Genomic DNA, 57671 nt, shown 5'->3' with positions numbered 1-57671 from the left:
TGAAATTACATCAGACAGTACGAATTCGGCCGTACCGCCAACATAATAAGATGTTTTTGCATCAAAACTTACCGATGCGTTTCCTGATGATATGGTCATGTTTGGAAAGGCCACCCCGGCTTTCACGCCAAAAATTACAGGTTTGTTTGTTTGAGCTGAAGCTGCAAAGCCTAAACCTGCAACTGTTAATAAAGATAATACTAGTTTTTTCATCTGATTTTGAGAGTTGTTTTTGAAAATTATTTTTTAGTTTCCGTGCTTTCGCCTATACGGCTAAAACAGTACAATAATAAATAAACTAATTTGATAGTTAAAATTATTTTGTAACCGATGAAACCTTAAATAGCTGATAAACAACAAAGCCCCCAATTTCTTGGAGGCTTCTAAATAAATTATGGTTTAATACTATAAACCGAATGCAAAAGCAGCACGTAAGCCAATAAAGCCTGTAGAACCACCATTTCCTGACCAATTTTCGTAACGTAAACCGAAATCTAAACTAGATTTATCGGCAACAGAAAATGATGCGCCTAAAGTTGGTGCAACTGCAAATAAAGTACTACCACCTGTTTCAGTGCTAATTGCCGCACCTAATTCGCCAGCGCCATAAAAGTTACCACCAAAATAGTATTTAGCACCAGCTTTTAACGGGATAACACCATAACTCGTTTTTGCCCCAATAGACTTTAAAAAATCTTTTGCATCTCCTGTAGCCATTAATGATAAATAACCAGCTGAACCAGTTAAATTTAAATCCTTAGCCACTGGATGTTCGTACTGCAATGAACCGCCTACGATTAAGGTATTTGAATTTTTTTCTGTCGGTAAACCAAATTCAGCACCAATGCTTAGTTTTTGAACTGCTCCTTCTGTTTGAGCTGAAGCTGCAAAGCCCAGGCCTGCAACCATTAATAAAGAAAGTAATACTTTTTTCATGTGATTTTTATTTATTGTTCGTTAATTATTTGCATTTATAGACAAGCATGATGCCAAAAACGTTACAAATAAAATAAAAAAGACAAAATACAAATAACAAATAACTGATATACAGACAATTAAACACAAACTGAATTTATTCCAAATAGTTGTAATCGGTGATAAAATGTCTGAATAACTGTATGTTTATCACGAATAATTGAATTAAAAACAATAATTTGTCCTCTTAATTACGAGTTATAATCTAAATATATATGCAAATCTAATTCCAACAAAACCTTTGGTATTGGTCTTATTTAAATCGGACAACTCATTTTTACCCGTCCATGCTTCATATCTGATCCCTAAATCGAGTTTATTTTCGCCAGATAGCTTAAATTGATTCCCTATACCAGGCGACCAAACAAATAAAGTTTTTTGCCCATTATTTAATGGCAATGCCGCCCCTAACTGCCCTTCGGCGTAAAAACTTTCTCCCAGCTGATATTTCAAGCCAGCTTTAGCGGGTATATAGGTTAAATCCTGAACCTTAAAAAGCTGATTTCGCTTACCAAAAAAATTCATAAAACCTCCGTTTAAGGATATGGCAAAATCAGCAGCTATTGGGAAATCAGCTTTTATTGATGCACCTAAACCTATTCCAGATAAATTAACGAAGTTTCCCGATGGCAAACCTATTTCGGCACCAATACCAATATTAGGGGTATTTTGGGCTTTCAATATAACAGGTGTTAAAAATAGAAGAACTATTAAGGCATTTTTTATTTTTTGGCAAAGCATGAATTAAGCAGTAAGTTTTCTAAAAATATCTTCTAATGATTGCTGTTGGTGCATTTTTTTTAGGCCTTCGAGTGAATCTTTCGCTACGATTTTACCTTTGCTAATGATGATGATGTCATCGCAAATGGCTTCAACCTCTTGCATAATGTGGGTAGAGATGACAACCGTTTTAGCAGCACCTAATGTTTTGATCAGCTGCCTAATATCAACCAATTGGTTCGGGTCTAAACCAGAAGTAGGCTCATCTAAAATTAAAACCGCAGGATTATGGATTATCGCCTGAGCCAAACCTACCCTTTGACGGTACCCTTTGGATAACGCACCGATTTTTTTATGTTGCTCTGGTGTTAAGCCTACCATTTTGATGACTTCATCAATCCGTGCAGGTAAATTGGTAAGGTTATACGTTTGACCAACAAAATTTAAAAATTCCTTTACGTACATATCAGCGTAAAGCGGTGTATTTTCAGGCAGGTAACCAATATGCTTTTTAGCTTCAATGGCATCGTAAAGAATGCTTTTACCAGAAATTTCAGCCTCACCTGAGGTAGGCTCTAAATAACCGCTAAGCATACGCATGGTTGTAGATTTACCAGCTCCATTAGGGCCAAGAAAACCCAAAATACGACCTGGCCTGGCTTCAAAGCTAATCGAATCGACCGCCTTTTGCTTATCGTAATGTTTAGAAAGATTTTTAACTGAAATACTCATTTTGTGTTTTTTACCACAGATTTGCACAGACACAGATTTCATAATTGGTTAAACCGATCTGTGTTCACCCTTTCCATCTGTGGTTAATTTATATGCGCTGAACTTAATTTTTTATTATACCTGAACTTATCCAGTTCTTCTGATGCCTGTGGTAAATTATCGCCCGATAAAATATCTGCACCATTGTTAACCAGATGATAATAAACATTTTTTACCGGACTGGCAATGGCGCTTTTATCGATATTCCCCATGGTGCCTAAAATAGTGGTAATGCCTTTGTTGTGCAGGTATTGGTACAATTCTTTATCCGGAGCAGAAACACCAACAAAAGCTACAATACGGTTATAGGGTATGCCCAAGCTATTTAAACGTTTCAATTCTGCTTTCTTTTGAATGGAAGCTGAAATCATGAGTTCGGGTGCCAATTGATGTACCTCCTTGGCCTGATAGGCAGTATAAGTAATGATTATTGAATTACTTTCTACTTTATATTGTCTTACCTTTTCGATCACTTTGGCATAAGAAACACCCTTTTTCAAATCGATGGTTAATAAAACTTTTCCTTTGCTCCAGCTTAATACACTATCCAAAGTCGGGATTTTAAATTTTGTTTCTTTGCCCTCATCGTCTTTAAGATTGAAAGCCTTTAATTCTTCGTAAGTATAATTGCCAATCGGCCCTTTTCCTGTCGACGTACGATCGAGCTGATCATCGTGCATAATCACCATTACCGAATCTTTACTGTAAGCAATGTCGAATTCGATAATTACTGGATTATAGGTAGTCGCATTATCGAAAGTTTCGATACAGTTTTCAGGAAAACCAGGCATTAGACCTCCACGATGGGCACTGACTAATGGAAAACGATTTTCTGGCGACCATTTTAAGAATTGATATAACTCCGTTGGTGTATTAAACTTAATATATTGATGGCTTTTTTCTTCTGGTTTGCATGAGGTAAAAACTGCAACCATAACCAAAAACAGCAAATGATGGAATTTCATGCTTCAAAAGTAAGGTTAATTGGTTAATTGTTGAAATCTGATAATCGCGCTATCATATCAGTTTACCATTCATACTTTCAAATAATTAACCTTTACGCAAAGCCATTTTTGATGGCAAAAACAGCCAATCCAACCCGCGTTTTAAGTTCGAGTTTTTCGCATAACTGATCGCGATAGCTTTCAACAGTACGTGGGCTACAGAACATTTTATCGGCTATTTCCTTATAATTAAGCTCGGTAACGGTGTATTTTAAAAACTCTTTCTCCCGATCTGAAATTTTGATCTCAGCATCTTTGGTTTTATTTAGGCTGGAGAAAATGATTTTTGATGCCCAGTCAGGGTAAAAAAATCCGTTGATATTCAATTTTGTGAGCGCGTTTTCGAGCTCTACCGGATGCGCATTTTTTAACAGATAGCCTTTGGCACCGTTGCTAACCATTTTAATCACACTTTTCTCTTCACCCTGCATACTCAGGGCCATTACTTTTACCTCCGGATGGTGTGCAGTTACCCAGGTTACGGTTTCAAAACCATCCATAATGGGCATACTGATATCTAAAAGTAAAATATCGGGGATTTTATTGCTGTTTTCGAAGTTTTTAATCAGCTCTTTTCCGTTCTCACAAACATACATCACCTCAAATGCTGCAAAATTATCTATAATGCCCTGAAGTGCCTTTGCAATCAGGATATGATCATCAACAATAGCTATAGTTTTTTTCATGCCGGGCCATTTAAAATAATAGTAAGTGTAGTGCCTAAATCGGGTTTGCTTTCTAAATTAAATTGTCCACCGATAATTTCGGCTCTTTTTTTCATGTTTTTTAATCCTATACCATCAGAAGTGACTTTAGTATAATCAAATCCTACTCCATCATCCTGTATTTTTAACGCTAAAAAAACTTCAAGAGAAGAGTTTAACTGGATTTTGATATTGCTGCAATGCGCATGTTTTAAGCTATTTTGAAGAAATTCTTGGGTTATCCTTAATAATACATTCTTTTTTACAAACTCCAGATCTATACTTTCGAAATTGTATTGAAAGGTTACCTTACATTTTTTCAAAGCATTGAGGTTGTTCACTTCTTCCTGTATTAAAGTTACAATTTCATTTTCACTTATATTATCGTTCGTTAAGTTTTTCGACAAACTCCTCAAGTCTTGCAACGATGAATTAATGATCTGATAAATCTGCTCAATTCTTTTACTTGCCTGAGGCACTTTGTTTTCGTGCACCAGTTGCTGGGTATAAAGGCTCACCAATGTTAATTTCTGCCCGATATTATCGTGTAATTCGCGGCCAATCTGCTGCATGGTGGCCTGTTGAATTTCTAACTGGGTAGTTAAAAGTTCCTTCTGGTGTATTTCGTTGGTGATTTTAATTTCATTCAGATATTCCCTTTTCCGTTCTTTATATTTTTTAATATAGACCATAATGGCGACTACAAAGAGCACGAAAAACAGGTTAAAAAGGATGATGGTAATTAAGAGCTCTGTTTTCCCCATATAAATGAAATTGAGAATAATACATACATTACAATCCCTGATATCAGAAAATAATCGAAATAAATATTCCAGATCTGGATATAAGCCCGCAATAACGAATAAAACGTAAGAAAAGGTAATGTACCGATATAGAATAAGGTTACGCCTAAATTAATATAAAACATTCTATTTTCTTGAAAGTTGAGAATGTTGATTGAGTTTACCTGATTATAATATTCTTTGATAACCAAAAACATTAAGAGTAAACATCCAAAAGTATAGCTAAAGGAAAAATATACTTTACTTTCCTTAAAGAATAATCTGCTGAGTATAAATGAAATTATGTACAACAAAGAGAGTATCCAAAATAGTCTTTTATCCTTAAATGATTTTACGGCATAAAGCCAGTAAAAAAAGATAAACTGGAAAGGGATAACGATATAGTTATAATATTTAGTTTTTGAAAAGCTGATATATTCTCCTCCCCATTTCCCAATTACTTCACAGATAAAAATAGTGGTCAGATAATAGATAAAATACCTCCAATGTTGTCCCTTTAACCGTTTAAAGTAGCAAAACGCAATCAATGCAGCCCCTCCTTCAATCCAGAGAAAAATGTCGCTCAGAAATTTCTGGAAGTCGTTCATTTCATTAAGATATTAATAAGTTTCTATTGCTGAATCGGCTGGTGGAATGGTTTGTCCATGGTTTTGAGCCATTACCTCACGCGATTGACTGTCACTACTATCCGAACTCATGGCCATTAAGGTAATGGGTTGCTCTTTTTCTCTTTCTTTTAGCGGGAAAGTAGTACGGTCTAAAGGGTTAAAGTCGTAATCCTGGTAACTTCCATCGCTGCTCTTCTTCTTTAAAGTGGGGATCATAACAAGTGTATGTTTTTGGGCATAATTTTTTCCTATCGATTTCTCCTCCTCAAAACTATTCCATTCGTTGTCTTTTGGATAAGCAGCGTAATAGAAACGGATACCCAATGCACCATCAGCAATGCGCGGGTCTACTTTTTTACTAAAAAATTCGATATCAGCGATGAATTTTTTTAGGGTTTTTAAACCGAAAGAAACAGAATGGGCATCGTTTATTCCCAATAATTTATTAATTGCTGCTAAATGGTTGTTGCGGTAATTATCTACCATTTGTTGGATTATTGCCGGATCCATCGTATTTGGACGTCCGCGCCTTTCATTTGTTTTCATAAGATCGATTAGTTTTAGTAACAGATAACATACTAGTACCCCACATAAAAATACGATAGCATAGCTAGGTAGATGTTGCATTTCCATAATTTTTTGAGTTTTAATTAAAGTTAACTTTTATTCCCAAATGTGATAAAACTTTTATAGATAACAGATGGGGTTTTCCCCATATTTTATTGTTGTTTTTACCGCTTTTTATTTTGTTGCTTTCACCATTGATTTCTAGTGGTTTACCTAAGGTTTTTCTGCGCCAACTGTTTCAATTTTGGATTAGTGTTTAACAACAAAAAACACCAATGGGAATAAGCCGAAAATCCTGAATAGAGTAGGCAAAACTTAAAAAACTTAAACCATGTCAAAAACCTTGAAAAAAGAAGAAAAAGTAGAGTACACAGGAAGATACCTTGTACTATTACCAGAAGGATCCAACACCTCCGATTCTATTAACCAGATCAATTCTATTAGCGGACTGAACCTAAAAAGCTCTTTAGAATTTGAAAACGAGTTTTTCACAGATAAAGACCTCGCTAAAACTGATGGTATCATACTAGACAAGCTGGGAATTGCTATCGTAAACGAAAAACCGAAAATTGAAAATTCAATCAGCAGTTTAGGCGAAAGTGAAATGATTGTAGAAAAGGAAAGAGTAGTTTATGCCATTGGAATGCTGGATGAAAGTACTCAAAATTATGTAGAGGGTTACAGAGATGCGGTAAACCAAATGACCAATGTATTGGTTGGAACCGAAACAGAAGATTACAATTATGAAGAGCAAGAATCGGAAGTAGAATCTGTTGGTGCTACCTGGGGATTAAAAGCAACCAATGTTGTACCAACCAGCTTTTTAAGATACAACCCATACAATGGTGCAGGCATTAAAGTAGCCATATTGGATACAGGATTCGATTTCCATCATCCTGATTTTGCTGGCCGTCCTGTTGTTCATCAAAGTTTTATTAGCGGAGAAAGTACACAGGATGGACATGGCCACGGCACACACTGTACTGGTACCTCCTGTGGTCCTTCTAGTTCGCCATCGGCAACAGAAAGATACGGTATTGCTTATGCCGCCAGTATTTATATCGGAAAAGTTTTAAGCAATGGTGGTTCTGGTGGAGATGGAGGCATTCTTGCCGGCATTAACTGGGCAATTGCCAACCGTTGTGATGTGGTAAGCATGTCGTTAAGGGGCTTTGTAACCGGAGCAGGCTATTCTGCTGTTTTCGAAACCGCTGCTGCCCGCGCTTTAGCCCAAGGCACTTTAATTATTGCTGCTGCAGGAAACGATTCGGCAAGACCAGGCACTGTTAGACAGGTAATGCACCCTGCAAATTGCCCATCGATAATGGCTGTGGGTGCTGTAGATGTAAATATGAACGTAGCCGCTTTTTCTAACGGAGGCCTTTACCCAACTTATGGTGCTGTAGATATTGCTGCTCCAGGCGTTAACGTGTATTCTTCTACAAAACTGCCTACTAAGTATGCGAGCTGGAACGGAACCAGTATGGCTACCCCACATGTTGCAGGTATTGCCGCACTATGGGCACAGGCATCGGGCCTGAGAGGAATTAATTTGTGGAGAAAATTAACCTCAACTGCGAAAACGTTACCTTTACCTGGCAGAGATGTAGGTGCAGGATTGGTACAAGCGCCTACAAAAACAAGATTGATAAAATACCCAATTGATAGATTCCCGATTGATAAATTCCCAATTGATAAATTCCCAATTTTAGTTAATCCGAAATTCCCTATCGATCCAATTGGTCCAATTGAAAAAATTATAAGATGAAAACAAAATGGTTAATATCTGTAAAGGATAACACAATGGATTTAGTAGTTAAAGAACTCAAGGAAATCGGTGTTAACGATATCGAGGCTTTAGATTCAATTGGTGTAATCGTAATTGTTCCGGGCAATCATAAAATTGCAGATATCAAAAAAATTGATGGCGTATTAAGTGTTGAAGAGGAAAGGGACATCAGCATTTAAGCCAACAAAAACCTAATCACCCTCTTAATTTTAAAAATCGGTGTGACATTTAGTTTGCACCGATTTTTTTTTGCACCCTATATCTAAACATTAATAGTTTCACATTTCTAGCCACCTAAACCTGATTAAAGCGAGCACGAGTGTAACGATTAAAGCGGAAAGCAGGAGCTCCGAAACCGACTAGCACGACTATTGCTTTCCTAATTATTTTGAACCATAAAAGAGATTTAAGGGCGTATAAGCTGACAGGTAAAACACCTTTCGTCTGTTTCCGACCACCTAAGACAGCTTATAACACCTAAGTTATGTGCAGAAATTCTAAAATCCGCAGTTCCTTTACCATTGATCAAAAACCTTCAGTCTTATACCTTTAAACCCTCCGCCTTTTTATTATCTTTGCTGCATTATGGCTCAAAAGAATAACGACGAACAATTTAAAAATGTAATATCACACGCTAAAGAATACGGTTTTGTATTCCAGAGCAGCGAAATATATGATGGCTTAAGTTCCGTTTACGATTATGGCCAATTGGGTGCCGAGTTAAAAAACAACATTAAAACCTACTGGTGGAAAGCCATGGTACAAATGCATGAAAACATTGTTGGGATTGATTCTGCAATTTTTATGCACCCTAAGGTTTGGAAAGCCAGCGGACACGTTGATGGTTTTAACGACCCAATGATCGATAACAAGGATTCAAAAAAACGTTACCGAGCCGATCAGTTATTAGAGAATAAAATTGATGAGCTATATTCGGAACTGGCCAATTTCAGTGCAGAAAACAAAGCAAAATTTGAAGAATTTCAACAAGAAATATTGGGTTTAAGTGATGAAGGTCAGGCGAGCTGGGTACCAACGTTTAAAGATGAGGAAACGATTTTAGATCACAGTAAATATCCTTTTGTTGAGGAAGCGAGCTGGAGATTTGTTAAAAAGGGTTTAACGCTTGAAGTAGAAATGAACCTTGCGCTTAAATCTGAAAATTTAGCACAGCTAAAAGATTTAATTGTTGATTACAAAGTAATCTGCCCGATTTCTAAAACTTCTAACTGGACTGATGTGCGCCAGTTTAACCTGATGTTTAGCACACAATTTGGTGCAATGGCTGAAGGAAGCGATGAGGTTTATCTTCGTCCGGAAACAGCACAGGGTATTTTCGTAAACTTTTTAAATGTTCAAAAATCGGGAAGGATGAAAATTCCTTTCGGTATTGCGCAGATTGGTAAGGCTTTCAGAAATGAAGTAATTGCCCGCCAGTTTATTATGCGTATGCGCGAATTTGAGCAAATGGAAATGCAATTTTTTGTTCGCCCGGGTGAAGACAAAAAATGGTTCGAATACTGGAAAGAAGCACGCTTAAAATGGCACAAAGCTTTAGGTACTTCGCCCGAAAAATACCGTTACCATGACCACGTAAAATTAGCACACTATGCCAATGCGGCTACTGATATTGAATTCGAATTCCCATTCGGATTTAAAGAAGTTGAGGGGATCCATAGCCGTACCGATTTCGATTTAACGCAGCACCAGGAGTTTTCTGGCAAGAAAATGCAATATTTCGATAACGATTTAAATGAAGAAGGTAAACCTTATGGCAACTACGTTCCTTATGTTATCGAAACTTCTATCGGTTTAGACCGTATGTTCTTGTTAACCATGATTAATGCTTTTGAAGAGCAGGATTTAAGCACCGATGATAAACAGGATAGCCGTACGTTATTGCGTTTACATCCAGCCTTGGCGCCGTACAAAGTGGCTGTTTTCCCATTAACCAAAAAAGATGGTTTACCTGAAAAGGCCCGTGAGATTATGGATACTTTGAAATTTGATTTTAACTGTATTTATGAAGAGAAAGATGCTATCGGTAAACGTTACCGCCGTCAGGATGCTGTTGGTACACCTTTCTGTATTACGATTGATCACCAGAGTTTAGAAGATAACACCGTTACTATCCGCCACCGCGATAGTATGGCGCAAGAACGTGTAGCCATTGCCGATTTAGGAAACATAATAGGATCAGCAGTGAGTTGGAAAACTTTGTTGGCCTAATTTTAAATCTAACTTAGACACCTGATGGCGTCTAAGCTAGATTTATAATATTTGAGGGTATATCATAAGTTAATTTTCCCTTAATCTGTCACGTTGAGCCTGTCGAAACGCTTTACTACAAATCTAAGTAGGTCCTTCGACGGGCTCAGGATGACAATCCTATATTGGTGATACGCTTTCTTTTTGTGTACTAATAATGAATTTAGCCGAGCATTACCATAAACTTTATGCCGAATCAATCGCAGAGATATCTGCCGGAAATTATGAAACAGATCATTTAATCGATTCGGATACCGATCAGCGTTTTGGAATCACACTGGTAATCAGACCAGATGCTGCAACGAAAGGTAAAATCCAGCAGTTTTTAACTGAAGCAAAAGCAATTGAACCTGATCAATATTATTATCAGAATGCCGACATACACATTACCCTAATGTCTATCATTTCCTGTTATGAGGGCTTCGACTTAAAGCATATTCATGTTGAGGATTACATTCAACTCATCCAACAGGTTTTAGCCAGACATAAGCGTTTCAAGATTCAGTTTAAAGGACTTACGGCATCGGCATCCTGCATTTTAATTCAAGGTTTTTTAACCGATATCTTAAACGAAATCAGAGCTGGCTTTAAAAATTCAGATCTGCAACAGAGTATCGATAAACGTTATGCTATCCAAACTGCCCACGCTACCGTGATCCGTTTCAGATCGGAGTTAATCCATATAAACGCTTTGCTTAGTCTTATCGAAAAATACAGGGACTTTGATTTTGGCGCTTTTGAGGTGAAGCAGGTAGAATTGGTTTATAACGATTGGTACCAGCGGGAAAAATATGTTAAAAAATTGCATCAGTTTTCTTTATCTTAGCATATTAATTAATCCAACAAATTAACGCTCGTGAAATTACCTTTCAAATTATCGCTATTGGCACTAGTATGCCTTTTAATTACGTCATCTTGTAAAAAAGAAATCGATTACCATCAGGAATGGGCTTTATCTACAATGAGCGCAAAAGTTGATGGTGTTTTAGTGCAATGTACACTGGCTACTGCTCAGGTTTATGATGTAGGTGGAGAAATAAGTGTCCAAATCTCGGGTAACAAAGGAATTAATACCGGCTTTAGTTTACTGATCAGCAATTTTAAAGGTGTTGGCACCTATAATTTATCGGATAACAATATGGCGATTTACCTTTTGAGTACATCCGGATTACAAGATGCTTACATAGGCAATACATCAGGAACAATAAAGATAACCAGTTATTTAGCAGACAAATACATTAAGGGTACTTTTGCGTTTAAAGGAGAAAATCAATCTACTTCAACAAGCAAAACCATCAGCGAGGGGCAATTTATGATCAGCCTGGTTCCGGTTAAACTGCCCGAAACCAATAACAGTACTAATAATTTAAGTGCAAAGGTAGATGGCACCACAATTGGTTTTACCGGTGAAGCAATATCAATCAACACTCCAATTATTGGGAATTTACTTACCATTGTAACTATAAATGGTGATAAACGAATGATTCTTTCTGTAATAGATTATAAAGGCGTAGGCACATACGATCTCGTAACCGATGGAGTTGGATCTTACATGAAAGACCAAACACCTACAGGCTCATTTACTGCTACAAGCGGTACATTGGCGATTACAAGCGAAGCTGGTGGTAAATTAAAAGGAACATTTTCATTTAAAGCACCCAATGAAGATACGACTATTAATACATCAGTAACGGTTACAGACGGTACATTTGATCTACCCTTTAGCAAAAAATAAGAATTAACTTTTAAAATATAAAGCCGTTGATCTAAAAATCAGCGGTTTTTGCATTTAATAATCCTTTGGTCACAAATAACTTTCAGATTTCATATTCATTTTTCCGGATATTATATTTGTTTAAACAGCAATCGCTTTGATATGAAAATTCCACAGAAGTTTTTTGCCCGTCAACATGAAATCGCAGCCGATTTTTTGAAAGAGCTGGATAAACATTTAGACGATGTGGTATCGGGCAGGGTAACTGAGATGTTCGAAGTGAGGGATTTTGCCGAGCTTATTCATGTTCACCCCACACACTTAAGCAATACCATTAAATCGGCCACAGGCCACTCCCCCTGTTATTTCTTTGAAGAACGTTTAATGGAAATTTCAAAATCAATGTTACAGAATATAAGTATGCCTATTGCCGAAATTGCAAGAATATTAACCTACGATCCATCTAACTTTACCAAGTTTTTTAAACATTTCTCTGGCCAAACACCAAAACAGTACAGAGAAGCTTATTTCCAGTCTTTGACCGCAAATAAGGAAATTGTCACCATATAAAACTTAAACAGTCACCATTTTTACTTAAGCTGTCACCATTTTTATAGCTGTATTCCATCTAACTTTGTTTAACAAATTAAAAGAAAATGGAAACACAAAATAAAATAGCCCTGGTAACCGGTGGTAGCCGCGGATTAGGGAAAAATGCTGCTTTAAAAATTGCAGCAAAAGGAATTGGCGTAATTGTTACCTACCAATCTAAAAAAGAAGAAGCAGAAGCTACCGTTAACGAAATAAAACAGCTAGGGGTACAGGCCGCCGCGATACAGTTAAATGTAGCCGACACCAAAACTTTCGATGCTTTTTTTGTATCAGTTAAAGCTGTACTGAAATCTGTTTTTAATGCTGAAAAATTTGATTTTCTAATCAATAATGCAGGAATCGGCATTCATGCATCTTTTGCCGAAACTACCGAAGAACAATTTGATACTTTGATAAACATCCACTTTAAAGGAACTTTCTTTTTAACCCAAAAAGCTTTAACATTATTAAATGATGGCAGTGGGATTATTAATCTTTCTACTGGTTTGGCACGTTTTGCTACCCCTGGCTACGCAGCTTATGCATCGATGAAAGGTGCTGTGGAAACCTTAACAAGGTATGAGGCTAAAGAACTAGGTGTAAGAGGAATCAGAGTTAACGTTGTTGCTCCAGGTGCCATTGAAACTGATTTTGGAGGTGGTGTAGTGCGCGATAACGAGCAAATAAATGCAGGAATCGCCTCAAATACTGCCTTAGGCCGCGTAGGTTTGCCAGATGATATTGGTGGAGTGGTGGCCTTTTTATGTACTGAAGATGCGGGATGGATTAATGCGCAGCGAATTGAAGCATCAGGTGGTATGTTTTTGTAGTCTCAGCTTTAAGTTTGTAGCCACAACTTCTGTCTCAACACGAATTGTATCCTAAAGGAGATTTCACATCAGATGATGTCATGTTGAGCTTGTCGAAACACCTTAAAGAGTATTTTAAAAGGTCCTTCGACAAGCTCAGGATGACAAACCTATAATTATGATACAACCTCTTGAACATCTGCTTAAAACCCAACCGTTAATAAGCTGAGATTCCATACCAGTCATGTCGATCAACCCTTGTAATTTCGGAAGTACCAATCTGGTTCAGAAAACGTTTAGCACTAACCAGGGTTTTGCTTTCACGTTCATCAAAGTTAACTGCATCTGGTTTCAAACTGTTAATCCTAACCATTCCAGCTGATTGAATAAACTCGCCATCGCCCATATAAATAGCAGTATGTGTTATTCTTCCTCCGGATGTGCCTTTCAATTTTGCCGCGGCAAAAAACAATAGATCCCCTGCTTTTAAATTTTTAAGGCACTTAGTGAGGCTAATCGAATCTCCTTCTAAAACAGGTATATCTTCTCCAACCAAAGCTTGTTGCGAGGCGTCTCTCGGAATAATGATTCCATTCAGGAAATAGCTTGTTTTGGTAAAACCACTACAATCTACCCCTTTGATAGATGTGCCACCCCAAAGATAGGGCACGCCAATTAATGTTTTTGCAGTTGTTAAAATAGCTTCCGCATTTGGATTAGGTTTTTTCAGCCAATCTGAAAACAATTTGGCATCAGTTTTTTTAATGTAGCCCGTCCGTTTATCGGGAAAAACAACTTGATAATAAGCTTTTTCTTCGCCAGTTAATACTAAGATATTGCCATTTACTAAATCGGAAACCCGTGAGGAGTTCATATCTGCTTTGCTAAAAGCATGACCAAAGTCGGAAGTAAAAATAATCCGTTTTGATTTTTTCCACTCCTCAAAGGCCGTCTTATCCATAATACTTACAGCGGTAGCATCAGTCCATGAAAGGTAACCATCAGGTGTACGTACCAAATAATAACCGCCTTGTTTCTTTAATACTTGCACAGGTGTGCCCAAAATCATCTGCGTCATCATTTCTGCCGCATTTTGAGGGGCTGCTCTATTGTTACAGACCGAAAGATTGGCTAATCCATATTCCATCCCAGCTAAACTGTTTGAAGGAAGGAGTGTATTTATTTTAACGAAACCCTTAAAATCTTTACTTTGGTTATTTAGTGCCTCGAGCACTTGCGCCGAGGTACTTTCTGCAAAAACAGTATCTCCTTTAAATTGAATATTAAAATAAACAGACCGTTTATCTGGGGCAAATTCTTTCTTTATATGATTCGAAACTGTTCTAATTGCTGCCGTATCAACCTGCGCCTTTAAGGAAACCGCAAAATTTAATAAACAGCCTAATATTAATATTCCTTTCATCATCGTTTTCTAAAACTAAAATTACGCATATTCACTTTGCCTTATCAGGTAAAGGCTGTAACTAATTGCTTACGCGATATTATTTTAAAAAACGAGAAATAAAAAAAATTAAAAGACGTTATCCATGAAAATCATCCTATGTTTAAAATACTTGTACCTGCCCTTTTGCTCTTATTTTTTTCCAGCCAGGTTAATGCTCAAAAATGGACTGATGCCGAATTCCGCAAAGCGAATACCGCAGCAAATACTTCTTATTTAAATAACGAAGAAAAAAACATTGTGATGTATATGAACTTGATCCGCCTAGATGGCGAAAAGTTTTATTATACGTTTTTAGAAGACTATATCAATAACTACAATGCTAAAGTGCGGAAGTACAGAAATTACAATGAGCTCAGGATTACCCGAAATAATTCCTACTACACTTCTTTACTTAAACATTTGCGTGGCGTAAAAAACCTGCAGCTATTTTATCCTGATGATAAATTAACATCATTAAGCAGGAGCCATGCACAGGATTTGAACAGGAATAATCTCGATACGCACGAAAGTAGTAACGGAGATAAATTTTCGAAACGATTATCCAGGTATTTCGCCAATAAAGCTATGAGCGAAAATATCGATTTCGGTTACTCGAACAGTTTAGATATTGTTTGCCATTTGTTGTTAGATTGTGGCGTACCTTCTCTTGGCCACCGCTTTAATTTACTTGATCAAAAATACAAGCTCAATACCGTTGGCGTAAGCATACAGCCCCACCCCTCTTATACCTGGTGCGCAGTAATCGATTTTGTTGCACAACCTACATATTACTCCAATAACGAGTAAATTGCATAAATAATCTTATTTCTGTGGCAATAAAAATTTAATTGTAAATTGCGCCCAACAACAAAGGGTGCACGATAAATGCATATTTCAAGGCCACCACGTCCTGCTGAACTCGTTTCAGCATCTTTATCGCAGGAAAGATCCTGAAATAAATTCAGGATGACGACCGCTTATGCATTTGGTGAAGCCCAATAATAACAACGAACAGTTTTAAGTAATGCGCAAAATAATTTTAGCCGTAATAGATTTTTTTCACCCTCCTTTTAAAAAATTTATTTCTTTACACAATTTTAGGTATCTGGCCACTGGTGGCGGTACTTTGCTGTTAGGAATCTTAAGTTATTATTTTGCTTACTTTTTCATTTTTAAAACCGAAGAAGTAGATTTTGGGGTAATTGTACTACAGAGAGAAACCGCATCGCTATTGGTCGATTATGCCGTTGCTATTCCAACCAGTTTTTTGCTTAATAAGTATGTGATATTTACCCATAGCGAATTAAAAGGGAGGGTTCAGCTTTTTAGGTTTTTAAACCTTCAATTCATTAACATACTGGCCAATTATGTTTTATTGAAGTTTTTGTTGGAACTTTTAAGAGATTATCCAACTTTAGCGATGCTCTCGAGAATACTGGTATCGGTTTTAATGGCACTTTTCAGTTACCTCTATCAGCACTACTTTACGTTTAGCGTTAAAAAAATCGGAGAAAAAAAGCAAAAAAACATTAATAGTCCTAAATAATTGTTTCTCATGGAGGCACTGATAAAAAGAGTTGGGTCGATCAGAAGTATCGTCATTTCGACCATAGTGTTCCAAAGGAACTACTTTGGAGGAGAATCTTTAAATTTGATTTCAATAACATAGTTTAAAGATCTCTCCACTCCGCGGTGCTTCGGTCGAGATGACGACTTTCTAATAAATTGCTTTTTAAGCTTATCCTTTTTGTGGAAAGCAGTTACAGCAGCATTTTCGGTTTCTACAATCCCGCCTTTAATCAAGTCCTCACTCGTACCTCGTTCCAAGCTTTACGTTCCAGTCGGGTTTAGGTGGCCACAACATTACTCCTATTTTCGCTGTTTAGCAACATGCAGGAAAAACCAGGTTCATCAGCATAAGCCTTTGTACCTAAACGGGATGGAAGCGGTATCCTTTTGCGATCACCCTGGGTGGAGTCGAAGGGCAGCAAAAGATATAGCAAACAGCCCGACAGAACCTTCCCGATGAAATACGACAGCATCTTTTCTAATGATTAATCCATCATTTTCCCGCCTAAAACCTTTATTACTTTCGCCTGTTAATTTATCCAGCCACTTTCTTGATAAGATAAAAACAACATCATAACTTAGCTGCCGACCAACTTATTTTCAGATTAACCATGAGCCATTTTAATGATTTTAATAATGCGCAGGTAACAAAATTGCCCAATCATTTAAAGCAATTTATTGTTGCCCAAAATTACAAAAAATACACACCAATAGATCAAGCAGTGTGGCGTTACGTAATGCGTCAGAATTATAGCTATCTTAAAAATGTTGCTTACTACCCTTACATAAAAGGCTTACAACGAGCTGGTTTAAGTATTGAACACATTCCCGACCTGCAAACCATGAACGACAATCTGGGCAAGATTAGTTGGGGCGCCGTTACTGTTGATGGATTTATTCCGCCAGCTGCTTTTATGGAATATCAGGCTTACCGTGTACTGGTAATTGCTGCCGATATCCGCCAGATTAATCACATTGAATATACACCAGCCCCAGATATTATACACGAAAGTGCTGGCCATGCACCTATTATTGCCGATACGGATTACAATAATTATTTAAGTTATTTTGGCTCAATTGGTGCAAAAGCCATGTTTTCGGCAAAGGATTTTGAACTTTACGAGGCCATTAGGAAACTATCGATTCTGAAGGAAGCCATAGATACAGATGAGTTTCAGATTGCCAAGGCAGAAAAAGAGCTGCGCTACATCAGCGAAAACATGGGCGAACCTTCTGAAATGGCTTTACTTGGTCGCTTGCACTGGTGGACGGTTGAGTATGGTTTGATTGGCACTTTAGAAAACCCAAAAATTTATGGTGCTGGTTTGCTTTCTTCTATTGGTGAAAGTGCAACCTGTATGCAAAAAGATGTGGAGAAACTTTGGTATAATATCGATACGATTAATTACGCTTACGATATTACCAAGCCACAGCCGCAGCTTTTTGTAACCGAAACATTCCATAATCTTATTGATGTTTTGGAAACCTTTGCCAATACCATGGCCTTTAGAAAAGGCGGCACAGAAAGCATTATGAAAGCAATTGCCTGTAAAAATGTAGCCACAGCGGTTTATAGTTCGGGCTTACAGGTAAGCGGTGCATTTACCGATATTGGTGTGGGTACAAAAGATGAGGTAACCTTTATTAAAACAACCGGTCCTTCGGCATTGGCTTTTAACGGAAAACAATTGAGCGGCCATGGGAAAGATTACCACGCTGATGGTTTTTCATCTCCTGTTGGTCGGTTAAAAGATGCTCCAAAAGCACTGGAAGATTATAGTATAGCTGAATTACAGGGTTTAGGGATAATTACAGGTGAAAAAACTGAACTTTTATTTGAAAGCGGCATTAAAGTAATTGGTGTGATTAAGGACATTATTACCGATAGCAACAAGCTCCTTTTAATTGGCTTTAAAGACTGTACAGTTACAGAGCGCAATGGAAATATCTTGTTTAAACCCGAATGGGGCATTTATGATATGGCGATAGGCGAAACCATTGTTTCAGTTTTTAATGGAGCTGCCGATAAAGACGCTTACGAAGAAATTACGTTAATTAGTAATGAAAAAACACATCAGATTACTTATGATGATAAGACTTTAAAACTGCACGGTTTATACCAAACGGTTAGAGAGATCAGGGAAAGTGGCGAAGGTTTGGATAAACTTGCCGAAATTTTCGCACAACTAAAATCGAACCATAGGCAGGATTGGCTTTGTGCATTGGAAATCCTGGAGATTATTTACCATAAAAAGATTTATCATCAGCTGGAAAAGGAAATTCAGGTCTATCTGGAAATAAAAGCTGGCAGGGAGCTTGATCATACGAAATTGATCAGCGATGGCTTACATGTAATTAAAAACCCGGTAAGTCAGCTGATTGTGGAGGATTGATTTATCGCTATAATAAGTCGGTCGTCACCCTGAACCGAGCCTTAGCGAGCTCACCGAAGGTAATTTATTTCAGGGTCTTAATGCAAAATAGATGCTGACCACGTAGTAGCTACAAGACAATTGAAAATGCTACTTCTACTTGTAAAATAAATTCAGCATGACGAACTTATCGTTCAAATACCTTAAATTTCTTATTAGTAATTAATTCCAATCATCCTTATTTATAACGAGGACGACTGACAACCACATTTGCAACATAATGTGTAAATTAAGTAATGTAATCGCTATGTTCTAATCCTTGCAAACATGGTTCTATTTGACTTACTCTTTTTTTCCTAACTTTGATTTCATCAGGTTAGGAACATTCGGCCTTTTAACTTTACAACAATTTTTAACTTTTTTTAATGAACATTATAATTACAGGTGCAAGTAGTGGAATCGGTTTCGAAACTGCTTTAGAGTTTAGCTTACAGAAAGAGAACAAAATTGTAGCCATTGCCCGATCGGCAGATAAACTGCGTAAACTCTTAGAAATTGCTAAAGGCATTAATCCAGACTGTACACTTTTACCAGTAGAATTTGACATTGTAAATGATGACTATGCCGCATTAGTTCCATTTTTAAAAGAACGATTAGGATCTGTTGATATCTTAATTAACAATGCAGGGGCCTTAATTAATAAACCTTTTTTAGAAACCACAGAAATTGATCTGGGTGAAATGTTACAAAGCAATGTGATCGCACACTTCAGGATGATTCAGCATATTTTACCTCTAATGCAAAGCGGAAGCCACATTGTAAACATCGGTAGTATGGGTGGTTTTCAAGGGAGCGTTAAATTCCCAGGACTTTCAGCTTACTCGGCAAGTAAAGCAGCGCTGCACACCTTAACTGAATGTTTGGCCTTCGAATTGGCTGAAACAGGAATCAAAATCAATTGTCTTGCATTAGGATCGGCACAAACGGAAATGCTTGAAGCTGCTTTCCCTGGTTACCAAAGCCCGGTTATGGCCTTCGAAATGGGGAAATATGTTACCGACTTTGCTAAAACCGGACACAAATTCTTTAATGGAAAGATTTTACCTGTTGCTGTTACCACACCATAATATCCATATTATTTAGTAATTTACGTGCTAAATCGAAAAACTAAAAAACCTATGGAAACAAACTCACCTTTTAAAACAGCCGATAGTGGAAAAAATGCAGCAATTGTTAGTTACATTTTCCTTATTGGCTGGCTAGTATCGTACTTTGCGATGTACAAAGACAACAAAACAGCGTTATCAAGTTATCATTTAAGGCAATCTCTGTTACTGCATTTGGGTATTATTGTGATTAATGTGGCCTTAACGATAATTATCATGATTTTACCAACGGCAATTTTAGGATACCTAAGCTATCTGGTGTACATTGTTTACATTATTTTTATCATTTTGGGTGCCGTTAGCGCAAATAATAGTGAGCAGAAAGCATTGCCACTCATTGGAGATAAAGCACAAACCATGTTCCCAAGTATTTAATCGAAAACAAATATTTTAATTATTAGGGCTGTATCCTAAATTGTAATTCCATTCGAATTTGTCACGTTGAGCTTGTCGAAACGCCTTGCGAGACATTTTAAAAGGTCCTTCGACAGGCTCAGGATGACAATTCTATATTTATGATACAGCCTTGTTTTATTTGCACTCATTTTCAACATTTTAATCGACTTTGGATATTTTTTATATCTTTGGTTCCTACATATGAAGAAAATAATAGTCCCGATTGCGTTTTTCATTTTGTCTGCCACGGCAGGAAAATCCCAAACCATCATCCCGGCTCAGTACCAGGAGTTAGTTAAAAAGCTCGTTGCCAGCCTCCCTAAAGAGGATAAACCATCAAACAATTCGTCGGCTAAACAATCTGAAAGTTTAATCGATTTTGCTAAAAGCATGTTAGGTATCCCCTATCGTTATGCAACAAGTAATCCTAAAGTTGGTTTCGATTGCTCTGGCTTTGTGAGTTATGTTTTCAGTAATTTTGGTTTTAAGGTTCCACGTTCTTCGCGGGAGTTTAGCTACGCGGGTAAAGAAACCAGCTTGGAAAACGCAAAAGTAGGCGATGTATTGATTTTTACAGGCAGTAATTCAAGAATAAGAAGAATCGGTCATGTTGGGATTGTTTATTCCATTGATGAAAACGGGATCAAGTTTATCCATGCCTCTTCGGGTAAAGTACATCAGGTAACCATTACAGATTTTGATGGCCATTATAAGGCCCGTTTCATGAAAATTGTAAGTATTATATAACTTACTTTTTATATTTCCACATTCTTGTTTTACCTTCTGCGAGCCATTCCAGTGTGGTATCCAATCGTTTTTGTTTAGTTGCCTCTGTTTTAGCTTCCTCAAGCCACATTACATATTCCTTTTTATTGGATAAGCTAAAATTCTGAAATACGGCTAGGGCCTTAGGATCATCTTTTAATGCTTCAATAAAATATTCGGGAATAATGAGTTCTTTCTGTACTGTAGATTTTGGCTTTGCCGGCAACTTTACATTATCCTCATTTAATTTAATTGCCTGTTGTATGTAAGCAATCAGGATCTCATCTGAAGGTAAATCTTCCAAAGATGTTATTTTCCCTAACAAACCCATCGCTTCAGACCGTTCTTTAAAAATGCCGTACTCATCTTGCATTAACGATCCCTTCCAAAAACCAAATGCACAATGGTGTTTAAAGGACGCCATATGACAAACTGTGCCTTTGAAATCGAAGAATGGCATACTCCACTTCATTTTTTCTTCAATCCGTCCATCGGCTTTATGTACCAGATTCCTTAAATGATCTAAAATGGGGATCGCAAATTCTGCCGAATTAATGATGTACTGATCTACCTGAACGATTGTATGCATAGCCTTAAAAATTACCTTACTAAATTTAAAGTAAAACTACCTTTAAAGCAAGTTCTACCGCTCCGTTATGAAGAAACTTTTTTGCCAGTTCGTGCAGCTCTCTTTCGCGGTTGGTTGTATCACCTATGGTAGCATCGAGCACTTCTTTTACTTCTGGATGGGTACTGATCAGGTCGATTTCTTCGTCGCTCGGTAAATGTTCAACGTTTCCAAGCATTCCAAGGTCATTTCCTGATAATACTTTAGAAAAACGGACCGAATGTGGTAAACGGTCTACACCGATGCCTAATTTAGCGAGGGGTTTAGCCACTTTAAATAAATTGTCGTTTGTAACCCTACAGTACCAATCGCCACCTAATCGGGCTACAAGATCGATTTTATGTTGATCAATCCGACCATTTTCATCTAAAATAGCTTCGTTAATATGAATCACTTTTATTTCAGCCAGCACGAGGTTTCCTGCACCATGATGATCGCCTAATGAAATCACTTCATTTACAACACATTCAAACTGCACCGGTGCTTCTGCTACCCTGGGTGGCAGGACCAGATCAGATTTCAACATGGTAAATCCCGCTTTCTCGAACTCGTTTACGCCTTTAGCGTATTCGGTACTAGCCAAACTCATTTGCTGCACCATATCGTAGTTTACAATATTAATGACGCATTCTTTAACCTGCAATACGTTTTCTAAGCTATGTTTGGTGGTATTATCACGCACTCTTCTTGACGGGGAAAAAATACAGATCGGCGGATTTGTACTAAACATATTAAAGAAACTGAAGGGGCTTAAATTAATATTCCCTTCGGCATCGATAGTTGAGGCAAAGCAGATCGGTCGCGGAGCGATAGCGTATTGCAAATAATTTTGCAGCTCTACGGGGGTTAAATCTTCGGTTTTAAGTGATACCAAAACTTTAAATGATTAAATTTTATAATTATGTTTTTGGAAAACAAATGCAGTGGTTAGTGGGAAACAGCAGTCCCGCTATGCGCTATATTCCCGATGAAAAATCGGGAGATAACGCTACTATCGGGTTTAGTTAAAAGGTTAGCCTAAGTAATTTAAACCTGAATCCCTTTTGATGATATTTTTTCTCTAGGTTTTCGCAACGGTCGTCATGCTGAACTTGTTTTACAAGTAGAAGTAGCATTTTCAATTGTCTTGTAGCTACTACGTGGCCAGCATCTAACCAGATAGATCCTGAACTGAATTCAGGATGACGACCGCCTTAATAATTAATCTAGAATTAAATAAATTATCTCTAAATAAATATCATCAATTTAAAGAACCTTTTTACTTCTTCAAGGCCAAAATCGAAAAATCGGTATCTGCTTTAGTAATCGTATTGGTTAAAGCACCAAGGCCTGTTATTTCCATTTCCACAACATCACCAGGCTGTAGCCACTGTACTTTATAATTTGGATCGTTAAGCAAACCAGTCCCGTTTAATTCCAAGAAACAACCCGTACCTACTGTTCCTGAACCAATTACATCCCCAGGAAGAATATCTACACCGTAAGCACAACGCTCTATAATTTCGGCAAATGTCCAGTCCATATCAGCGGCATTCCCTTTCGAAACTTCGATGCCATTTACCCGGCAGGTCATTTTAAGGTCGTAAGCATTACCAACATGTCCGTCTTTAGGCGCAACTTTATATTGCAATAATTCATCAGGCGTTACCAACCATGGACCAATTACCGTAGAAAAATCTTTTCCTTTTGCAGGGCCCAAATTCAGCAACATCTCCTCCATCTGCAAAGTACGGGCACTCATATCGTTCATTACCATGTAACCGGCAATGTATTCATCAGCCTCAGCAGCTTTAATATTTCTACCTTTTTTACCAATAACAATCGCAACCTCTAATTCGAAATCCAGTTTATCAAAATGATCTGGCATACATTCAATTTCGCCAGTACCCTGAATAGCGTTGTGGTTGGTGAAATAAAAGATCGGATACTCATCGAATTGAGGGATCATATCAACCTTTCTGTTTCTACGTGCCGCAGCAACATGCTGTCTGAAAGCGTATCCATCGCGACAACTGGTAGGATGCGGAACAGGGGCTAAAATCTCGTAAAAAATTTCTTCTTTAGCGGCTAAACTACCATCTTTTATTTGATCGTCTATCCTTTTTGCTCTTTCCATTAACACTTCACCACCTTGCAAAAACGTAGTCATATTATCTGGAAGCAATTTATCGCAACTATTTAAGTTATAAATATGTCCGTTAATAAATATACCAAGATGCTCCCTGTCTTCGGTTTTATAAGATACTAGTTTCATATATGATTTGGTTAAATATGCGGTAAAGCTAAGAAATTAGGCCATTCAAAATAAAACTTAAGCGTTATTATTTTAACACAGTGTATTTCTGAAGGTTTGATTTAATTAAAGGAAAATCTTTTGCCTGAAGTGCTTTATAATGTTTTTTGTTGGAGAGTAAACCACCAATTAACATTCCACCCGATACACCAACAGGCACACCTGCAGCAATAAGCACCACCGACTCGACCAATTTATCACTTTTTGCGGCCAATGCAAAAAATGTTAAACCTCCGGCAATGGCAAGCGGTGCGGCTATCCCTTTACGATGAATGTATAATGCACTGATACTGTCGGCACTTAATTTTATGGTATCCTTCCGGTTTCTGATAATTGTTAAACCATCATCGGCTGCAGCGTAAAAAGAACCTCTTGTGGCTTTTCCACTTCGGTCTATAACCCTAATGGTGTACTTGGCATTTTGTTGCGCAAAAGTGGCATAGCTCAAGGCTAAAAAAAATAAGCATGTAAAAATAAATTTCATCGGGATGATCATATAGTAAGTAATTAAAGGTAATTAAAATTTCAACTTTTAAATAAAATACTTACCTTAGTGCCATTAAAACCATGATCTTAAAAGCATTACATATTAATCTAGTAAACGACGCTATTGCTGCCCGTCGCTATAAGATGCTATCCAAGCTGATCATGGCTCAATATTCTCTGTAATATTTACTCCATCTTCTTTTTTAATTGAAACGCATTACCGTTTTGATTGTTAATTCATTAGGATTTTTTCTTTTCTAACCATAACAACATTTTATTATGCCTATTTATCATAAATTGGGGCAGATTCCAGCTAAACGTCACACGGTTTTTCGTAAACCTGATGGAAATCTCTATGCCGAAGAATTGGTATCAACCGAAGGTTTTTCGAGTTTATATTCATTGGTTTATCATTGTCACCCGCCAACCATTGTTAAACATCTGGGCGAAGCATACAGTGTTGAGCCAAAAATTGCACGCGAAAAACACCTGAAACACACGAGTTTAATCGGTTTCAATATTAAACCTGAAGATGATTTTCTAAAAAGCAGAAAAGCCGTTCTGGTAAATAGCGATTTACACATCGTTTTGGCAGCGCCGAGAAAATCGATGACCGATTATTTCTACAAAAACAGCCAGGCTGACGAGATGATCTTCATACATGAAGGTTCTGGAAAGCTGAAAACAGGATTTGGAGAAATTAAGTTTGCTTATGGCGATTATCTGATCATCCCGAGAGGAACCATTTACCAGATGGAGTTTGATAATGAACAAAACAGGTTGTTCATTGTGGAAAGTTTTAGTCCGTTAAGACCGCCAAAAAGATATTTAAATCAGTTTGGACAGCTAATGGAACACGCACCTTACTGTGAGCGTGATTTAAGATTACCCGAAAACCTGCAAACCTTTGATGAATATGGCGATTTTAAGGTATTAATTAAAAAACAAGGGTTAATTTATCCATATACCTACGGTACACATCCTTTTGATTATGTAGGCTGGGACGGTTATCATTACCCATATGCTTTCTCTATCCACGATTTTGAGCCGATAACAGGCCGTTTACACCAACCACCTCCGGTTCACCAAACTTTCGAAGGACACAATTTTGTAGTTTGTTCTTTTGTTCCCCGCAAATACGATTATCACCCTGATTCTATTCCTGCGCCTTACAACCATAGCAATGTAGATAGCGATGAAGTGCTTTATTATGTAGATGGTGATTTTATGAGCCGCAAAAGTGTGGTTAAAGGGCAGATTACCTTACACCCTGGAGGTATTCCACATGGGCCACACCCGGGTACCGTAGAAAAATCGATCGGAAAAGAAAAAACAGATGAACTGGCGGTAATGATCGATCCTTTTAAACCTTTAATGCTTACACAGGATGCCCTGGATATCGAGGACGAAAATTACCACAAAAGTTGGCAGATTAACATAGAGTAAAGTTAGGATGATTAAGATTTCGGGATTATAGGATTTAAGCTCTTTAAAGTAACATGCACAGTTAACCGATTTAAACAATTAAGCGGTTAACCATTTAAAAATAACAACACATCCGACTTCGGCCTCCCCGACCTCGGACATAATAACAACAACAATGGAAACACAAACATTCGCAGAAAAAATATCAAAAGCACCAGATTTTCTGCCTATTAACGGAACAGATTATATCGAATTTTATGTAGGTAATGCTAAACAAGCGGCTCACTACTACAAAACTGCATTTGGTTTTCAAAGCCTGGCTTATGCCGGACCAGAAACTGGTGTACGTGACCGTTCATCATATGTATTGCAGCAGGGTAAAATCAGATTGATCTTAACCACAGCATTAAAATCAGATCATCCAATAGCAGAGCATGTAAAAAAACATGGCGATGGGGTAAAAGTATTAGCCCTTTGGGTAGACGATGCCTATAGCGCCTTTGAAGAAACCACAAAACGTGGTGCGAAACCCTATTTGGCTCCTCAAACTTTAACTGATGAAAATGGTGAAGTTCGGATGAGCGGTATTTATACTTATGGCGAAACTGTACACATGTTTATTGAGCGTAAAAATTATAATGGAACCTTTATGCCGGGTTACCGTGTATGGGAAAGCGATTATCAACCTGCCGATGCGGGTCTTTTATATATCGATCATTGTGTGGGTAACGTAGGTTGGAACCGCATGAATGAAGCCGTACAATGGTACGAAGATGTAATGGGCTTCGTAAATATCTTATCTTTTGATGATAAGCAGATCAATACTGAATACTCGGCTTTGATGAGTAAAGTAATGAGTAATGGAAATGGCTATTCGAAATTCCCGATTAACGAACCTGCTGAGGGGAAAAAGAAATCGCAAATTGAAGAATACCTGGAATATTATGAGGGTGAAGGCGTTCAGCACATTGCTGTGGCCACTAAAGATATTGTTAAAACAGTTAAAGAACTGAAAGCACGTGGGGTGGAGTTTTTAAGTGCACCACCAGAGGCCTATTACGACATGATGCCGCAACGCGTAGGTAAAATTGATGAAGAAATAGCATTGCTAGAAAGCCTGGGCATTTTGGTCGATTGTGATGAAGAAGGCTATTTACTACAGATTTTCACAAAACCAGTTGAAGACCGCCCTACCCTGTTCTTCGAAATTATTCAGCGTAAAGGTGCACAAAGTTTTGGTGCGGGCAACTTTAAAGCCTTATTTGAATCGTTAGAACGCGAACAGGAATTAAGAGGTAATCTGTAACACTACCTAATTAACAAGGCAATCAGAATATCTGGCTGCCTTGTTAATTTTATTATTTAATGAAGTCCTTCGACAGGCTCAGGATGACAATACTATTTTTGTACTGGCACTCCTTCTATTCTTTTAGAAATTATATTTAAGGATTTGGCAATCTGCATTCTGCGAAGTAGCTGAATTTTGTACTTACGGTTTGGCCATTTTTGATGGCTGCATTCCATTTTGGGCAGTCTTTTATTACCTTTTTCACTATTTCATCCAAGCCAAAACCTAAACCTCTTACTATTTTAACGTCTCTAACATCGCCATCATAATCTATTTTAAAACTAAAGTATACTTTTCCTTCTACTTTGTTTTTTAATGCTTCTTCTGAGTATTTAATGTTTTCAGAGAAATATGCCTGAAGTGCTTTATATCCTCCCGGGAAATTAGGTGGTGTGTCTACTTCTTCAATCTTATACGTAGAATTGTCAGGTACAGTTTGCTTATGAGGGCTACCCATCGACATAATATTCAAACCATTTAACTTAATATAATCAGCTGGAATAATTGGTTTTTCTTGCACCAATGTATTTTGTTTGTTTTCCATTTGAAATACAACATCAATGCAATATTTCCCATTTATGGTTTTGGACAGTCCTGTGTAAGCGGAAATTAAATTTTTAACGTTTTCACTCAGCCCTTCCAAATTTAAAACAGTTTCTACGTTTAGTATTTGGCCGTTTTCCACTTGAAAAAGAAAAGTAGTTGTTCCCTGTAAATTACTAAATAATGCTTTAGAAGGATATGGCACTTTAGCGGCCAAATATTTATAAAGACCTACGAACTGACTTTTTTGCTGTTCTTTTTCCGAATCAGATACATTTTGAGCAAATATTGGTAAAGATGTGATTAACAGGATGGATAGTACACTTAAAGTGAAGAGTTTACGGTAATTCATTGTTATTTTTTTAAAACGTAAATATATCATTTCATTTATTGTCTGTTAAAACTTTTCAAATAATATTATTGACGAATAATTCTTTAAATTTAAATACACACAAATATTTAAACCTTAAAGAATTATGAAAACAAAACTAATGCTGGCCTTATTGCTGGCTGCATCCATTAATGGCTTCACCCAAACAAAAGCCGAAACTGTTAAAAACATCAACCAACTATTAGCAAAAGCTATAGGCGGAACCGATCGTATTTTACGTAAGGGAATAGAAACCACGTTTACAATTACAGCAAATTCATTTTATATTGATGAAGAAATGAATTATGGAGTTTTTACAGTTGGAAAAAGCTTTGCCAGTTCGGATAATGCCAAAGAAGAAACCACCAACAAATCGCAAATAAACGTCTGGAAAGGCTTCAAAGTTAGCTTGGAACAGACCAGCACAAAAATCAAATCAATCTATCCGGTTTTTGACAAAGGCGAAGATGAGCCCGATAACGATAAAAATGGAATTAGATATTATTGTTTAGCTGGTGATGAAGAAAAATTGGTAGCGGCATTAACGCATCTGCAAGGGATCTATTCGAGAAAACAATAAACTTAATAAGCCAAAAGCCAGGAAGATATTGCTGGCTTTTCATTTTTATTTTCGCGACGTAACATAAGCAGGACTATAGCGATAAGGTTTAGTTTTCTTCACTAAAACTTCATAATTGAAGTGCACCTTTGAAATAACAAAACACGAAGCGATTTCAATTTTGTTAAATTCTAAAAACTCATAATTAGTTTTTTAGTTTTCCGGTTACCCTTATCTGATACCTCATGTATTGCAAAATACATGAGGTTTTTTTATGGAAAATTACTCGGTACTTTCTTTAAGCATTTGATAAAGATCTGTTGCACCTCCATCAAATTTAGTCCCGTTTACATAAAATGAAGGCGTTCCGTTTACACCACTTCGTACACCACTATCAAAATCATCTTCTATTTTCCTTTTGATATCTTCAGAGACGCTGTCTTGCTGAAACTGCTCCAGATCTAAACCAATCGTTTCAGCCAATTCGTCGAACAGCTCGCCATCTAAACGGTATTGATTTTCGTAAAGTGCATCGTGCATTTCCCAAAACTTACCTTGTAAACCTGCCGCTTCTGCAGCAATAGCAGCCGGAAAAGCAAACTCATGGGCATTCGCCAAAGGAAAATGACGGAAGATAAATTTGATCTGATGGCCAAATGTTTCTTCAATTTCCTTCATAATCGGGTAGGCATTACCACAATATGGACATTGATAATCGCCAAATTCGACAATGGTTACACTCGCTGAATCATCACCTTGGATGTGATCCTGATTGTTTACCTCAGGTTTTAAAGTACTCATAGCTTATTTCTTATCTAATTCCTCCAATGCGTCTAAAATTCCGTCAGCGCCAGGGTTAACGGCTATTGGCGACAAATAACTCCAGGCAATTTTTCCTTCTTTATCTATAACAAAAAGTGCCCTTTTGCTTTCGCCAAGTTCTTCATCGTATACACCATAAGCTTTTGACACTGCGCCTTTTGGTTCAAAATCGGCCAAAAGTGGAAAATGCAGTTTTCTATTCTCTTCAAAAGCGAGGTGGCACCAAACACTATCAACAGAAACACCAAAAATCTGTGCATCATACTTGTTAAAATATTTTAGCATTTCGTTATAAAGTGCCATTTGGTCGCTGCATACTGGGCTCCAATCGGCAGGATAAAAAGCCAGGATAACATTTTTTCCTTTAAAGTCTTTAAGTTTTATTTTCTGATCGGGAGTAGCATTCAATTCGAAATCTGGTGCTACAGCGCCTTTTTCTAACATATTAAGGAGTTTAAAATTTAAATCATTTAATAAACAACGCTGAATCTGTGTTGTTTGCAACAAATTTTAGCCTAATTTCTGCCTTTTGATTAAGTAAGACTGAAGGACAGGGTAAAATCCATCGTTCATATCGGCATCAATTAAGTCGATTTTATATTGGGCGCATTTTAGCACAATCTGCTGTCGATACGAGGAAACTGCCGCTGTATAATTTTCCTTTACCTGATTGGTATGTACTTTAATCGTTTCGCCGGTTTCCATATCGATAAACTGGTATGGGCGGTTTTCAAAATTGAAATCAACTTCTTTTGATTTATCTACCACGTTAAAAACCACCACTTCATGTTTGTTGAATTTTAAATGCTGCAAAGCATCAAAAAACTCGTCCGTTTTATCTGTGCTGGTTTGTGTATTAAAAAGATCGCTAAAAACAATTACCAATGAACGTTTATGAATCAATTCGGCCACCTGGTGTAAAGCTTCGCTTAAATTAGTCTGTGCATTTACCTTGGGTTTATGTAACAGCTCTTCCAATTGTGTAAACAGATATTTCTGATGTACTGTAGTCGACTTTGCTGGCGAATTCAACAGTATTTCATCTGTAAATAAGCTTAATCCGAAAGCATCACGCTGTTTCTTCAACAGGTACATCAAAGATGCAGCAGCCTGTATCGAGAAGATCAGTTTGTTATTTTTAGGTTCAGGAAAGTACATTGATGAGGACACATCAATCACAAACTGGCAGCGCAAATTGGTTTCTTCTTCGAAACGTTTACTGTAAAGTTTATCAGTTTTGGCATATAATTTCCAGTCGATATTTTTAACATTATCGCCATTATTATACTGGCGGTGCTCTGCAAATTCAACCGAAAAGCCATGGAACGGACTTTTATGCAGTCCGGTAATAAAACCTTCTACCACTTGTTGTGCAAGCAATTCTAAATTACCATAGCTTGTTTCGTTTTCGTAGTTTACAACCCGCATATGGTAAAGCTAATAAAAGATTTATTAAAAAAAATTAAAAAAGTCCCCAAGACTTTCGAAGTTTCAAAGGTCCAAGCACTGGCTAACTACAAACTGTGAATTGCAAACTGCAAATTGATATGGGCGTTCCCCAAGCTACGCAAGGGGCGGGCTTTGCAGGGCTGCGCTATGCTCCGGTACCGACGAAGGATCGGTACTAACCCTTACAATCCCTAACGCAAAACCTCCGCCTTAAAGACCTGGCAAACCTGAGCAATTTGATGGTCCGACTATGCTACTATCCTTTGATAAATAAACCCGATTGCAGTGGTAGCTGCCGGCTTCACGCCGGCACTACAAACGGAAAGCAGGGCCGAAACCCCCAATGAAAAACTGATCCCTCATTTCCAAAAACAAATAAAATGATTTAAAACAAAAAATCCCGGACTCAATAAATGAATCCGGGATCTATATTTTATAATTACTTAACTTACTTCTTAGCAATTCTAAACAAATGACCATTATCGGTTACAGAATAAAGCGCCCCGTCTTTTCCTTCTACCATATCACGGAAACGTTCGCCTTTACCTTCCAGTAATCGCTCTTCACCAACAATTTTATCATTTTTTATTACCAATCTGATAATATGCGAACCACCCAAGCCACCTACAAACAAATTTCCTTTCCATTCGGCGATACTATTGCTGTTATAAAACGCAATACAGCCAGGAGAAATACTTGGGTTCCAATAATAAATAGGTTGCTCCATACCATCTTTCTGTTGAATACCATCACCTACTTTTTTACCACTGTATTCTGTTCCGTAGGTAATAATTGGCCAGCCATAATTTTTGCCTGGTTTAATAATATTTACCTCATCGCCACCTTTAGGGCCAAATTCGGCTTCCCATAAATCACCGGTTAAAGGATTAATGGCTAAACCATCTGGATTCCGCAATCCATAGGCATAAATTTCTGGTTTTGCATCTGCTTTGCCAGCAAAGGGTCCGTTCGCCACAGCTTTACCATTGGTGGTAAGGTGTAAGATTTTACCCAAAGAAGAATTTAAATATTGTGCCTGAATTCTGATATCGTTACCAGAACGTTCGCCAGTACTTACAAATAAATTACCATTCTTATCGAACACAATTCTCGAACCGTATTGAAGTTTACCGCCGTAAGCCGGTGTAGCGCGGTAAATAATGGTTTGGTTTTCTATTGTAGTTTCATTAGCTGCTAATTTACCTTTGGCAATGGCTAATAAAACACCTTTATCCTGTGGCTCTGAATAAGCCCAATAAATCATTCTGTTTTTAGCAAAGTTTGGATCTAAAGTTACATCCAATAAACCGCCCTGGCCAGATGGATCTACCTTGGGTAAACCGGTTATCTTTTTGCTTAATTTCCCATCAGGAGTAAGGATCACCATTGTACCCTGTTTTTGTGTAATTAAAAAACCACCGTTTGGAAGAACTGAAATGGCCCAAGGATTTTCTAACTTTTCATTAATAATCGTAATATCCAGAGGCGTTTTGGTTTTTACTCCTCCAATTCGGGTCTGCCCGGCAAATGCTGGCTTATAATCTGCTGATGGTTCGTTGGTTTCAACAGGGTTTTGCGCCAATACACATGCAATATTTGCACAGTTTAGGGCTAAACCTGCCAATAAAATACCTAAAGTTTTATTGTTAAATAGGTTAATAGACATGATTGTTAGTTTTTTATTAAAGAAACAAAAATAAGTTTGCAATAAAAAACCCAAATCCATCAAATGAACTTGGGTTTTAAATATGTTACAAGCCTTTAGGCTTTGGTTTTTCTGCTTTAAGCTTAAACTAGGCTAATTGCTTGTTTAATTTTTCTGCTAATACTGATTTTGGAACAGCACCAACTTGTTTGTCAACAACCTGACCATCTTTAAAGTATAATAAAGCCGGGATGTTACGGATACCAAACTGCATTGAAATTTGAGGGTTGTTATCAACGTTTACTTTTCCAACTACCGCTTTTCCATCATATTCTTTAGCGATTTCTTCTACTACTGGACCAACCATGCGACAAGGGCCACACCATTCTGCCCAAAAATCTACTAATACGGGTTTATCTGATTTTAATACAAGCTCCTCGAAGTTTGCATCTGTGATTTCTAATGCCATAATTATTTTTTTTATGTTCAAATATATGTATTCAATTGTAATGCCAACCCATCTGTAGTGTCAATTTGACATTATTTTGAGGTAGAGGGCTTAAAGGTGAAAGGTATAAGGTTTAGGCGCTTTAACCTTCCACCTTAAACCTTAGGCCTTATACCTTAGTTTAACTTGTAATTTACAACATTAAGCCCGAGTAATTGTTCTAAAAACTTATTGTTTGGGTTTATTTTAAGATTTTTGGATGGCATATCCAACATAATCTCCTTTTCCCGATCAAAAATAGCGAAGTTAAGTTGGCAGTTTTGTTGCTCGGAGTTTGCCTTATTGTCTGCTAATATGGCTTCAATCTCGCGCATCAGCTGGTCGTTAACCCGCTCAATCGGCACCTGGATAGTTAAACTTTTAGCTAATTTATCTCTCAATTCAGACATTAAGTTAATTGCGGTGATTTTAAACTCCCAATCTCCAGCTTTACCGAAACGTTCACCAACCCTGCCTCTAATCTGCAAGAAATATCCTTCAGTTAAAAACGATTTAAATTTTAAAAAATCTTCTCCGAACAAGGCCATTTCACTTGCATCATCATAATCTTCAAAAACAAAAGTACCAAATGGCTTACCCGTTTTGGTAATCCGTTGTGATGCGGTTACCACAAGTCCGCCTACGCAGAGCTCACGGTTTTTGAGCTTTTCGAATTCGGCCAAAACCTCTTCATTATTGTCGCCCATACGCACCTTGTTGATGATGCTCAGCTGTTTAACGCCATGGGTACAGAATTTATCGAGTTCGAGTTTATAATTATCTAAAGGGTGGCCAGAAAGGAAAATTCCAATAGCATCTTTCTCGTACTTTAACCTGTCCATTAATGCCCATTCTGGCGAAACCGGCAAACTTGGTTCTAAAATAAGATCAGCTTTAGAGCCACCGAATAAGGAAGCTTGTGACGTACTTTCATTGTTCTGAAAATCGTTGGCATATTTGATAATCTTTTCAATGCCATTCATTTTATCGTTCGGGCCGATATAAAAATACTGCGCCCTGTGCCCACCAAATGCATCGAAAGCACCGCTGTACACAAAACTCTCGTAAGCTTTTTTATTTACAATGCGGGTGTTAGAACGCTTGGCAAAATCGTACACATTACCATAAGGTCCATTTGCCAATCTTTCTTCAATAATACTTTCTACTGCCTTTTCACCTACACCTTTTACTGCCGACATACCGAAGCGGACTTCGCCTTTGGCATTTACCGAGAATTTGAGGTCGGATTCGTTCACATCGGGGCCTAATACCGTAACACTCATCTGGCGACATTCTTCCATAAAGAAAGCTACCTGTTTAATATCACTCATGTTGTTAGACAGTACCGCAGCCATATATTCGGCAGGGTAATGTGCTTTTAAGTATGCGGTTTGATAGGCAATCCATGCATAACAGGTAGAGTGCGATTTGTTGAAAGCATAGGATGCAAATGCTTCCCAATCTTTCCATATTTTCTCTAAAGTTGTGGCATCATGGCCTTTCTCGGCCGCTTGTTTCACAAACTTTGGTTTCATTTTATCCAGAACGTCTTTCTGTTTCTTACCCATCGCCTTACGCAGCACGTCGGCCTCACCTTTGGTAAATCCGGCCAGTTTCTGCGATAAGAGCATTACCTGCTCCTGATAAACGGTAATTCCATAGGTTTCTTTCAAATACTCTTCGCAGGCATCTAAATCGTACTTAATTTCTTCTTCGCCATTTTTACGGCGAACGAAACTTGGAATATACTCCATCGGGCCTGGGCGATATAGTGCGTTCATCGCAATTAAATCGTCGAAAACCGTTGGTTTAAGCTCCTTCATGTATTTCTGCATGCCCGGACTCTCGTACTGGAAAATCCCGATGGTTTCACCACGCTGGAAAAGCTCATAGGTTAATACATCATCAATTGGAAAATTATCCGGATCAAGATCGATACCAAACCGTTTTTTAACCAGTTTTACGGTATCCTTTATCAGGGTAAGGGTTTTTAAACCCAAAAAGTCCATCTTTAATAAACCCGCACTTTCTACAACCGAGTTATCAAATTGGGTAACATATAAATCAGAATCTTTTGCAGTAGAAACGGGAACGAAATTGGTAATATCGCTTGGCGTAATAATAACCCCGCAGGCATGAATACCAGTGTTCCGTAAAGAGCCTTCTAAAATCTGTGCCTGTTGTATGGTTTCGGCACTCAAATCTTTTAATGCGCCAAGGTTTTTCAATTCAACAACGCGTTCATATTCATCAGGGCGCAAAGCTTCTTTCAGTGTTTTCTCATCCAGCGTGAAGATTTTTGCGAGCTTCATATTCGGGATCAGCTTGGCAATCTTATCTGCTTCAAAAAGTGGCAGATCCAATACTCTCGCTGTATCACGGATAGAAGATTTGGCGGCCATGGTTCCATAAGTGATAATCTGCGCAACCTGGCTGGAACCGTATTTGCCAATTACATATTCCATTACACGGCCACGGCCCTCATCGTCAAAATCGATATCAATATCGGGCATGGATACACGATCGGGATTTAAGAAACGCTCAAAAAGGAGATCATACTTAATGGGATCGATATTCGTGATCCATAAACAATAAGCCACCACCGATCCGGCAGCAGAACCACGGCCAGGGCCTACCGAAACATCCCTGCGGCGGGCTTCGGCAATAAAATCCTGTACAATTAGGAAATAACCAGGATAACCGGTTTTTTCAATGGTCTGTAATTCGAAATCTAAACGTTCGATAACCTCAGGGGTTAACACGCCATAGCGTTTTTTAGCTCCTTCGTAAGTAAGGTGACGCAAAAATTTATTTTCCCCACGTTTTCCTCCATCGGCCTCGTCTTCCGCCACTAAAAATTCTTCTGGAATATCGAATTTAGGTAAGAGTACTTCACGGGCAAGTTTATAAATTTCGATCTTATCTACAATTTCTTTAATATTTACAATCGCCTCCGGCAAATCGGCAAAAAGCGATTTCATTTCATCACCAGATTTGAAATAATATTCTTGATTGGGCAAGCCATAACGGTAACCGCGACCACGGCCAATTGGCGTTGCCTGTTTTTCACCATCTTTTACACACAGCAAGATATCGTGCGCATTTGCATCCTTCTTGTTAATGTAATAGGTATTATTGGTGGCTATCAATTTAACAGTATGCTTTCTTGCCAGTGCAATTAACGATTCGTTTACACGGTCTTCATCTTCTTGGTTGTGACGCATTACTTCCACATAGAAATCATCGCCAAACATGTTCTTCCACCAGATCAACGCTTCTTCAGCCTGGGTTTCGCCCATGTTTAAAATTTTGTTCGAGATCTCTCCGGATAGGTTACCCGATAAAACAATAATATCATCTTTATACTGTTCAATTACCTCCCTATCGATACGGGGCACGTAATAAAAACCCTTGGTATAAGCGATAGAAGACATTTTAGCTAAATTGTGATAGCCTTTTTTATTCTTCGCCAACAGCACCATCTGGTAACCATTATCTTTTGCGGTCCGGTCTAAGTGATTATTACAAACAAAAAATTCTACCCCAACAATCGGTGTCATTACCACTTCCGTAGGGCGCTCGCCTGCCTCAATTGCAGCAGCATTTTTTGCTTCGGCCGCTTTGTTATGATTTAAAACATGATTCACAAAATGGAAAGCCCCCATCATGTTCGCATGATCGGTCATGGCTACTGCAGGCATTTTTTGTGCTGCTGCAGCTTTTACCAGATCGGGAATACTGATGGTACTTTGTAATACAGAAAACTGGGTGTGGTTGTGTAAATGTACAAAGGTTGCTGCAGCAAGTTCCTGTTTGTTTCCAGCAAGTTCCTGTTTCGAAATCCCTCCACCCTCAGCTTTTTGTAAACGCTTGCGGATTTCATCAGACGCAGCCTTTAAATTGATGTGTTTTAAACCAACTCCTTCAATCGTAGCCGGGTTTATCTCTCTAAAACGAGGAAAATATTCTACATCAACCTGTAGTTCTTCTTTTTTAAAAACCTCTCTTTTTACCAATTCCAAGAAACAACGTGTAGTTGCTTCCACATCGGCAGTTGCGTTGTGGGCTTCGTAAAAAGGAACACCAAACAAATAAGAATGTAACTCGGTTAAGGTTGGCAGTTTAAACCTTCCGCCCCTACCTCCAGGCAATTGTAAAAGCTGGGCGGTAACTTCGGTACAGGTATCCAACACAGGCATCTCGGCCAAACGGTTAGCTACACCAAACCGGTGAAACTCACAGCCCATAATGTTTACGTCGAAACCAACATTCTGGCCTACAATAAACTTGGCTTTATCTAAAACTTCGTTAAACTTGGCCAGCATTTCGTCGAAACCAATACCTTGTTCGGCAGCGAGTTCGGTAGAAATACCATGGATCCGTTCTGCATCGTACGGAATATTAAATCCCTCTGGTTTAACCAGATAATCCTGATGTTCAACCAATCTCCCCATCTCATCGTGCAGTTGCCATGCAATCTGTATACAACGCGGCCAATTATCCGTATCGGTAATGGGTGCATTATAATTACGTGGCAAACCAGTGGTTTCAGTATCAAAAATTAAGTACATATTGTGCGGCAAAGAATTAACCGTTTTAGAATAATAACGGTTCTTCAAAAATAAGAATTTTGACAGGTGGTTTTGTCAGATTTTATCAACAAAAATATCTCGATCAAACCTCTCAGCATTTAAAAACCTGACAAGTTTTTTTAAAGTGTTAATTCCGAACTCATTATCATTTTGTTCTTTTTTAACCTTTTTATTTTTTTTAAATGAGTGCTTCGGTTTTTCATCGGACTTTCAGTCCCGCTTTCCGTTTGTAGTGCCGGCCTGAAGCCGGCAGCTACCACTGCAATCGGGTTTATTTACCAAAGATCATAGCAGAATGGCTGCCACCTAAACCCGACCAAAACGAGATGCCGATTTTTTTCATCGGCAGAAGCGGGGGCGGGATTGAATTAACATAAATGCTGCTGCAATTGCTTTCCAAACTAAAACATATTGGTTGATCGATTGTAAATAAAGTACTTTTGAGGATATTGTATCATAAAGACAATTTAGCCGCATGCTATCATGTTGTCCAAAGGACTCCTACGGAGAGCCTGTCGAAACACCTTAAAGAATATTCAATAAGCCCTTCGACAGGCTCAGGATGACAAATCTATATTTATGATACAACCTCTTAAAATAACGGCAAAAAATCATCGCATCGCCTTAAGCTGAAAACCGCCAATTGAAAACTGCTAAAAATGTTCCTAACTTACCAATTCAATCACATCATATCTTTTCTACCTGTACATTTCTATAATATGCACCAATAAATCTGCCTCCATTTTGGATTCGCAGACCATAATAAACAGGCATTTCTCATCAGGATGACCTACAGCTACATAACTATAATCATCGCATTGGCCAGTTCGATAATCCAATTGCTTTAATGCTTCTGCTTTGGAACATATTAAGTAAACCATCATCAAATTATAAAGTTTTGAAAAGGATTTTTAAACCTTATATTTATTTCTACCTTCGATTAATATTTAACGATACGCAAACCATTAAAATAAAATATATGAAAGTAACGGTTGTTGGCGCAGGCGCAGTTGGTGCCACTTGTGCAGATAATATTGCCCGCAAAGAATTAGCGAACGAACTTGTCCTGTTAGATATTAAAGAGGGTTTTGCCGAAGGCAAAGCGATCGACATGATGCAAACCGCAACCCTTTTGGGTTTCGACACTAAAATTACCGGCGTAACCGGCGATTACAGTAAAACTGCTGGTTCTGATGTGGTGGTAATTACCTCAGGCTTGCCCCGCAAACCAGGGATGACACGAGAAGAACTGATCGGCATTAATGCTGGTATTGTTAAAGGTGTTGCCGAAAATATTTTAAAATACTCTCCAGAAGCCATCTTCATCGTGATCAGTAACCCAATGGATACGATGACTTATTTAGCCTTAAAATCGTTAGGCCTACCTAAAAACCGCATTATCGGCATGGGTGGAACGTTAGATAGCTCCCGTTTTAAATTTTATTTATCGCAAGCTTTAAATTGCAACCCTAACGATTTACAGGGCTTTGTAATTGGCGGCCACGGTGATACTACCATGATTCCTTTAACTCGCCTAGCTACATACCAAAGTTTACCGGTTAGTAATTTATTGGACAAAGCCACCCTTGATAAAGTTGCAGCCGACACCATGGTTGGTGGCGCTACTTTAACAGGCTTAATCGGCACTTCGGCCTGGTATGCACCAGGTGCTGCAGGTGCTGCATTGGTTGAAGCGATTTTACGTGATGAGAAAAAACTGTTTACCTGCTGCGTTTCTCTTGAAGGAGAATACGGACAGGAAGATATATGTTTAGGTGTGCCCGTAATTATTGGTCGTAATGGCTGGGAAAAAATCATCGATTTTAAATTAACCGAAGATGAGCAGGCGGCATTTAACAAAAGTGCCGATGCCGTAAGGAACATGAATAATGTACTGGCAGAAATGAAGTTGGTTTAATACCATTCTGAAGATAAATCTTTAACGAAAGTATTAAATTACTAAATGGGTTTCCTCGGTGCGTCATTCCCAACTCGATTGGGAATCTTAATGCAATAGGCTTTAAGATTCCCGCCTGCGCGAGAATGACGACCGTTCTTTTACTTCCGTGTATTTCGTACTCCACTACCTGAATAGCTAGCCGGTCGTGGCATTTTTTACACTTAAATAATTGTCACCCTGAGCGTAGTCGAAGGGCAGTAGACATAAATAAACAATGAAATCAATTTCAATCCCGCTAAAACTGATAAATTTACAAGACGACGGTTTTCATCTTTTGGTGGAAGTTGTTGTTTTTAAGGAAAAACATTTTGCTGTTTTAGATACCGGTGCCTCGCGAAGTGTGTTCGATAAATCGTTGATTGAGCAGCACCTCTCAGAACCCCTTCAGGTATCAGAAGAAATTAATGCAGCCACCCTTTTTACCACCACCACAACTATCCAGGCTACAATTCCTGAGCTAAAAATCGGATCGTTAAAGATCAAAAACTACGAAACCGTGGCTTTCGACCTGCAATCGGTTAGCGAAACCTACCAACAGTTTGGTCACCCACCTATTATGAGTATTATTGGCGGAGATATATTAATGGAATATAAGGCCGTTATTGATTACAAAAAGATGATCCTTAGGCTTTATAAATAAATGTAATTTTACTTTATGACGTTAATCATTTTTATTAAACTATTTTAAATGATATTTGAACCTGATGAAAAAGTTAATCACAATCTTTTGTGTCATTTTCTGGGCAGGTTTAATCGGTGGAATTAGTTTTTTAGAAGCTCCATTAAAATTCCAGGCCCCAGGAATTACAATTCCACTAGGCTTAGGTATAGGCCAATTGGTTTTTCAGGCCCTCAATAAAATAGAGATCGTATTGCTGATTATTATTTTAGCCTGCTCCCTACCCGCACCTTTAAAAAACTTTCACAGTATTTTACTTTTCTCTGTTACCATTCTTTTAATGGCAGATACTTTTTGGCTATTACCAATACTTGATGAGAGGGCAAAACTGGTTTTGGCAGGCAACGCACCAGCTAAAAGTTATCATCATATTGTGTACATTATTGCCGACATCATCAAATTCCTATCGTTAATTGTTCTGGGTTTTGTAAGTTTAAAATCACTTCACCATGAAAAAAGATATTCATAATAGAGAAGGTATTATCCTTTTAGTGGATACGTTTTATAAAAATGTTGCGCTTAACAAACAGATAGGTCCAATATTTACCGATGTTGCAAAAGTAGACTGGTCGCACCATTTGCCAAAAATGTACGATTTCTGGGAAAGCATACTTTTCGGAAAAGCAATTTACAAAGGCAACCCCATGCTTACCCATTTTGCTTTGAATGAACAAGCACCCCTGCAAACTGAAGCATTTGAAACCTGGAAAAACCTCTTTTTCCAAACCGTCGACGATCTTTTTGTAGGAGAAAATGCAGATCTGATTAAACAAAAAGCACAATCTATTGCCGATTTAATGCATTTTAAAATAAATTCGCCTCAATCGAAGATCAAAATTGTTTAGTGAATTTTACTTTGATTTAAGCTGGTTTCTTTATAAATTTAGTTAACCAAACTAAATCAAATTATGAAATTCCTCAAAATCTTACTTGGCATTATCGTCGTATTGGCAATAATCATTATTGGAGGTAGTTTTTTTTTACCAAAAAGCTACTCTGTTAATCGGACAATAACAATTAATGCTCCAGATAGTGTAATCTATAAAAACATTGCCGATTATAATGAATTTTATAAATGGAACGCGTGGTCTAAAATGGACCCACAAGCTAAAGTAACCATTACAGGAAATATCGCTCAACCTGGCCACCTGTACCAATGGAATGGAGAAAAAAGTGGTAATGGACAAATGAAAATCAATACGGTTGAAATCAATAAAATGGTTGATATGGAATTGAAATTCATCAAACCTATGGAAAGTGTTGCCGATACCCGTTTCGATATTGAAAAAGAAACTAATGGAAATAAAGTAACCTGGACCATGAGTGGTGAAAGCAAAGGAATAATAAATAAATGGTTTTGTTTGTTTATGGACAATATGATTGGCAAAGATTTCGAAGACGGATTAAAGTCTTTAAAGGAAAAATCGGAGAAAGGAAATTAAAGCGTTGTGTCATCCTGAGCGGAGTCGAAGGATTTGCCATGGAGACACAGAAAGCACGGAATGTTATCATTCTGGGCGCAGTGAAGAACCCGACAGCTATGCGAAGCAAATCTTTTAAAGATAGAAGTCCAAAGCCTAAAGCGCAAGAAAAACCTTCGCGGACTCTGTGGCTTTCCTCCATTCGCCCTGTGGTTAAAACATAACTGGCCTCTCATTTGAGAGGCTTTTTTATGATTCAATTTCCGATAATTCAAACAATTGTGTCGGCTCTGCGTTAAAAAAGCATTAAAAATCAGCTAACCGGTCATTAATATTTTGTAATTCCCTATTTTTTAGATTACTTGCCAGCAAAATGAATTTATTACTTGTAGAAGATGAACCGAGCGTTGTATCTGTAATTTCGAGAGGTTTAACCGATGAGGGATTTACCGTGAGTATAGCTCCTGATGGTTTAATCGGGAAACAGATGGCTATAGAAAATCAGTTTGATCTGATTATTCTCGATATTATGCTACCTGGAGTAAATGGTTTGGAACTCTGTAAAATCATTAAAGAACAAAAACCAAATACGCCCATTATTATGCTTACGGCTTTGGGTACTACAGAAAATGTAGTAAACGGACTGGATAATGGTGCAGATGATTATTTAATAAAGCCATTTAAATTTGCTGAACTTTTTGCCAGGATCAGAATGCTATTGAGGCGATATCATGGTGTGGTTTCGCAAGATCAGATTATTACCATAGCAGACCTCCAGATTAATTTAAGTGCAAAAACGGTAAAACGAAACCAACAGGAAATTATACTTACGGCAACAGAATATCGCCTGATCGAGTATATGGCCAAAAACAAATCAAAAATTTTATCGCGGATAGACATTTTAGAAAACGTTTGGGACATCGACTTTAACCTTGGCACCAATGTGGTTGATGTTTATGTTAATTATCTTCGCAAAAAAATAGATAAAAATTCCGATCAGAAACTCATTCACACTGTGGTAGGCTTGGGTTACATATTAAAAGAAAAATAAATGGAGATAGCCAAGAAAATCACTTTACTTTTCGCCATTTTATCGGCAATTATTATCTCCTTATTAAGTGGTTTTGTTTGGTATTTTTCTAACGACTTCGCCTTTGAAGATTTTTATAAACGTTTAGAGGCCAGGGTTAATATTGCTGCCCAGATTAAATTGTACGAAGACGAAAACAATAAGGTTTACGCTAAAATGCGTAACCAATACCTTGAGCGCCTGCCTTCAGAAAAAGAGTATATCATTGAAGCTGGAAAACCAACCAATAAATTGGACCGAGAGCTACCAGCTAGTTTTTATAACCGCATAAATGCCGGATATGTAGCACGCTATCGTGTTGAGAATCACTTTTACGCTGGAAAAATCTTTAAAAATCCACATAAAGGATATATAGTGATTGTTTCTGCAAATGATCCTTTCGGCTTTCGGGAGCTAAAAGACCTGCAAAGAATCCTGATTATTGGCTTTTTTCTTTCTGTTGTTTTATCTTTTGTAGTTGGCTGGAAATTTTCTAATTACATGTTAATGCCCTTAAGAAATATAATTAAGAGCGTAAAAAAGATAAAAGCAGAAAATTTGCACTTAAGACTGGATGTAAAAGAAGGCAACGATGAAATGTCGCAGTTGGCCCAAACCTTTAACAATATGCTTAACCGTTTAGAAACGGCTTTCGAAACACAAAATAACTTTATCAGCAATGCTTCGCATGAATTAAGAACACCTTTAACTATTATTAGTGGCGAGGTTGAACTAGCGATGAAAACCGTTGAAGATAACCCTAAACAACACAAAGCTTTATCTAAAATTAAAGACGAGGCAGAAAGATTAGAGCATATCTTAACCAGTTTACTGGGTCTGGCACAATCTGGATTTAATGGAAAAAACCAACCCTGGGAAGAGGTACGGATGGACGAATTGTTATGGGAAATTAAAGAATCAGTTAACCAGGTACATCCCAACAGTAAAATAGAAATCGACTTTACCAAACTCCCTGATGATGAAGAATTACTAACCCTGCGGGTAAACAAAAACCTGATTAAGCTTGCCATCAGCAATATTGTAAACAATGCCTGTAAATACTCAAATGAGAATCTGGTAAGCATTAGTATCGAAAGCAATGCTAATATGCTCTCAATTGCTGTAACAGATAGGGGAATCGGAATACCGCAAACAGATATACAGCATATATTCGAACCCTTTTATCGTGCATCTAATACCAATGATTTTAAGGGATATGGCGTTGGCTTACCGCTTTCATTGAATATTATCCGTTTACACCGAGGTAGTATTGCTATTAAATCGCAGGAAGGGGTTGGTACTGAGATTAAGGTTTTATTGCCGACGAAAAGTTAGTTCGTTTTAATGGTTAATTGTTTAAATCGTTAAAACTGGTTAACTGTTACTAGTCTAATGGTACAATTAACCGATTAACCAGTTTATACAGTTAACCAAACTTACAGCCACTCCAAAAGGGAGTACACTCTAATCTCATTCTAATCTTACTCTTATTTCGCTATAATAACATCACGCTAAACTTGTATAAATAATTTTTCAATTCATTTAAACAAGATATAGCAATGAAAACAGTATTAGTACCAACCGACTTTAAATTAGAAAGCATTAAAATTATTGATGCACTTATTCAACATCAAAAAAATGAAACCTTAAACATCATTTTTGTACATGCCTTTAAATTATCGGATTCTATAACCGATATGTTAATGTTGAGTCGCCGCAGCCGCGATTACGAAAATGTTAGCGACGAATTTTATCAGCAGATAAATCAGGCCAAGGCAAAATACCCTAGTCAGATCAATGCCATTGGAATCGAATATTTTTACGGAAGTACAGTAGCCGCTTTCAAAAACTTTATCGAAGCTTTTGATGTAGAGCGCATTGCCTACTTGAAAGAATACAATTTTACGCCGATCAACAAGTATAGCATCGACCCTAAAATATTAACAGAACGTGCAGGCTGCGAAGTAATTCAATTAAATACATTAACTGTTCATGCCAGTGAAAATTTAATTGACACAAAAATATACGAAACACAGTTGCAAGAAGCAAACGCTTAATTATCACATTTTAAACTTTATACTATGCTGTTACGAAATAATATTCCGCTCACTTATATATTCGGAAAGATCAAAAAAGAACTCCTGTTTGTTATTGGCTACTCTATAGGTATTGTGGTATTGTATGAAAACTTTCATGTTACACGCATTTCCATTCCTGTAGCTGTACCAGCGCTGCTGGGAACAATCATTTCACTTCTATTGGCGTTCCGGTCTAACCAGGCTTACGATAGATGGTGGGAAGCCAGAATTCTTTGGGGTGCTATTGTTAACGATTCTAGAACCCTGTCGCGCCAGATATTATCTTTTGTAGAAAATCCTTATGGTTTAGATGAGGTTGAGGCATTTAAAGAACGTTTTATAAAAAGGCAGATTGCCTGGTGTTATGCCTTAAGTCAATCGCTAAGAGGTTTTAACCCACGCAAAGGTTTGGAAGAATACCTGTGTGCAGAGGAAATCGCTTTTATTAAAAAACGTAAAAATGTAACTACAACAATATTGGAGTTACACGCCATGGACTTAAAAAAGGCATTGCAAGAAGGCTGGATCAATAAATATCAGCAAATAGAAATCGATAAAACCATTACAGCTTTATGCAACCACATGGGCGGATCGGAAAGAATAAAAAACACCGTTTTTCCGGTTACTTATAGCAAATATATTAACATGTCTATCCATCTATTCATCGTGTTACTGCCTTTTGGCTTAATTGAATACTTTGGTTACATGGAAGTTCCATTAGTGGTTGCCATAGCTGCCTTCTTCCTATTAGTAGAAAAAATGGCGGTGCATCTTCAGGATCCTTTTGAAAATAAACCTACAGATACCCCGACAACAACAATTTGCCGAACTATCGAAAGAGATTTGTGCCAAATGCTGGATGACAATAAAATATACGAGGACAAACCTCAAACCGAACTGGCACCTGTAGGGTCATATTACATTCTGTAATAATCATTGCCATAAAATAATCTCATCCATTGAGATGGTTAGTTAATCAAAATGTACTTGTACTGGATAGCACAGTCATTTTGAAAGGTTTATAGTAATACAAAGCCATTCGTAAACAGAATGGCTTTGTTTTTATATTGCTAAATTAATTTACGACTACAGTGTGTGTTCCATCTGGATTAACAATTATTGATGTGCTTCCATTATTAATTACAGTAGAATGTGTTGCGTTAGGATTTACAATAACAGATGTACTCCCATTATTGATCACAGTAGAATGTGAACCGTTTGGATTAACAATAGTAGATGTGTTGCCGTTTTTGATCACCGTTGAGTGCGTGCCATCCGGATTAACTATTGTTGCCATATTCCCGTTATTTACCACAGTTGAATGAGTTCCATTGGCATTAACAATGGTAGAAATATGTCCGGGGCTACTAAAAGCTGAATGTGTAACATAGGGATGCATTGCTATTGAGGTCTTATAATCCATTGAAGATTTTAGCTTAGGGATAACCTTCAATTTCAACAATTGAGTCGCTGGACGCGTCTTTTGACTTTTACGCTGTGATTGCGCACTAACTATTATCGAGCCCGATAATAGCAGTAAAATAATTCCTGCTTTTTTCATTTTGATTTTATTTGTGTGTAAATAAATTTACAAAATAAAACGCGACACATTCATAATATAGCAATAAATTAATAGCCTATTTTCGGGCGAAGTCAGATGTTTCCATCTGACTTATGACAATTAAATTTATCCAAACTAGAAAAATTCAATATAGTGTAAGGTGGTAACATCTTACACCACGATCCAACAAAAAACCCTCTCCAAGTTTAATCTTGAAAAGGGTTCATTTATTTTGATATCAGCTTTTTCTTTGAGCGTTCAGCTCAATTAAGCATCAATTTTCGCATATTTTGCATTACGCTCAATAAACTCTCTACGTGGAGCAACTTCATCGCCCATTAACATAGAGAAAGTGTGATCGCATTCTGCAGCACTTTCAATAGTAGCCTGTAATAAAGTACGTGTAGCTGGGTTTAAAGTAGTATCCCAAAGTTGTTCTGCGTTCATCTCACCCAAACCTTTGTAACGTTGAATGTGTACGCTGTCTTCTTTACCATTACCTTTAATACGTTGTACAGCTGCATCGCGTTGTACATCATTCCAGCAATATTCGAAATCTTTACCTTTTTTAACCTGGTAAAGCGGTGGCGATGCAATGTAAACATAACCTGCTTCGATTAATGCCCTCATATAACGGTAGAAGAATGTTAAAATCAAAGTGGTAATGTGAGAACCATCAATATCCGCATCCGTCATAATTACGATTTTGTGGTAACGTAATTTAGTTAGGTTTAATGCTTTATCATCTTCTGGCGTACCAATACTCACACCGATAGCGGTAAACATGTTTTTGATCTCATCATTCTCATAGATTTTGTGCTCCATCGCTTTTTCTACGTTCAAGATTTTACCTTTTAGTGGTAAAATAGCCTGAATATTTCGATCACGACCTTGTTTAGCGGTACCACCCGCCGAGTCACCCTCTACCAAATAAATTTCACATTTTTCAGGATCACTGTCTGAGCAATCGGCCAATTTCCCAGGCAAACCAGAACCACCCATTACACTCTTACGTTGAACCATCTCACGCGCCTTACGTGCTGCAGCACGGGCCGTAGCAGCTAAGATCACTTTGTTAACGATCATTTTAGCCTCTTTCGGATTTTCTTCCAAATAAGCACCTAAAGCTTCACCAACAGCAATATCAACCGCACCCATTACCTCGGTATTACCCAATTTGGTTTTGGTTTGGCCTTCAAATTGAGGTTCTTGTACCTTAACCGAAACCACAGCTGTTAAACCTTCTCTAAAGTCATCACCGGTGATTTCCATTTTCAGGTTTTTCAATAGGCCAGATTTATCGGCGTAACTTTTCAGCGTACGTGTTAAACCTCTACGGAAACCTGCAATGTGTGTACCTCCTTCATGTGTATTGATGTTGTTTACATACGAGTGCACATTTTCTGAGTAGCTATCGTTGTACTGAAAAGCCAGCTCAACCGGAACGCCATTTTTAATACCATCGATATAAATCGGTTCTGGTAAAAAAGATGCACGTGTTCCATCTAAAAATGTAACAAACTCTTTTAAGCCACCTTCTGATTCAAAAACTTCTGATAAAAAAGTACCATCATCCAATTTCTCACGCTCATCAGTTAGGGTTAATCTAATTCCTTTATTCAGGAAAGCCAACTCACGTAAACGACCAGCTAAAGTATCGTATTTATATTCAGTAGTTTGTGTGAAAATGGTAGCATCTGGACTAAAAGTTACAATGGTACCGCGTTTATCGGTTTCACCAACTTCTTTAACATCGTATAAAGGTTTACCGATATTATATTCCTGCATCCATATTTTACCTTCGCGGTGAACTTCGGCTTTTAGATGTGTAGATAAAGCGTTAACGCAACTTACCCCCACACCGTGTAAACCTCCAGATACTTTGTAGGTATCTTTATCAAATTTACCACCTGCGTGTAAAACCGTCATTACGATTTCAAGCGCTGATTTATTTTCTTTTGTATTGATCCCGGTTGGAATACCACGACCGTTATCTTCAACCCTGATGGAGTTACCCTCTAAAATTCTAACGTCGATTGTATCAGCATGACCGGCCAAAGCCTCATCAATTGAGTTATCTACAACCTCGTAAACCAAATGGTGTAAACCTTTTACACCAGTATCACCTATATACATTGAAGGGCGCTTACGCACCGCTTCTAAACCTTCTAAAACCTGTATATTATCTGCCGAATAATTTGACTTTAAATCCTGTTCTTCGCTCATATTTTAATTAAAAACAATAAGTATCAAAAATACGGAAATTTTGGCATTTAAACTAATATGTGGATAAATTTTGAGCTGTTAAGAGATTACAGTTAAAGCGATTAAAACAGGTTTAAATCAGGTTTTGGAAAGCAAAACCAGCATTCCAATCCATGCCTCTTCCTGCTTTCCATTATAAGACCCGCAGAAGAAGCGGGAGCATTCCATTTCAATAGGGTTTAGGTGGCCACAACCTGCAAATATTGTAGGATTATCGCACCAGCCCGCCAAACGTTCCGACGGAACGAAAACGCCAATTATTCAATTGGCTACCTACGAAACGTCCCTAAGGGGACGCTAAAGATTAAGATTTCTAAATCGCAACCCGTTCCAGAGGAACGCCTCATGGGTAGAAAAAAAATGAAACGTTTTTTCGTTCCGTAGGAACGTTTCGTATTTGAAATTTGCTATTGCCACCCTGCAACCCCAAATGGCGTTACTAGCCGTGCCACCTAAACCCGATGGCAGCGGGCATGAAATAAAGCGGACAGCGGGACGAACAACGATTTGAAATACTGACCTTGCTTTTCAAATCACCACTTATCATATTGCGCGGTTAGTGGTAGGCGCTTAGCGTTTAGTAAATTAAACGCTTTACGCACTACGCCAAACTCAAAATCTCTCTTGTGTTGCGACAGACTTTTCTTTAAATTGGATATAAAAACTAATTTATATAAGTTTGCTAAAATTTATTAAACAAGAATGGAAAGAAGAACCTTTAAAACCTTTGGTTTACTTGCAACAGCAACTTTGATAACTGCTTTCTCTGCATGCCAGAACAAAGACACTAAAACTACTGAAACTAAAAAAACAGAGGGTACTACTGCAGCGGTTTCTCAAGCTGAGAAAATTGTGTATGTAAACTCCGACTCGTTACTTACAAAATATGAATACTTCAAAGACCTAAAAGTGAAATTTGAAGGTAAGACCAAAAATGCTCAGGCAGACATGCAAGCTAAAGGTCAGGCTTTTCAAAGAGAAGTTGCACAATACCAGCAATCGGCACAAACTTTATCTGCCGATCAACGTAAAAGCACTGAAGAGCGTTTAGCACGTAAACAACAAGAACTACAAACTTACCAACAAAATGCTGGTGGTGCTTTACAGAATGAGCAAGCTGCTGAGAATGAAAAACTTTATGATAAAGTGGCTGATTACTTAAAAGGTTACGCTAAAGAAAAAGGTTATAAAATGGTTTTAACTTACTCAAAAGGTAACAGCGCTATTTTATTTGCCGACGAAAGTTTAGATGTTACTTCAGAAGTAATTAAAGGCTTAAACGCAGAATACAGCAAAAAATAAGCGAATAGCCATTAAAATATAAATGCCTCGTATAAAATCGGGGCATTTTTTTTGTGCTGTTTTTTATAAAAGATCAAATTAATATGGACAATCAACATCAGGAATATATGCGGATGGCAATCGAGTTATCCGTACAAAATGTAAGCGAAAGCATTGGTGGGCCTTTTGGAGCTGTAGTGGTAAAAGATGGGAGGTTGATTGCTAAATCGGCAAATAAGGTAACCTCTACCAACGATCCAACTGCGCATGCAGAGGTTTCGGCAATCAGGCTGGCCTGTACAGAATTAAACACTTTCGATTTAAGTGGCTGTGTAATTTATACCAGTTGTGAACCTTGCCCCATGTGTTTAGGCGCCATTTATTGGGCAAGAATTGATACGATTTATTATGCAAATACCAAGGCTGATGCCGAACACATTGGCTTTAGTGATAAATTTATCTACGAAGAGCTAGACAAGCCGATGGAAAACAGAAGCCTGCCGGTTATCCAACTGATGCGCGATGAAGCCCTGGCAGCTTTTAAGCTATGGGAAACCTCACCAATGAGGATAGAATACTAAAACAGGAAAGGTGCCGATAATCAGCACCTTTCCTGTTTGGAAATCATTGTTTATTTGCTCGATTCTTTTCCTGCCAGCAAGCCGATCATCGAGTCTATTTCTTTCACCACACCATCATCAGAGCCAGAAAAACCTACTGCTTTAAACCTGATATTACCATCCCCATCAATCACAAATTTGGTTGGGATTCCATCAACTTTATAGGCGCTTACCACATCAAATTCGGAAGGGTCTTTTACGTTTTTGGTATCGTACAGCACATTAAAATTGTATTTTTTTGCAGTAATAAAATCAGTTACCAATTTTTCTCTATTCTCTTCTGTTTGCCAGGTATTTACAAACAGGAATACCACATTTGGATTACTGGCATATTTGTTTAAGGCTTTTTGCATGCCTGGGAAAGAAGACACGCAAGGTCCACACCAGGTTGCCCAATAATCTAAAATTACAATCTTTCCCTTCAAACTGGCTAGACTTACGGTTTCGCCTTTAAGATTTGTTAATGAAAACGCAGGGGCTGGAATATTAATCATTTTTTTTATCCATTCTGCGCGCTCTTTTTCTAAGGCTGCTTTTTCTAAATTGGCCAGGTAAGTTTCATAAGTTCCATCTTTCTTTAGTTTAGTATAAAGCACTTTAAATTCGTTCTTTAACGAATCATTGCCTTTACCCTCTTTAATTAATTTTTCGGCCTCAGTATAAGCTTTATCATCCTGGCCATCCTTAATTAAATAAGTTACATAACGGGACGATACATCGGGCGGAACTGTCGCATATAAAGGAATGGCTTTCTCTTGCATAGCTAAAGCCTCTTTAAATTTTCCCTGATGATATAACAACAGTCCATAAGTATCAGCATACATACCATAAGCGCCGTCTAAATATTTGAGGTATTCTTCTTTAGTGTTGTAATATTTTGGCATCTCATCATTTCTTGATGCTTCTATCAGTTCGAGCGATTGTTTTGAAAGCTGAACAGCAAGCTCGATATTCTCTTTTTTCTCAGCAGACGGCCAGGCAAAACTATTGTTATACAAACTTGCCCTGGTCATTTTATCGGTGACCTTCTTGGCGTAATCCTGAAATTTCTCCAGATCTTTAGCTTTTATAGCGCTGTTAGCCAACATACTATAAATTGAGTTCAATCTACCTGCATCTACTGTTTTACCTGGATCAAGTTTAAAGGCGGCAATCATTTCTTCGGCCTTTTGTATTTGTGTGGCAAAATCTTTTGTACCATAAAGTGAATTCATACCATCATTCCAGGCGTAATTTCCTGTAGGGTATTTTTTAATTATGATGGCTTTAACAGAATCTGCCTGAGTTTTTTTCTTTAATAGTGAGTAAAGGCTTAAAGCTGTACCTAAATCTTCTTCTTTTGGTTCTTTTAGTTTCGATAACGCAGAAATATTCTCATTGATTAGTTTCGTTCCTTTATCCTTATCTGCTTTGTACTCTAGCGACAGGTATTGGTTTAGATTTTTCTTTTTCAGCTCGGGTTTTAAAGCAAAAGCTTGTTTATACAGTGAAACGGCCTTTTCTGGATCGATAGTAAGACCCAAATAGTAATTTCCTGCCAATCCGTACAAAAAAGCTTCGTTAAGATAAGCTTCAGCTGGCACTCTCCCTGCTTTAGTAAATTCTAAAACATAACCGGCAGGCGCTTCATCTTTTTTATCACCTACCGAAAAAGCAAGTCCAACTATGGTAACGCTATCCGGAGTAGAAATTTCTCCCTTATAAACCGTTCCGTCTTTAGTGAGTTCAATTTTAGTGCTTTTGGGATTCGATTTTGAAAAAAAAGTATAACTGGTACATTTTACATCAGCCAAATTTTCGAGATTGGTCCCCTTAGGGTCGTAAGTAAATTTAACTGTACTTCCTGCTGCAGGCGTATTAGCAGAAAATTTCACGCCTTGTGCATTTGCTACTCCAGCAGCAAATACGAGTAAGCATAACAATTTTAAGGTTTTCATAATGAAAGGATTAAGTTCATATTTAGGTAACTAAATATATAGTTTATTCTTTATTCTTCAAAGTTATTTTATGTTAAATTTTAAGGAATAATTATTGTAGTAATTAAGCATGACCTACGAACAAAAAATAAGTAGTGAACTAAATTTCTGGAAGTTTAAAACCTTGCAAAAACCTTCGCTCTTGAATAAGGTAACTAATAAGGTGCAGAAGAAAATAAACAGTTATATTCCTGATAAAGTTCATAATGCCATAACTACTGCGATTAAACAGATGGTTAAGGCTGTGCTTTTTGGTTCTACATTTACCACATCGAAACCAATTACCGATTTAACCTTGATGCACCGCGAGGCATTAATTAAGCAAAAGATAGAAAACTATAAAAAAACAGGTGCGGCAGAAGGCGGAATTACAGGAGCAGGAGGTTTTTTAATGAGCCTAGCGGATTTCCCCCTATTGCTGGGCATAAAGATGAAGATGCTTTTTGATATTGCTGCAGTTTACGGATACGATGTTAAAGATTACCGCGAACGTTTATATATTTTACACATCTTCCAGCTGGCCTTTTCAAGTAAAAAAGAAAGCCAGAATATATTTATGAAAATGCAGGATTGGGATGATAAAGCCCATCAATTACCTACCAATATTGATGAATTTGACTGGCTTACCTTCCAACAGCAATACCGCGATTATATTGATTTAGCGAAACTTGCGCAGATGCTTCCATTTGTAGGGGCAGCAGTCGGTGCAGTCGCCAATTATAAATTGATAGAAAAACTGGGCAAAACAGCAATGATGAGTTACCGGATGCGGTATTTCGGTTTGCAGTATGCAGTGATCAGTTCGCAGGAAACCGAAAACCGTAAACTGCAAACTGAAAACTAACTAATCCTCCTCTTCGAACATTCCTCCTATCAAATCGTCAGTTTCACGTCTGTCTTTTTTAGTCGGACGGCCAGTACCTCTATCGCGTTTTAAATTTGGTGCATGAAACATCGATTTAAAAGCATGCGTTTCTTCAACAGGCGTTAAATCTTTATATTTTGTTAAGGCTGTTGGCGAATCTGTTCTGTTGTACGACAGTTCTACCACTTCGATAATTTTCTTTTCAATCCCTTTCGATACCTGATAAACCTCACCAACTTTCACAATAGCAGAAGGTTTAATATTCTGTCCTTTGAGTTTCACTCTTCCTGCTTTACAGGCATCGGTGGCCAAGCTCCGTGTTTTAAACAACCTGATCGCCCACAAATATTTATCTATCCTAAGTTTTTCTGTCTCTGTCATAAAATTCAAAAATACATAATTAGGTTAATTCCTATGTTGATTAATTGTAGAAACTGGTTAATCGGTTAGCTGCAGAATACGCCTAACCACAATTAACCTAATTCATAAGAATTTAACGATTAAGCACCCCGCAGACCCAGTTAACCAATTCAAACGATTAACCAGTTAACCTATCTACAAAACAATTTAAACAATTAACCATTTAATAAGCAAAAATTGATTTATTTTGCGTAAAATTTAAAAACATCATGTATTCAGATTTAAAGAAATTAATTGAAGCCGCTTGGGAGGATAGAACCCTTTTAAAATACAGTAACTATTGCGAAGCCATTGAAGCCGTTATTATGGGCCTTGATAAGGGTGAAATCCGTGTTGCTGAGCCAGTTTTAAACTCTTGGGGCATTAATGAATGGGTAAAGAAAGCAGTAATTTTATATTTCCCAATTCGCGAGATGAAAGAAATTAAAAGTGGTCCTTTTGTTTACCACGATAAAATGGATTTAAAAACCGATTATAAAACAACTGGTGTACGTGTTGTGCCTATGGCAAGTGCACGTTATGGTGCGTTTTTAGCAAAAGGTGTAATCATGATGCCATCGTACGTAAACATTGGCGCTTACGTTGATGAAGGTACTATGGTTGATACCTGGGCTACTGTTGGTTCTTGTGCACAAATTGGTAAACGCGTTCACTTAAGTGGTGGTGTGGGTATTGGTGGTGTTTTAGAGCCTGTACAAGCTGCTCCGGTTATTATCGAAGATGATGCATTTCTAGGCTCTAGAGCAATTGTAGTAGAAGGTGTTAAAGTAGAAAGAGAAGCTGTTTTAGGTGCTAATGTGGTATTAACTGCATCAACTAAAATTATTGATGTTACCGGTCCTACACCAGTAGAATATAAAGGAATTGTTCCTGCACGTTCGGTAGTAATACCAGGAAGCTATACTAAAAAATTCCCTGCAGGCGAATTCCAGGTACCTTGTGCTTTAATTATTGGTAAACGTAAAGAAAGTACAGATAAGAAAACTTCGCTTAACGATGCGTTGAGAGAAAATAACGTAGCGGTTTAAGCTGAAAGCACAAAGGTGAAAGCTGAAAGCAAAACTCAAAAAGCCGAAAGTAAAGAACTTGAGCAATCAAGCTTTAGTCTTTCGGCTTTAAGCTTTTCGCTCAAAATCGGATACGATGGCAAGCGTGCTGCCAATAACTTAACAGGATTAGGTAATTACAGCCGGTCTTTAATTGAGCATTTGGCACATCAGTTTCCTCAGCATCAGTATTTGGTGTACGCTCCAAAAGTAAAATCTGCTAAACAGATTGATGCTTTTCTCGCAAATGAAAACATCGAACTGAAGCTTCCAAAAAACGGGCCTTTTTTATGGCGAAGTTTAAACATCCTTAAAGATTTAAATCAAGATGGTTGCCAGATTTATCATGGGCTCAGTCATGAAATTCCATTAGCCATACAACATACCCGGATTAAATCGATCGTTACCATTCATGATTTAATTTTTCTTCGCTTCCCTCAGTATTATAAATTTATCGACCGGAAATTATACGAGTGGAAAAGCAAATCTGCTTGTAAACGGGCCAATAAAATTATCGCCATCAGCGAAAAAACAAAAGAAGACATTATTGATTTATATGGGATCAGTTCTGAAAAAATTGAGGTAATTTACCAAAGCTGTGATGACAGTTTTAAAACACCTTTTGCTAAAGAAACCTTAAGCCGCATTAGGGCAACTTATAAACTGCCTGAAAAATACATCCTAAACGTTGGTACCATTGAAGAGCGTAAAAACCTTATATTGGCTGTTCAGGCTTTAAAAGAGGTTAATGAGGAGTATAAACTGGTGGTAATAGGTAAACAAACCGCTTATTTTAAAACCGTTGAGAAAGAAATAGAAAAGCTCGGCCTTAAAAACAGAATTCTATTCTTAAAAAATATCCCTTTTGCCGATCTGCCTGGCATTTACCAAATGGCAAATGTTTTTGTTTATCCTTCCTTTTACGAAGGTTTTGGCATTCCGATTATCGAAGCCCTCTATTCTGGGATCCCCGTAGTCGCAGCAACCGGGTCATGCCTGGAAGAAGCTGGCGGACCAGATAGCTTATACATTTCACCTGATGATGCTAACGGACTTGCAAAAGCCATTAATCAAATTCTTGAAAGACCACAACTCCAAAAAGAGATGAAGGAAAAAGGACTGGAATTTGTTCAAAAATTCAACGGTCCTATTGTTACGCAGCAATTAATGGATTGTTATTTGTCTCTTTAATCGTTACATTAATAATATATTTTAAAAATATATTACAATGTATTTTTTATGAGTGTCGTCACCCTGAATTCATTTCAGGGTCTTTCATGCTAAAAAGATGCTGAAATAAATTCAGCATGACGATCGCATTAGGCAAAGGAGCTATTAAAAGCAATCATTACAACCCAATATTTAATCGAACTTGTGTTAATAAAAACAGGGCTGGAATTTGTTTAAAAATTCAACAGCCCTATAGCTACTCAGCAATTAATGAATTGCTATTTAGATATTTTAACGTAACGGTTACAGCTTTATTTAGCAGCAGTAACAGTTGGTGGATATTGCGCCAATATTTCTTTTACGCCGGTGTATAAACGTTCTTCTCTTTTGTTAAAGCTATCGAGGTTAAAACCGGATCCCTGTCCGTGCCAGAATAAGATCTTTTTAGCAGGATCTAAGAAATCTATAATGATTGTACCTTCAATATATTGGTTTACATAGGTTCCGCCGCCGCCCCAGAAAGGGTTTCCCCAGCCGCCACGCCAGCCCCATCCCCAGCCACCGTAGTAACCTGGACCATAAACATCGGTTTTTTCCCGGGCAACTACCACCAAATTCACCAATAAATCAGGTCGGTCTGATTTCGTAAATCCTTTGGCATTCATTTCAGATTCAACCGCGGCTATTAATCTGCGTTTATCCAGATTATTAAGCTTAACCCTTGCTATGCCTTTATCGTAAAAATTGTAAGTTTTGTAACCGCTCAAATCAACATTTTTATCATAATCTGATGCGGTGCGGAGTGTTGTACATCCTGCTAATGCCAATACCACTGTAAAAAGCATTAATAATTTTTGTGCTGTTCTCATTTTGTGCGTTGTTCTTTAAATAACCTGAATTAAATATAACGATTTTGACAATCAAAAAGGAAAATCATTTATATTTTTTACAATCAGATTGTTATCTGTAAAACGATTTCTGTTTGATTATGTTTTGATGCTATCTATCTGTGATTAAGTATTTTACAAAATCAATATAATTCCTTAATAGGTGCAACTGTTTGTTTGATATTACTTGATCCCGTTAGAGAATAAGTAACTACGTCATTATTTTTTTCTACATCCTTTTTATTTGCTTTCCACTTTGAAATAAACGTGCCATGACTGATCATTTCATGATCGGTAAAAGCATTTGGCATTTTTAGTTCTATAGGAAACTGGTCTACATATTCTATTTCTTCTAAAGTATAGCGATATATATTTTCAGTATCGCTCACTTCAAATATAATGCCTGGCAAACCGCCGAATTTCCATGGCCCAGCTTTAACTAAATTATCTTTTTTAAACCAGGCAATATATTTACGCCCTCTAAACTCGGTTTCGGCCCTCATACAAGTTTCGCCATTAATTTTCCTTGTTTCTGAAGAGATTTTCCAATTAAAATTGTTCAACGTATCCACCACTAAATAAGTTGCCTTTGACCAGATGTTTTCCGCATATATAAGACCAGAAATATCTGGCGATTTCAACACAAATGGCATCCTTTTCTCATTGTCTTTCACCATCAACTTAACCCTTG

Annotated in this window: 59 protein-coding genes (2 of these 59 only partly in view); 31 read left to right on the top strand and 28 right to left on the bottom strand. The window is 37.6% G+C overall.

Translation table 11 applies throughout. The features are described from left to right. The 3 genes from AC1DNH_RS15245 to AC1DNH_RS15235 form a co-directional block, all read right to left on the bottom strand. Positions 1–213, bottom strand: partial view of a porin family protein gene (locus tag AC1DNH_RS15245; protein ID WP_477610338.1) — the start only. 444 nt of this gene lie to the left of the window's left edge; the window shows 213 of its 657 coding nt (coding positions 1–213); the start codon lies at positions 211–213; its stop codon lies off the left edge, out of view. Between the two features lie 192 nt (positions 214–405). Further along, on the bottom strand, positions 406–936 hold the full coding sequence (locus tag AC1DNH_RS15240) for a hypothetical protein (protein ID WP_477584828.1): 531 nt from the start codon (positions 934–936) through the stop codon (positions 406–408). 237 nt (positions 937–1173) lie between these two features. After that, positions 1174–1500, bottom strand: a complete 327-nt coding sequence (locus AC1DNH_RS15235; RefSeq protein WP_477584827.1) for a hypothetical protein — start codon at positions 1498–1500, stop codon at positions 1174–1176. 19 nt (positions 1501–1519) lie between these two features. Between AC1DNH_RS15235 and AC1DNH_RS15230 the strand changes: the two genes are divergently transcribed. After that, a complete protein-coding gene (locus tag AC1DNH_RS15230; RefSeq protein ID WP_477584826.1) occupies positions 1520–1723 on the top strand; it encodes a hypothetical protein in 204 nt (67 codons plus the stop codon). Here the strand turns inward: AC1DNH_RS15230 and AC1DNH_RS15225 are convergent. The 6 genes from AC1DNH_RS15225 to AC1DNH_RS15200 form a co-directional block, all read right to left on the bottom strand. Next, positions 1720–2427: an ATP-binding cassette domain-containing protein gene (locus AC1DNH_RS15225; RefSeq protein WP_477584825.1), complete on the bottom strand. Its 708-nt coding sequence runs from the start codon at positions 2425–2427 to the stop codon at positions 1720–1722. The two genes, AC1DNH_RS15230 and AC1DNH_RS15225, sit on opposite strands and share 4 nt — an antisense overlap. Before the next feature lie 83 nt (positions 2428–2510). Then, positions 2511–3431, bottom strand: coding sequence for a glycerophosphodiester phosphodiesterase family protein (locus AC1DNH_RS15220; protein ID WP_477610336.1), 921 nt, complete (start codon positions 3429–3431; stop codon positions 2511–2513). 92 nt (positions 3432–3523) lie between these two features. Beyond that, positions 3524–4156, bottom strand: coding sequence for a response regulator transcription factor (locus tag AC1DNH_RS15215; protein ID WP_477610335.1), 633 nt, complete (start codon positions 4154–4156; stop codon positions 3524–3526). Beyond that, entirely contained in the window at positions 4153–4938 is a 786-nt protein-coding gene (locus AC1DNH_RS15210) for a sensor histidine kinase (protein WP_477625484.1), read from the bottom strand. Before AC1DNH_RS15210 ends, AC1DNH_RS15215 begins: the two co-directional genes overlap by 4 nt. Next, positions 4917–5564 carry a hypothetical protein gene (locus AC1DNH_RS15205; protein ID WP_477625483.1) on the bottom strand — a complete coding sequence of 216 codons (648 nt, stop codon included), beginning with the start codon at positions 5562–5564 and terminating at the stop codon, positions 4917–4919. The genes AC1DNH_RS15210 and AC1DNH_RS15205 overlap by 22 nt, the downstream gene beginning before the upstream one ends. 12 nt (positions 5565–5576) lie before the next feature. Next, complete coding sequence (locus AC1DNH_RS15200; protein ID WP_477611385.1) at positions 5577–6131, bottom strand: hypothetical protein; 555 nt, start codon at positions 6129–6131, stop codon at positions 5577–5579. Between the two features lie 352 nt (positions 6132–6483). On the opposite strand from AC1DNH_RS15200, the gene AC1DNH_RS15195 reads away from it, so the two are divergent. The 7 genes from AC1DNH_RS15195 (at position 6484) to AC1DNH_RS15165 (ending at position 13344) form a co-directional block, all read left to right on the top strand. Further along, the gene (locus tag AC1DNH_RS15195) at positions 6484–7920 is read left to right on the top strand and encodes a S8 family peptidase (RefSeq protein ID WP_477582962.1); all 1437 of its coding nucleotides are present in this window, start codon (positions 6484–6486) and stop codon (positions 7918–7920) included. Then, a complete protein-coding gene (locus AC1DNH_RS15190; RefSeq protein WP_477609937.1) occupies positions 7917–8120 on the top strand; it encodes a hypothetical protein in 204 nt (67 codons plus the stop codon). The genes AC1DNH_RS15195 and AC1DNH_RS15190 overlap by 4 nt, the downstream gene beginning before the upstream one ends. A 406-nt stretch (positions 8121–8526) precedes the next feature. Then, entirely contained in the window at positions 8527–10170 is a 1644-nt protein-coding gene (locus AC1DNH_RS15185; RefSeq protein ID WP_477625482.1) for a glycine--tRNA ligase, read from the top strand. A 196-nt stretch (positions 10171–10366) separates the two neighbouring features. Next, on the top strand, positions 10367–11035 hold the full coding sequence (locus AC1DNH_RS15180; protein WP_477582956.1) for a 2'-5' RNA ligase family protein: 669 nt from the start codon (positions 10367–10369) through the stop codon (positions 11033–11035). Between the two features lie 30 nt (positions 11036–11065). Then, positions 11066–11944, top strand: coding sequence for a DUF6252 domain-containing protein (locus AC1DNH_RS15175; RefSeq protein ID WP_477582954.1), 879 nt, complete (start codon positions 11066–11068; stop codon positions 11942–11944). A gap of 141 nt (positions 11945–12085) precedes the next feature. Beyond that, entirely contained in the window at positions 12086–12493 is a 408-nt protein-coding gene (locus tag AC1DNH_RS15170) for a helix-turn-helix domain-containing protein (protein WP_477582953.1), read from the top strand. 86 nt (positions 12494–12579) lie between these two features. After that, positions 12580–13344, top strand: coding sequence for an SDR family oxidoreductase (locus AC1DNH_RS15165; protein ID WP_477582951.1), 765 nt, complete (start codon positions 12580–12582; stop codon positions 13342–13344). A gap of 196 nt (positions 13345–13540) precedes the next feature. On the opposite strand, the gene AC1DNH_RS15160 is transcribed toward AC1DNH_RS15165, so the two are convergent. Continuing rightward, positions 13541–14746: a C40 family peptidase gene (locus AC1DNH_RS15160; protein WP_477582949.1), complete on the bottom strand. Its 1206-nt coding sequence runs from the start codon at positions 14744–14746 to the stop codon at positions 13541–13543. Positions 14747–14884: 138 nt separating this feature from the next. On the opposite strand from AC1DNH_RS15160, the gene AC1DNH_RS15155 reads away from it, so the two are divergent. From AC1DNH_RS15155 to AC1DNH_RS15130, 6 genes are all read left to right on the top strand, one after another. Beyond that, positions 14885–15574: a CAP domain-containing protein gene (locus tag AC1DNH_RS15155; protein ID WP_477610975.1), complete on the top strand. Its 690-nt coding sequence runs from the start codon at positions 14885–14887 to the stop codon at positions 15572–15574. Between the two features lie 217 nt (positions 15575–15791). Beyond that, positions 15792–16313 (top strand): GtrA family protein, encoded by a 522-nt coding sequence (locus AC1DNH_RS15150; RefSeq protein WP_477610976.1) that lies wholly within the window; start codon positions 15792–15794, stop codon positions 16311–16313. A gap of 634 nt (positions 16314–16947) precedes the next feature. Further along, on the top strand, positions 16948–18729 hold the full coding sequence (locus tag AC1DNH_RS15145) for an aromatic amino acid hydroxylase (RefSeq protein ID WP_477584074.1): 1782 nt from the start codon (positions 16948–16950) through the stop codon (positions 18727–18729). Positions 18730–19133: 404 nt separating this feature from the next. Next, entirely contained in the window at positions 19134–19835 is a 702-nt protein-coding gene (locus AC1DNH_RS15140) for an SDR family oxidoreductase (protein ID WP_477584076.1), read from the top strand. A gap of 51 nt (positions 19836–19886) precedes the next feature. Beyond that, positions 19887–20249, top strand: coding sequence for a magnetosome magnetite crystal formation protein family (locus AC1DNH_RS15135; protein ID WP_029275413.1), 363 nt, complete (start codon positions 19887–19889; stop codon positions 20247–20249). A 222-nt stretch (positions 20250–20471) separates the two neighbouring features. Next, positions 20472–21017, top strand: a complete 546-nt coding sequence (locus AC1DNH_RS15130) for a C40 family peptidase (protein WP_215125813.1) — start codon at positions 20472–20474, stop codon at positions 21015–21017. A gap of 1 nt (position 21018) precedes the next feature. On the opposite strand, the gene AC1DNH_RS15125 is transcribed toward AC1DNH_RS15130, so the two are convergent. The 4 genes from AC1DNH_RS15125 to AC1DNH_RS15110 form a co-directional block, all read right to left on the bottom strand. Next, on the bottom strand, positions 21019–21624 hold the full coding sequence (locus tag AC1DNH_RS15125; protein ID WP_477585448.1) for a YdeI/OmpD-associated family protein: 606 nt from the start codon (positions 21622–21624) through the stop codon (positions 21019–21021). 25 nt (positions 21625–21649) lie between these two features. Then, complete coding sequence (locus AC1DNH_RS15120) at positions 21650–22537, bottom strand: flavin reductase family protein (RefSeq protein WP_477585446.1); 888 nt, start codon at positions 22535–22537, stop codon at positions 21650–21652. 384 nt (positions 22538–22921) lie between these two features. Further along, positions 22922–23917 carry a fumarylacetoacetate hydrolase family protein gene (locus AC1DNH_RS15115; RefSeq protein WP_477625481.1) on the bottom strand — a complete coding sequence of 332 codons (996 nt, stop codon included), beginning with the start codon at positions 23915–23917 and terminating at the stop codon, positions 22922–22924. A gap of 67 nt (positions 23918–23984) precedes the next feature. Then, entirely contained in the window at positions 23985–24440 is a 456-nt protein-coding gene (locus AC1DNH_RS15110; RefSeq protein WP_477585805.1) for a hypothetical protein, read from the bottom strand. Positions 24441–24721: 281 nt separating this feature from the next. Here AC1DNH_RS15110 and AC1DNH_RS15105 point away from each other — a divergent pair, with 281 nt between their 5' ends. Continuing rightward, positions 24722–25888, top strand: a complete 1167-nt coding sequence (locus tag AC1DNH_RS15105; RefSeq protein ID WP_477625480.1) for a homogentisate 1,2-dioxygenase — start codon at positions 24722–24724, stop codon at positions 25886–25888. A gap of 154 nt (positions 25889–26042) precedes the next feature. Further along, positions 26043–27173 carry a 4-hydroxyphenylpyruvate dioxygenase gene (gene hppD, locus AC1DNH_RS15100; protein ID WP_477585849.1) on the top strand — a complete coding sequence of 377 codons (1131 nt, stop codon included), beginning with the start codon at positions 26043–26045 and terminating at the stop codon, positions 27171–27173. A 136-nt stretch (positions 27174–27309) separates the two neighbouring features. On the opposite strand, the gene AC1DNH_RS15095 is transcribed toward hppD, so the two are convergent. Beyond that, positions 27310–28110, bottom strand: a complete 801-nt coding sequence (locus AC1DNH_RS15095) for an energy transducer TonB (protein ID WP_477610988.1) — start codon at positions 28108–28110, stop codon at positions 27310–27312. A gap of 124 nt (positions 28111–28234) precedes the next feature. On the opposite strand from AC1DNH_RS15095, the gene AC1DNH_RS15090 reads away from it, so the two are divergent. Further along, positions 28235–28708 (top strand): hypothetical protein, encoded by a 474-nt coding sequence (locus AC1DNH_RS15090; RefSeq protein ID WP_477584281.1) that lies wholly within the window; start codon positions 28235–28237, stop codon positions 28706–28708. A gap of 261 nt (positions 28709–28969) precedes the next feature. Here the strand turns inward: AC1DNH_RS15090 and AC1DNH_RS15085 are convergent, their stop codons facing one another. The 7 genes from AC1DNH_RS15085 to AC1DNH_RS15055 form a co-directional block, all read right to left on the bottom strand. After that, positions 28970–29488, bottom strand: a complete 519-nt coding sequence (locus tag AC1DNH_RS15085) for a DsbA family protein (RefSeq protein WP_477584279.1) — start codon at positions 29486–29488, stop codon at positions 28970–28972. A gap of 3 nt (positions 29489–29491) precedes the next feature. After that, positions 29492–29953, bottom strand: coding sequence for a redoxin domain-containing protein (locus AC1DNH_RS15080; RefSeq protein ID WP_477584277.1), 462 nt, complete (start codon positions 29951–29953; stop codon positions 29492–29494). A 66-nt stretch (positions 29954–30019) separates the two neighbouring features. Continuing rightward, positions 30020–30937, bottom strand: coding sequence for a DUF58 domain-containing protein (locus AC1DNH_RS15075; RefSeq protein ID WP_477584275.1), 918 nt, complete (start codon positions 30935–30937; stop codon positions 30020–30022). 469 nt (positions 30938–31406) lie between these two features. After that, positions 31407–32624 carry a PQQ-dependent sugar dehydrogenase gene (locus tag AC1DNH_RS15070; protein ID WP_477625479.1) on the bottom strand — a complete coding sequence of 406 codons (1218 nt, stop codon included), beginning with the start codon at positions 32622–32624 and terminating at the stop codon, positions 31407–31409. Positions 32625–32751: 127 nt separating this feature from the next. Then, complete coding sequence (trxA, locus tag AC1DNH_RS15065) at positions 32752–33072, bottom strand: thioredoxin (RefSeq protein ID WP_029275428.1); 321 nt, start codon at positions 33070–33072, stop codon at positions 32752–32754. A 155-nt stretch (positions 33073–33227) separates the two neighbouring features. Further along, on the bottom strand, positions 33228–37661 hold the full coding sequence (gene dnaE, locus AC1DNH_RS15060) for a DNA polymerase III subunit alpha (RefSeq protein WP_477625498.1): 4434 nt from the start codon (positions 37659–37661) through the stop codon (positions 33228–33230). Between the two features lie 719 nt (positions 37662–38380). Beyond that, on the bottom strand, positions 38381–38566 hold the full coding sequence (locus AC1DNH_RS15055; protein ID WP_477579355.1) for a hypothetical protein: 186 nt from the start codon (positions 38564–38566) through the stop codon (positions 38381–38383). 95 nt (positions 38567–38661) lie between these two features. Here AC1DNH_RS15055 and mdh point away from each other — a divergent pair, with 95 nt between their 5' ends. The 9 genes from mdh (at position 38662) to AC1DNH_RS15010 (ending at position 45819) form a co-directional block, all read left to right on the top strand. Then, positions 38662–39600 (top strand): malate dehydrogenase, encoded by a 939-nt coding sequence (mdh, locus tag AC1DNH_RS15050; protein ID WP_057932519.1) that lies wholly within the window; start codon positions 38662–38664, stop codon positions 39598–39600. A 256-nt stretch (positions 39601–39856) separates the two neighbouring features. Continuing rightward, a complete protein-coding gene (locus AC1DNH_RS15045) occupies positions 39857–40282 on the top strand; it encodes an aspartyl protease family protein (RefSeq protein WP_477579353.1) in 426 nt (141 codons plus the stop codon). Between the two features lie 64 nt (positions 40283–40346). Beyond that, a complete protein-coding gene (locus AC1DNH_RS15040) occupies positions 40347–40790 on the top strand; it encodes a hypothetical protein (RefSeq protein WP_477579351.1) in 444 nt (147 codons plus the stop codon). Further along, positions 40771–41166, top strand: a complete 396-nt coding sequence (locus tag AC1DNH_RS15035; RefSeq protein WP_477579349.1) for a group III truncated hemoglobin — start codon at positions 40771–40773, stop codon at positions 41164–41166. The genes AC1DNH_RS15040 and AC1DNH_RS15035 overlap by 20 nt, the downstream gene beginning before the upstream one ends. Positions 41167–41229: 63 nt before the next feature. Continuing rightward, on the top strand, positions 41230–41763 hold the full coding sequence (locus tag AC1DNH_RS15030) for an SRPBCC family protein (protein WP_477611531.1): 534 nt from the start codon (positions 41230–41232) through the stop codon (positions 41761–41763). Between the two features lie 352 nt (positions 41764–42115). After that, entirely contained in the window at positions 42116–42793 is a 678-nt protein-coding gene (locus AC1DNH_RS15025; RefSeq protein WP_477579345.1) for a response regulator transcription factor, read from the top strand. Beyond that, positions 42794–44146, top strand: a complete 1353-nt coding sequence (locus tag AC1DNH_RS15020) for an ATP-binding protein (RefSeq protein ID WP_477579343.1) — start codon at positions 42794–42796, stop codon at positions 44144–44146. Between the two features lie 224 nt (positions 44147–44370). After that, positions 44371–44868, top strand: a complete 498-nt coding sequence (locus AC1DNH_RS15015) for a hypothetical protein (protein ID WP_477579341.1) — start codon at positions 44371–44373, stop codon at positions 44866–44868. A gap of 24 nt (positions 44869–44892) precedes the next feature. Next, positions 44893–45819: a bestrophin family protein gene (locus tag AC1DNH_RS15010; protein ID WP_057932456.1), complete on the top strand. Its 927-nt coding sequence runs from the start codon at positions 44893–44895 to the stop codon at positions 45817–45819. 145 nt (positions 45820–45964) lie between these two features. On the opposite strand, the gene AC1DNH_RS15005 is transcribed toward AC1DNH_RS15010, so the two are convergent. Both AC1DNH_RS15005 and gyrB read right to left on the bottom strand, forming a co-directional pair. Next, positions 45965–46312, bottom strand: a complete 348-nt coding sequence (locus tag AC1DNH_RS15005) for a hypothetical protein (RefSeq protein ID WP_477610735.1) — start codon at positions 46310–46312, stop codon at positions 45965–45967. A 405-nt stretch (positions 46313–46717) separates the two neighbouring features. Further along, positions 46718–48676: a DNA topoisomerase (ATP-hydrolyzing) subunit B gene (gyrB, locus tag AC1DNH_RS15000; protein WP_029279682.1), complete on the bottom strand. Its 1959-nt coding sequence runs from the start codon at positions 48674–48676 to the stop codon at positions 46718–46720. A gap of 741 nt (positions 48677–49417) precedes the next feature. On the opposite strand from gyrB, the gene AC1DNH_RS14995 reads away from it, so the two are divergent. Both AC1DNH_RS14995 and AC1DNH_RS14990 read left to right on the top strand, forming a co-directional pair. Then, positions 49418–50017: an OmpH/Skp family outer membrane protein gene (locus AC1DNH_RS14995; protein ID WP_477585032.1), complete on the top strand. Its 600-nt coding sequence runs from the start codon at positions 49418–49420 to the stop codon at positions 50015–50017. Between the two features lie 83 nt (positions 50018–50100). After that, positions 50101–50577 (top strand): nucleoside deaminase, encoded by a 477-nt coding sequence (locus AC1DNH_RS14990; RefSeq protein ID WP_215129351.1) that lies wholly within the window; start codon positions 50101–50103, stop codon positions 50575–50577. A 50-nt stretch (positions 50578–50627) separates the two neighbouring features. Here AC1DNH_RS14990 and AC1DNH_RS14985 read toward each other — a convergent pair whose 3' ends face one another. Continuing rightward, complete coding sequence (locus AC1DNH_RS14985; RefSeq protein ID WP_477625478.1) at positions 50628–52553, bottom strand: TlpA family protein disulfide reductase; 1926 nt, start codon at positions 52551–52553, stop codon at positions 50628–50630. Positions 52554–52662: 109 nt separating this feature from the next. Here AC1DNH_RS14985 and AC1DNH_RS14980 point away from each other — a divergent pair, with 109 nt between their 5' ends. Beyond that, positions 52663–53436: an EcsC family protein gene (locus AC1DNH_RS14980; protein ID WP_477585029.1), complete on the top strand. Its 774-nt coding sequence runs from the start codon at positions 52663–52665 to the stop codon at positions 53434–53436. Here AC1DNH_RS14980 and AC1DNH_RS14975 read toward each other — a convergent pair whose 3' ends face one another. Then, positions 53437–53838 (bottom strand): RNA-binding S4 domain-containing protein, encoded by a 402-nt coding sequence (locus tag AC1DNH_RS14975; RefSeq protein WP_029279693.1) that lies wholly within the window; start codon positions 53836–53838, stop codon positions 53437–53439. 248 nt (positions 53839–54086) lie between these two features. Here AC1DNH_RS14975 and AC1DNH_RS14970 point away from each other — a divergent pair, with 248 nt between their 5' ends. Both AC1DNH_RS14970 and AC1DNH_RS14965 read left to right on the top strand, forming a co-directional pair. Beyond that, positions 54087–54905 carry a 2,3,4,5-tetrahydropyridine-2,6-dicarboxylate N-succinyltransferase gene (locus AC1DNH_RS14970; RefSeq protein ID WP_184469604.1) on the top strand — a complete coding sequence of 273 codons (819 nt, stop codon included), beginning with the start codon at positions 54087–54089 and terminating at the stop codon, positions 54903–54905. A 15-nt stretch (positions 54906–54920) separates the two neighbouring features. Further along, positions 54921–56114 carry a glycosyltransferase family 4 protein gene (locus AC1DNH_RS14965; protein WP_477583453.1) on the top strand — a complete coding sequence of 398 codons (1194 nt, stop codon included), beginning with the start codon at positions 54921–54923 and terminating at the stop codon, positions 56112–56114. 290 nt (positions 56115–56404) lie between these two features. On the opposite strand, the gene AC1DNH_RS14960 is transcribed toward AC1DNH_RS14965, so the two are convergent. Both AC1DNH_RS14960 and AC1DNH_RS14955 read right to left on the bottom strand, forming a co-directional pair. Further along, positions 56405–56962, bottom strand: coding sequence for a DUF4136 domain-containing protein (locus AC1DNH_RS14960; RefSeq protein WP_215129341.1), 558 nt, complete (start codon positions 56960–56962; stop codon positions 56405–56407). Positions 56963–57123: 161 nt separating this feature from the next. Further along, positions 57124–57671, bottom strand: partial view of a GLPGLI family protein gene (locus AC1DNH_RS14955; protein WP_477583455.1) — the 3' portion only. It continues 223 nt past the right edge of the window; only the last 548 of its 771 coding nucleotides appear in the window; its start codon lies off the right edge, out of view; its stop codon occupies positions 57124–57126.

This window comes from Pedobacter sp. 01N310 (genome assembly GCF_056399805.1).
Note: the sequence above shows the minus strand (reverse complement) of the source record. Positions and strands in the feature narration are given on the sequence as shown.

Bases quoted from the DNA above. Each gene is read 5' to 3' on its own strand.
- AC1DNH_RS15085 (WP_477584279.1), bottom strand. From the start codon at position 29,488: ATGAGTACTTTAAAACCTGAGGTAAACAATCAGGATCACATCCAAGGT.
- AC1DNH_RS14990 (WP_215129351.1), top strand. From the start codon at position 50,101: ATGGACAATCAACATCAGGAATATATGCGGATGGCAATCGAGTTATCC.
- AC1DNH_RS15235 (WP_477584827.1), bottom strand. From the start codon at position 1,500: ATGAATTTTTTTGGTAAGCGAAATCAGCTTTTTAAGGTTCAGGATTTA.
- AC1DNH_RS15135 (WP_029275413.1), top strand. From the start codon at position 19,887: ATGGAAACAAACTCACCTTTTAAAACAGCCGATAGTGGAAAAAATGCA.
- AC1DNH_RS14975 (WP_029279693.1), bottom strand. From the start codon at position 53,838: ATGACAGAGACAGAAAAACTTAGGATAGATAAATATTTGTGGGCGATC.
- AC1DNH_RS15030 (WP_477611531.1), top strand. From the start codon at position 41,230: ATGAAATTCCTCAAAATCTTACTTGGCATTATCGTCGTATTGGCAATA.
- AC1DNH_RS15240 (WP_477584828.1), bottom strand. From the start codon at position 936: ATGAAAAAAGTATTACTTTCTTTATTAATGGTTGCAGGCCTGGGCTTT.
- AC1DNH_RS15095 (WP_477610988.1), bottom strand. From the start codon at position 28,110: ATGAATTACCGTAAACTCTTCACTTTAAGTGTACTATCCATCCTGTTA.
- gyrB (WP_029279682.1), bottom strand. From the start codon at position 48,676: ATGAGCGAAGAACAGGATTTAAAGTCAAATTATTCGGCAGATAATATA.
- mdh (WP_057932519.1), top strand. From the start codon at position 38,662: ATGAAAGTAACGGTTGTTGGCGCAGGCGCAGTTGGTGCCACTTGTGCA.
- AC1DNH_RS15020 (WP_477579343.1), top strand. From the start codon at position 42,794: ATGGAGATAGCCAAGAAAATCACTTTACTTTTCGCCATTTTATCGGCA.
- AC1DNH_RS15200 (WP_477611385.1), bottom strand. From the start codon at position 6,131: ATGAAAACAAATGAAAGGCGCGGACGTCCAAATACGATGGATCCGGCA.
- AC1DNH_RS15185 (WP_477625482.1), top strand. From the start codon at position 8,527: ATGGCTCAAAAGAATAACGACGAACAATTTAAAAATGTAATATCACAC.
- AC1DNH_RS15075 (WP_477584275.1), bottom strand. From the start codon at position 30,937: ATGCGGGTTGTAAACTACGAAAACGAAACAAGCTATGGTAATTTAGAA.
- AC1DNH_RS15215 (WP_477610335.1), bottom strand. From the start codon at position 4,156: ATGAAAAAAACTATAGCTATTGTTGATGATCATATCCTGATTGCAAAG.
- AC1DNH_RS15090 (WP_477584281.1), top strand. From the start codon at position 28,235: ATGAAAACAAAACTAATGCTGGCCTTATTGCTGGCTGCATCCATTAAT.
- AC1DNH_RS15005 (WP_477610735.1), bottom strand. From the start codon at position 46,312: ATGGATTATAAGACCTCAATAGCAATGCATCCCTATGTTACACATTCA.
- AC1DNH_RS15210 (WP_477625484.1), bottom strand. From the start codon at position 4,938: ATGGGGAAAACAGAGCTCTTAATTACCATCATCCTTTTTAACCTGTTT.
- dnaE (WP_477625498.1), bottom strand. From the start codon at position 37,661: ATGTACTTAATTTTTGATACTGAAACCACTGGTTTGCCACGTAATTAT.
- AC1DNH_RS15045 (WP_477579353.1), top strand. From the start codon at position 39,857: ATGAAATCAATTTCAATCCCGCTAAAACTGATAAATTTACAAGACGAC.
- AC1DNH_RS15155 (WP_477610975.1), top strand. From the start codon at position 14,885: ATGTTTAAAATACTTGTACCTGCCCTTTTGCTCTTATTTTTTTCCAGC.
- AC1DNH_RS15115 (WP_477625481.1), bottom strand. From the start codon at position 23,917: ATGAAACTAGTATCTTATAAAACCGAAGACAGGGAGCATCTTGGTATA.
- AC1DNH_RS15225 (WP_477584825.1), bottom strand. From the start codon at position 2,427: ATGAGTATTTCAGTTAAAAATCTTTCTAAACATTACGATAAGCAAAAG.
- AC1DNH_RS15110 (WP_477585805.1), bottom strand. From the start codon at position 24,440: ATGAAATTTATTTTTACATGCTTATTTTTTTTAGCCTTGAGCTATGCC.
- AC1DNH_RS14980 (WP_477585029.1), top strand. From the start codon at position 52,663: ATGACCTACGAACAAAAAATAAGTAGTGAACTAAATTTCTGGAAGTTT.
- AC1DNH_RS15105 (WP_477625480.1), top strand. From the start codon at position 24,722: ATGCCTATTTATCATAAATTGGGGCAGATTCCAGCTAAACGTCACACG.
- AC1DNH_RS14970 (WP_184469604.1), top strand. From the start codon at position 54,087: ATGTATTCAGATTTAAAGAAATTAATTGAAGCCGCTTGGGAGGATAGA.
- AC1DNH_RS15040 (WP_477579351.1), top strand. From the start codon at position 40,347: ATGAAAAAGTTAATCACAATCTTTTGTGTCATTTTCTGGGCAGGTTTA.
- AC1DNH_RS15145 (WP_477584074.1), top strand. From the start codon at position 16,948: ATGAGCCATTTTAATGATTTTAATAATGCGCAGGTAACAAAATTGCCC.
- AC1DNH_RS15140 (WP_477584076.1), top strand. From the start codon at position 19,134: ATGAACATTATAATTACAGGTGCAAGTAGTGGAATCGGTTTCGAAACT.
- AC1DNH_RS15070 (WP_477625479.1), bottom strand. From the start codon at position 32,624: ATGTCTATTAACCTATTTAACAATAAAACTTTAGGTATTTTATTGGCA.
- AC1DNH_RS15150 (WP_477610976.1), top strand. From the start codon at position 15,792: ATGCGCAAAATAATTTTAGCCGTAATAGATTTTTTTCACCCTCCTTTT.
- AC1DNH_RS15230 (WP_477584826.1), top strand. From the start codon at position 1,520: ATGGCAAAATCAGCAGCTATTGGGAAATCAGCTTTTATTGATGCACCT.
- AC1DNH_RS15130 (WP_215125813.1), top strand. From the start codon at position 20,472: ATGAAGAAAATAATAGTCCCGATTGCGTTTTTCATTTTGTCTGCCACG.
- hppD (WP_477585849.1), top strand. From the start codon at position 26,043: ATGGAAACACAAACATTCGCAGAAAAAATATCAAAAGCACCAGATTTT.
- AC1DNH_RS15190 (WP_477609937.1), top strand. From the start codon at position 7,917: ATGAAAACAAAATGGTTAATATCTGTAAAGGATAACACAATGGATTTA.
- AC1DNH_RS14960 (WP_215129341.1), bottom strand. From the start codon at position 56,962: ATGAGAACAGCACAAAAATTATTAATGCTTTTTACAGTGGTATTGGCA.
- AC1DNH_RS15160 (WP_477582949.1), bottom strand. From the start codon at position 14,746: ATGAAAGGAATATTAATATTAGGCTGTTTATTAAATTTTGCGGTTTCC.
- AC1DNH_RS15055 (WP_477579355.1), bottom strand. From the start codon at position 38,566: ATGATGGTTTACTTAATATGTTCCAAAGCAGAAGCATTAAAGCAATTG.
- AC1DNH_RS14995 (WP_477585032.1), top strand. From the start codon at position 49,418: ATGGAAAGAAGAACCTTTAAAACCTTTGGTTTACTTGCAACAGCAACT.
- AC1DNH_RS15195 (WP_477582962.1), top strand. From the start codon at position 6,484: ATGTCAAAAACCTTGAAAAAAGAAGAAAAAGTAGAGTACACAGGAAGA.
- AC1DNH_RS15180 (WP_477582956.1), top strand. From the start codon at position 10,367: ATGAATTTAGCCGAGCATTACCATAAACTTTATGCCGAATCAATCGCA.
- AC1DNH_RS15170 (WP_477582953.1), top strand. From the start codon at position 12,086: ATGAAAATTCCACAGAAGTTTTTTGCCCGTCAACATGAAATCGCAGCC.
- AC1DNH_RS15165 (WP_477582951.1), top strand. From the start codon at position 12,580: ATGGAAACACAAAATAAAATAGCCCTGGTAACCGGTGGTAGCCGCGGA.
- AC1DNH_RS15220 (WP_477610336.1), bottom strand. From the start codon at position 3,431: ATGAAATTCCATCATTTGCTGTTTTTGGTTATGGTTGCAGTTTTTACC.
- AC1DNH_RS15035 (WP_477579349.1), top strand. From the start codon at position 40,771: ATGAAAAAAGATATTCATAATAGAGAAGGTATTATCCTTTTAGTGGAT.
- AC1DNH_RS15025 (WP_477579345.1), top strand. From the start codon at position 42,116: ATGAATTTATTACTTGTAGAAGATGAACCGAGCGTTGTATCTGTAATT.
- AC1DNH_RS15010 (WP_057932456.1), top strand. From the start codon at position 44,893: ATGCTGTTACGAAATAATATTCCGCTCACTTATATATTCGGAAAGATC.
- AC1DNH_RS15015 (WP_477579341.1), top strand. From the start codon at position 44,371: ATGAAAACAGTATTAGTACCAACCGACTTTAAATTAGAAAGCATTAAA.
- AC1DNH_RS14985 (WP_477625478.1), bottom strand. From the start codon at position 52,553: ATGAAAACCTTAAAATTGTTATGCTTACTCGTATTTGCTGCTGGAGTA.
- AC1DNH_RS15125 (WP_477585448.1), bottom strand. From the start codon at position 21,624: ATGCATACAATCGTTCAGGTAGATCAGTACATCATTAATTCGGCAGAA.
- AC1DNH_RS15080 (WP_477584277.1), bottom strand. From the start codon at position 29,953: ATGTTAGAAAAAGGCGCTGTAGCACCAGATTTCGAATTGAATGCTACT.
- trxA (WP_029275428.1), bottom strand. From the start codon at position 33,072: ATGGCATTAGAAATCACAGATGCAAACTTCGAGGAGCTTGTATTAAAA.
- AC1DNH_RS15205 (WP_477625483.1), bottom strand. From the start codon at position 5,564: ATGAACGACTTCCAGAAATTTCTGAGCGACATTTTTCTCTGGATTGAA.